This window comes from Ruegeria sp. AL12 (genome assembly GCF_056540885.1).
The window spans coordinates 1-55171 of the sequence record NZ_JBQFXN010000003.1; the positions used below are offsets into that span (position 1 = coordinate 1).

Annotated in this window: 54 protein-coding genes (1 of these 54 cut by a window edge); 24 read left to right on the forward strand and 30 right to left on the reverse strand. The window is 59.1% G+C overall.

Annotation, left to right across the window (positions count from 1 at the left end; translation table 11 throughout):
• A partial coding sequence (locus ACR0C6_RS10890) for an EF-Tu C-terminal domain-related protein (RefSeq protein WP_480619523.1) occupies positions 1-155 on the forward strand: 155 nt, incomplete at its 5' end.
• Positions 156-332: 177 nt separating this feature from the next.
• Complete coding sequence (locus ACR0C6_RS10895; protein WP_480619263.1) at positions 333-1280, forward strand: aldo/keto reductase; 948 nt, start codon at positions 333-335, stop codon at positions 1278-1280.
• A gap of 332 nt (positions 1281-1612) precedes the next feature.
• Here the strand turns inward: ACR0C6_RS10895 and rpe are convergent, their stop codons facing one another.
• Both rpe and phnF read right to left on the reverse strand, forming a co-directional pair.
• On the reverse strand, positions 1613-2302 hold the full coding sequence (rpe, locus tag ACR0C6_RS10900) for a ribulose-phosphate 3-epimerase (RefSeq protein ID WP_480619265.1): 690 nt from the start codon (positions 2300-2302) through the stop codon (positions 1613-1615).
• Positions 2303-2471: 169 nt separating this feature from the next.
• The gene (phnF, locus tag ACR0C6_RS10905; RefSeq protein ID WP_480447143.1) at positions 2472-3182 is read right to left on the reverse strand and encodes a phosphonate metabolism transcriptional regulator PhnF; all 711 of its coding nucleotides are present in this window, start codon (positions 3180-3182) and stop codon (positions 2472-2474) included.
• Positions 3183-3285: 103 nt separating this feature from the next.
• Here phnF and phnG point away from each other — a divergent pair, with 103 nt between their 5' ends.
• From phnG to phnN, 8 genes are read left to right on the forward strand one after another with little or no spacing between them, the layout of a single operon-like run.
• Positions 3286-3744 carry a phosphonate C-P lyase system protein PhnG gene (gene phnG / locus ACR0C6_RS10910; protein WP_480619267.1) on the forward strand — a complete coding sequence of 153 codons (459 nt, stop codon included), beginning with the start codon at positions 3286-3288 and terminating at the stop codon, positions 3742-3744.
• Positions 3744-4319 (forward strand): phosphonate C-P lyase system protein PhnH, encoded by a 576-nt coding sequence (phnH, locus tag ACR0C6_RS10915; protein ID WP_171229505.1) that lies wholly within the window; start codon positions 3744-3746, stop codon positions 4317-4319. Before phnG ends, phnH begins: the two co-directional genes overlap by 1 nt.
• Positions 4320-4322: 3 nt before the next feature.
• Positions 4323-5411 carry a carbon-phosphorus lyase complex subunit gene (locus ACR0C6_RS10920; protein ID WP_480619269.1) on the forward strand — a complete coding sequence of 363 codons (1089 nt, stop codon included), beginning with the start codon at positions 4323-4325 and terminating at the stop codon, positions 5409-5411.
• Positions 5408-6004, forward strand: a complete 597-nt coding sequence (locus ACR0C6_RS10925; RefSeq protein WP_480619271.1) for an HAD family hydrolase — start codon at positions 5408-5410, stop codon at positions 6002-6004. Before ACR0C6_RS10920 ends, ACR0C6_RS10925 begins: the two co-directional genes overlap by 4 nt.
• Positions 6001-6861, forward strand: a complete 861-nt coding sequence (locus tag ACR0C6_RS10930; RefSeq protein ID WP_480619273.1) for an alpha-D-ribose 1-methylphosphonate 5-phosphate C-P-lyase PhnJ — start codon at positions 6001-6003, stop codon at positions 6859-6861. Before ACR0C6_RS10925 ends, ACR0C6_RS10930 begins: the two co-directional genes overlap by 4 nt.
• Entirely contained in the window at positions 6858-7628 is a 771-nt protein-coding gene (gene phnK / locus ACR0C6_RS10935; protein ID WP_480619274.1) for a phosphonate C-P lyase system protein PhnK, read from the forward strand. Before ACR0C6_RS10930 ends, phnK begins: the two co-directional genes overlap by 4 nt.
• A gap of 22 nt (positions 7629-7650) precedes the next feature.
• A complete protein-coding gene (gene phnL / locus ACR0C6_RS10940) occupies positions 7651-8334 on the forward strand; it encodes a phosphonate C-P lyase system protein PhnL (protein WP_480619276.1) in 684 nt (227 codons plus the stop codon).
• Positions 8331-8879, forward strand: a complete 549-nt coding sequence (gene phnN, locus ACR0C6_RS10945) for a phosphonate metabolism protein/1,5-bisphosphokinase (PRPP-forming) PhnN (protein WP_480447135.1) — start codon at positions 8331-8333, stop codon at positions 8877-8879. Before phnL ends, phnN begins: the two co-directional genes overlap by 4 nt.
• Here the strand turns inward: phnN and ACR0C6_RS10950 are convergent.
• Positions 8861-9544 (reverse strand): DUF1045 domain-containing protein, encoded by a 684-nt coding sequence (locus ACR0C6_RS10950; protein ID WP_480447134.1) that lies wholly within the window; start codon positions 9542-9544, stop codon positions 8861-8863. The genes phnN and ACR0C6_RS10950 overlap by 19 nt on opposite strands.
• A 52-nt stretch (positions 9545-9596) precedes the next feature.
• Between ACR0C6_RS10950 and ACR0C6_RS10955 the strand changes: the two genes are divergently transcribed.
• Positions 9597-10739 carry an alpha-D-ribose 1-methylphosphonate 5-triphosphate diphosphatase gene (locus tag ACR0C6_RS10955; protein WP_480619525.1) on the forward strand — a complete coding sequence of 381 codons (1143 nt, stop codon included), beginning with the start codon at positions 9597-9599 and terminating at the stop codon, positions 10737-10739.
• Here ACR0C6_RS10955 and ACR0C6_RS10960 read toward each other — a convergent pair whose 3' ends face one another.
• The 7 genes from ACR0C6_RS10960 to ACR0C6_RS10990 are packed head-to-tail and all read right to left on the reverse strand — an operon-like array spanning position 10740 to position 17233.
• On the reverse strand, positions 10740-11216 hold the full coding sequence (locus tag ACR0C6_RS10960; RefSeq protein ID WP_152457128.1) for a class I SAM-dependent methyltransferase: 477 nt from the start codon (positions 11214-11216) through the stop codon (positions 10740-10742).
• A gap of 10 nt (positions 11217-11226) precedes the next feature.
• Complete coding sequence (locus tag ACR0C6_RS10965; RefSeq protein ID WP_480619278.1) at positions 11227-11982, reverse strand: polysaccharide deacetylase family protein; 756 nt, start codon at positions 11980-11982, stop codon at positions 11227-11229.
• A complete protein-coding gene (locus ACR0C6_RS10970) occupies positions 11979-13121 on the reverse strand; it encodes a glycosyltransferase family protein (protein WP_480619280.1) in 1143 nt (380 codons plus the stop codon). Before ACR0C6_RS10970 ends, ACR0C6_RS10965 begins: the two co-directional genes overlap by 4 nt.
• Positions 13118-13702: a histidine phosphatase family protein gene (locus tag ACR0C6_RS10975; RefSeq protein WP_480447131.1), complete on the reverse strand. Its 585-nt coding sequence runs from the start codon at positions 13700-13702 to the stop codon at positions 13118-13120. Before ACR0C6_RS10975 ends, ACR0C6_RS10970 begins: the two co-directional genes overlap by 4 nt.
• Positions 13699-14775, reverse strand: coding sequence for a glycosyltransferase family 4 protein (locus tag ACR0C6_RS10980; RefSeq protein ID WP_480447130.1), 1077 nt, complete (start codon positions 14773-14775; stop codon positions 13699-13701). The genes ACR0C6_RS10975 and ACR0C6_RS10980 overlap by 4 nt, the downstream gene beginning before the upstream one ends.
• On the reverse strand, positions 14775-16022 hold the full coding sequence (locus ACR0C6_RS10985; protein WP_480447128.1) for a glycosyltransferase family 4 protein: 1248 nt from the start codon (positions 16020-16022) through the stop codon (positions 14775-14777). Before ACR0C6_RS10985 ends, ACR0C6_RS10980 begins: the two co-directional genes overlap by 1 nt.
• Positions 16019-17233, reverse strand: coding sequence for a glycosyltransferase family protein (locus ACR0C6_RS10990; RefSeq protein ID WP_480619282.1), 1215 nt, complete (start codon positions 17231-17233; stop codon positions 16019-16021). Before ACR0C6_RS10990 ends, ACR0C6_RS10985 begins: the two co-directional genes overlap by 4 nt.
• Before the next feature lie 386 nt (positions 17234-17619).
• Between ACR0C6_RS10990 and ACR0C6_RS10995 the strand changes: the two genes are divergently transcribed.
• Complete coding sequence (locus tag ACR0C6_RS10995) at positions 17620-19995, forward strand: mechanosensitive ion channel domain-containing protein (RefSeq protein ID WP_480619284.1); 2376 nt, start codon at positions 17620-17622, stop codon at positions 19993-19995.
• Between the two features lie 23 nt (positions 19996-20018).
• Here ACR0C6_RS10995 and ACR0C6_RS11000 read toward each other — a convergent pair whose 3' ends face one another.
• The 5 genes from ACR0C6_RS11000 to ACR0C6_RS11020 are packed head-to-tail and all read right to left on the reverse strand — an operon-like array spanning position 20019 to position 27243.
• On the reverse strand, positions 20019-21374 hold the full coding sequence (locus tag ACR0C6_RS11000) for a CoA transferase (RefSeq protein ID WP_480619286.1): 1356 nt from the start codon (positions 21372-21374) through the stop codon (positions 20019-20021).
• Positions 21371-22525, reverse strand: a complete 1155-nt coding sequence (locus ACR0C6_RS11005; protein ID WP_480619288.1) for an ABC transporter permease — start codon at positions 22523-22525, stop codon at positions 21371-21373. The genes ACR0C6_RS11000 and ACR0C6_RS11005 overlap by 4 nt, the downstream gene beginning before the upstream one ends.
• Positions 22522-23550: an ABC transporter permease gene (locus ACR0C6_RS11010; RefSeq protein WP_171232652.1), complete on the reverse strand. Its 1029-nt coding sequence runs from the start codon at positions 23548-23550 to the stop codon at positions 22522-22524. The genes ACR0C6_RS11005 and ACR0C6_RS11010 overlap by 4 nt, the downstream gene beginning before the upstream one ends.
• Before the next feature lie 14 nt (positions 23551-23564).
• Positions 23565-25478 carry an ABC transporter substrate-binding protein gene (locus ACR0C6_RS11015; protein WP_480619290.1) on the reverse strand — a complete coding sequence of 638 codons (1914 nt, stop codon included), beginning with the start codon at positions 25476-25478 and terminating at the stop codon, positions 23565-23567.
• Positions 25471-27243 (reverse strand): ABC transporter ATP-binding protein, encoded by a 1773-nt coding sequence (locus ACR0C6_RS11020; protein ID WP_171117332.1) that lies wholly within the window; start codon positions 27241-27243, stop codon positions 25471-25473. Before ACR0C6_RS11020 ends, ACR0C6_RS11015 begins: the two co-directional genes overlap by 8 nt.
• Before the next feature lie 209 nt (positions 27244-27452).
• Here ACR0C6_RS11020 and ACR0C6_RS11025 point away from each other — a divergent pair, with 209 nt between their 5' ends.
• The 7 genes from ACR0C6_RS11025 to ACR0C6_RS11055 all read left to right on the forward strand — a co-directional run bounded on the left by ACR0C6_RS11025 (position 27453) and on the right by ACR0C6_RS11055 (position 35447).
• A complete protein-coding gene (locus ACR0C6_RS11025; RefSeq protein ID WP_171117334.1) occupies positions 27453-27974 on the forward strand; it encodes a class I SAM-dependent methyltransferase in 522 nt (173 codons plus the stop codon).
• Between the two features lie 18 nt (positions 27975-27992).
• The gene (locus ACR0C6_RS11030; protein WP_480619292.1) at positions 27993-28622 is read left to right on the forward strand and encodes a glutathione S-transferase family protein; all 630 of its coding nucleotides are present in this window, start codon (positions 27993-27995) and stop codon (positions 28620-28622) included.
• A gap of 111 nt (positions 28623-28733) precedes the next feature.
• Entirely contained in the window at positions 28734-31136 is a 2403-nt protein-coding gene (locus ACR0C6_RS11035) for a GcvT family protein (protein WP_480619294.1), read from the forward strand.
• Positions 31137-31138: 2 nt separating this feature from the next.
• A complete protein-coding gene (locus ACR0C6_RS11040; protein ID WP_480619296.1) occupies positions 31139-32683 on the forward strand; it encodes a trimethylamine methyltransferase family protein in 1545 nt (514 codons plus the stop codon).
• Entirely contained in the window at positions 32684-33358 is a 675-nt protein-coding gene (locus ACR0C6_RS11045) for a TetR/AcrR family transcriptional regulator (protein ID WP_480619298.1), read from the forward strand.
• Complete coding sequence (locus ACR0C6_RS11050) at positions 33355-34659, forward strand: NAD(P)/FAD-dependent oxidoreductase (protein WP_480619300.1); 1305 nt, start codon at positions 33355-33357, stop codon at positions 34657-34659. Before ACR0C6_RS11045 ends, ACR0C6_RS11050 begins: the two co-directional genes overlap by 4 nt.
• Positions 34660-34715: 56 nt before the next feature.
• A complete protein-coding gene (locus ACR0C6_RS11055) occupies positions 34716-35447 on the forward strand; it encodes a hypothetical protein (RefSeq protein WP_480619302.1) in 732 nt (243 codons plus the stop codon).
• A 6-nt stretch (positions 35448-35453) separates the two neighbouring features.
• Here ACR0C6_RS11055 and ACR0C6_RS11060 read toward each other — a convergent pair whose 3' ends face one another.
• The gene (locus ACR0C6_RS11060) at positions 35454-35816 is read right to left on the reverse strand and encodes a DUF3307 domain-containing protein (protein WP_371419740.1); all 363 of its coding nucleotides are present in this window, start codon (positions 35814-35816) and stop codon (positions 35454-35456) included.
• A 244-nt stretch (positions 35817-36060) separates the two neighbouring features.
• Here ACR0C6_RS11060 and ACR0C6_RS11065 point away from each other — a divergent pair, with 244 nt between their 5' ends.
• Entirely contained in the window at positions 36061-39057 is a 2997-nt protein-coding gene (locus ACR0C6_RS11065) for a cyclic nucleotide-binding domain-containing protein (protein ID WP_480619527.1), read from the forward strand.
• 3 nt (positions 39058-39060) lie between these two features.
• Here the strand turns inward: ACR0C6_RS11065 and ACR0C6_RS11070 are convergent, their stop codons facing one another.
• From ACR0C6_RS11070 to ACR0C6_RS11110, 9 genes are all read right to left on the reverse strand, one after another.
• The gene (locus ACR0C6_RS11070) at positions 39061-39348 is read right to left on the reverse strand and encodes an ArsR/SmtB family transcription factor (protein ID WP_171229702.1); all 288 of its coding nucleotides are present in this window, start codon (positions 39346-39348) and stop codon (positions 39061-39063) included.
• Positions 39349-39460: 112 nt separating this feature from the next.
• Positions 39461-40693, reverse strand: coding sequence for a mandelate racemase/muconate lactonizing enzyme family protein (locus ACR0C6_RS11075; RefSeq protein WP_480619303.1), 1233 nt, complete (start codon positions 40691-40693; stop codon positions 39461-39463).
• 19 nt (positions 40694-40712) lie between these two features.
• On the reverse strand, positions 40713-41807 hold the full coding sequence (locus ACR0C6_RS11080) for a Zn-dependent alcohol dehydrogenase (protein WP_480619305.1): 1095 nt from the start codon (positions 41805-41807) through the stop codon (positions 40713-40715).
• Positions 41808-41889: 82 nt separating this feature from the next.
• Positions 41890-43089 (reverse strand): TCR/Tet family MFS transporter, encoded by a 1200-nt coding sequence (locus ACR0C6_RS11085; RefSeq protein ID WP_480619307.1) that lies wholly within the window; start codon positions 43087-43089, stop codon positions 41890-41892.
• 100 nt (positions 43090-43189) lie between these two features.
• Positions 43190-43903, reverse strand: coding sequence for an alpha/beta fold hydrolase (locus ACR0C6_RS11090; RefSeq protein WP_480619308.1), 714 nt, complete (start codon positions 43901-43903; stop codon positions 43190-43192).
• A 12-nt stretch (positions 43904-43915) separates the two neighbouring features.
• Complete coding sequence (gene pcaD / locus ACR0C6_RS11095) at positions 43916-44704, reverse strand: 3-oxoadipate enol-lactonase (RefSeq protein ID WP_480619529.1); 789 nt, start codon at positions 44702-44704, stop codon at positions 43916-43918.
• Between the two features lie 59 nt (positions 44705-44763).
• On the reverse strand, positions 44764-45738 hold the full coding sequence (locus ACR0C6_RS11100) for a threonine ammonia-lyase (RefSeq protein WP_480619310.1): 975 nt from the start codon (positions 45736-45738) through the stop codon (positions 44764-44766).
• Complete coding sequence (locus ACR0C6_RS11105; RefSeq protein ID WP_480619311.1) at positions 45735-46565, reverse strand: alpha/beta fold hydrolase; 831 nt, start codon at positions 46563-46565, stop codon at positions 45735-45737. The genes ACR0C6_RS11100 and ACR0C6_RS11105 overlap by 4 nt, the downstream gene beginning before the upstream one ends.
• Entirely contained in the window at positions 46565-47251 is a 687-nt protein-coding gene (locus tag ACR0C6_RS11110; protein WP_480619313.1) for a haloacid dehalogenase type II, read from the reverse strand. Before ACR0C6_RS11110 ends, ACR0C6_RS11105 begins: the two co-directional genes overlap by 1 nt.
• 126 nt (positions 47252-47377) lie before the next feature.
• Between ACR0C6_RS11110 and ACR0C6_RS11115 the strand changes: the two genes are divergently transcribed.
• Positions 47378-47806 carry an FKBP-type peptidyl-prolyl cis-trans isomerase gene (locus tag ACR0C6_RS11115; RefSeq protein ID WP_171330048.1) on the forward strand — a complete coding sequence of 143 codons (429 nt, stop codon included), beginning with the start codon at positions 47378-47380 and terminating at the stop codon, positions 47804-47806.
• 271 nt (positions 47807-48077) lie between these two features.
• Here ACR0C6_RS11115 and ACR0C6_RS11120 read toward each other — a convergent pair whose 3' ends face one another.
• The 3 genes from ACR0C6_RS11120 to fabA are packed head-to-tail and all read right to left on the reverse strand — an operon-like array spanning position 48078 to position 50645.
• Positions 48078-48869, reverse strand: a complete 792-nt coding sequence (locus ACR0C6_RS11120; protein ID WP_171170948.1) for an enoyl-ACP reductase FabI — start codon at positions 48867-48869, stop codon at positions 48078-48080.
• A gap of 5 nt (positions 48870-48874) precedes the next feature.
• Entirely contained in the window at positions 48875-50104 is a 1230-nt protein-coding gene (gene fabB, locus ACR0C6_RS11125; RefSeq protein WP_480619315.1) for a beta-ketoacyl-ACP synthase I, read from the reverse strand.
• A gap of 31 nt (positions 50105-50135) precedes the next feature.
• On the reverse strand, positions 50136-50645 hold the full coding sequence (gene fabA / locus ACR0C6_RS11130; protein WP_152457158.1) for a bifunctional 3-hydroxydecanoyl-ACP dehydratase/trans-2-decenoyl-ACP isomerase: 510 nt from the start codon (positions 50643-50645) through the stop codon (positions 50136-50138).
• A gap of 186 nt (positions 50646-50831) precedes the next feature.
• Between fabA and irrA the strand changes: the two genes are divergently transcribed.
• A complete protein-coding gene (irrA, locus tag ACR0C6_RS11135; RefSeq protein WP_170344907.1) occupies positions 50832-51248 on the forward strand; it encodes an iron response transcriptional regulator IrrA in 417 nt (138 codons plus the stop codon).
• A gap of 6 nt (positions 51249-51254) precedes the next feature.
• On the opposite strand, the gene ACR0C6_RS11140 is transcribed toward irrA, so the two are convergent.
• Complete coding sequence (locus tag ACR0C6_RS11140) at positions 51255-52151, reverse strand: LysR family transcriptional regulator (RefSeq protein ID WP_480619317.1); 897 nt, start codon at positions 52149-52151, stop codon at positions 51255-51257.
• Positions 52152-52234: 83 nt separating this feature from the next.
• On the opposite strand from ACR0C6_RS11140, the gene ACR0C6_RS11145 reads away from it, so the two are divergent.
• Positions 52235-53056, forward strand: a complete 822-nt coding sequence (locus ACR0C6_RS11145; protein WP_480447109.1) for a phytanoyl-CoA dioxygenase family protein — start codon at positions 52235-52237, stop codon at positions 53054-53056.
• Here ACR0C6_RS11145 and ACR0C6_RS11150 read toward each other — a convergent pair.
• Complete coding sequence (locus tag ACR0C6_RS11150) at positions 53039-53902, reverse strand: hypothetical protein (protein WP_480619319.1); 864 nt, start codon at positions 53900-53902, stop codon at positions 53039-53041. The two genes, ACR0C6_RS11145 and ACR0C6_RS11150, sit on opposite strands and share 18 nt — an antisense overlap.
• A gap of 123 nt (positions 53903-54025) precedes the next feature.
• Here ACR0C6_RS11150 and miaB point away from each other — a divergent pair, with 123 nt between their 5' ends.
• Positions 54026-55171, forward strand: partial view of a tRNA (N6-isopentenyl adenosine(37)-C2)-methylthiotransferase MiaB gene (miaB, locus tag ACR0C6_RS11155; protein WP_480619321.1) — the 5' portion only. Its footprint extends 174 nt past the window's final position; 1146 of the gene's 1320 nt are visible here — the first part of the coding sequence; the start codon lies at positions 54026-54028; its stop codon lies beyond the right edge, outside the window.

The following is a 55171-nucleotide window of genomic DNA, read 5'->3' on the forward strand; positions in this document are numbered from 1 at the left end:
TGGCCGAAGGCACCGAGATGGTCATGCCCGGCGACAACGTGTCGTTCGGCGTTGAGCTGATCGCGCCGATCGCGATGGAAAACGGCCTGCGCTTCGCCATCCGCGAAGGCGGCCGCACCGTCGGCGCCGGCGTTGTGTCGAAGATTATTGAATAATTCGCGCAAGCGAATGATCAGACGGAAAGGGCGTCCCGCGGGGCGCCCTTTTTGTTAGGATTCCAATGCCATGCTTGTCTCGATTTCGAGATAGCAAGCCAATACGCCAAGCTTGCGTTGAACGGCGACCCTCGACACAATTGCAGGCAGAAATGTCCTGTAGGGGAGGATGGTGGGATGACCAAGCATGTTGAAATCGGCCGGACTGGAGTCAGGCTGCCGCAAATAGGGTTCGGTTCAACAGGCCTGGGAAGCATACCTCAGATATATGGGTACGAGGTGGACGAAGGCCGTGCGCTGGACACAATAAGGGCAATTCTCCAGCGCCCGGATGGCTTCATTGACACAGCGCGTGGGTACGCGATGGGTCGAAGCGAAGAGCGTATTGGGCAAGTCATTCGTGAGCTGGGGGGGTGGCCTGAAGGCCGGGTTCTTTCCACGAAACTGGACCGGGACATGGAGAGCAACAGGTTTGATGCGACACAAGCGCGAAGGTCACTTGAAGCAAGTCTTCAGGCCCTCGAGGTGGAACAGGTGGATATTCTTCATCTACATGACCCCGAATACGCTGCAGATATTTCGGAGGTGACCGGCACCGGCGGTGCACTTGATGAGCTGTTCCGGATCAAGGAAGAAGGTCTGGCGAAGGCAGTGGGGCTTGCAGGCGGCCGGATTGACGTCCTGATGCCGATGCTGCGTGATCGCGAGTTTGACGTCCTTCTGACACACAACAGGCATACGGTGGTCAACGTAAACTCCGCTCCAATGATCGAGCTTGCGCGGTCCAAAGGTGTGGCGGTTCTGAATGCGGCGCCCTATTCTGGAGGAATTTTGGCCAAGGGAAGCTCTGCTCATCATTATTACGTCTATCAGCAGGCGACCGAAGCCGTTCTGGGCCCGGTTCGTGCAGTTGAGAGTATCTGTTCTCGTTACGATGTACCGTTGGGGGCGCTTGCGTTGCAGTTCTCAGTCAAGAACGCAGACATTGCTTCAACAATCTGCGGGGCGACATGGCCGCAACATGTGGACCAAACATTCGAATGGGCCAACTGGGCTATTCCGGATGCGGTTTGGAGCGAGTTGGAGGAACTGGGTCAATCCCAAAACGATCCTGAAACTGGGTAGGGTCTATCGGTTTTTACGTTGCGCGGTGGCTCATCACCCATTTTACAAACCGTATTGGGGTCCTGGTCGCATTTCGCCCTCTGCCAAGTCCTGCGAACCTCACCAATACACGCGGGTTCTCAACAAGAACGTCAAGGTGGGATGTTTCCCGCCATTTGGGTTTGATGAAGGGTGGTGATGCGCGTCTGTCATCCTCTCAACCGCAATGTCAAGGAAACGGGCAGAGCGCCTTATTTGGGCGTGTTCCGCGCGGGCTTAAGTCCTTGTTTGACAAGGGCTGCGATCCATACCGGCGGCTGACAGTCTTGCTAACAGCCGCCGGTGATTGCAAATCAGGACAGCGCTGATTCAGCAGCTGCCCGGACGGCACGGATGTTGTCTCCGTAAATCTGTGGGGTTGAAACCGATCCGCCCTTGAACACCGCGGAACCGGCCACCAGCACATCCGCACCTGCCGCTGCCACAAGCGGAGCGGTTTCGGGGTCGACGCCACCGTCAATCTCGATATGCACCGGACGATCACCGATCATCTGACGCAGTTTTTTGACCTTGCCGGTCATGTCGATGAATTTCTGGCCCCCAAAGCCGGGGTTCACGGTCATCACGCAAACCAGATCCATGAGGTCCAGCAGATGCTCGACCGCTTCGGCTGGGGTGCCGGGGTTCAGCGCAACGCCGGCTTTCATTCCGGCGCCGCGAATGGCCTGCAAGGTGCGATGGGTGTGGGGGCCGGCTTCGACATGTGCGGTCAGAATGTCCGCTCCGGCATCGGCATAGGCCTGGATGTAGGGATCGACCGGCGTGATCATCAGGTGAACGTCCATCACCGTTTTCACATGCGGGCGAAAGGCTTTCACGGCTGGAGGGCCAAAGGTCAGGTTTGGAACGAAATGGCCATCCATCACGTCAACATGAACCCAGTCGGCGCCCTGCGCTTCGATGGCCTGAATTTCCTGCCCGAAATTGGCGAAATCGGCGGACAGGATAGACGGCGCGATCTTGATGGTGCGGTCAAAGCTCATGGTGGCCTCGTATCAGCTGAAGAGTCGCGGATGCGTATACCCCTGCGCCGGTGGGATGGATAGCCCCCGCAAACGCCGTGCCGCCACAAAACTTTCACCGCGCGGCATCTGACCCAATGGGTTGAGACTTGGGACCGGCGGTCGGAAGCGGCTGAGAACCCTAGTTCGCTTATGCCTCGTTCAGGGTCAGCGTTACACGCTCACCCGCGAAAACCGTGCGGCCGTACTCGACTGGCCGTCCATCCGGGTCGGCATTGACGCCGACCGAGAAGAGAACAGGAGCGCCTTCTGACAATTGAAGTTGCAGCGCCTGCGTTGCGGTCGCCCCGCGCGCGGTCAGGCGAGTCGACACGCGGACGTAATCCGTGACGCCGCAGGCTTGCAGCGCCTTGGTGACGGATTGGGTTTCGGCCAATGTCTGCAAGATATCCGGAAATCGTACCGCGGGGAAAACGCTTTGAAACAGGGCTATGGGCTGCCCGTCTGCCAGGGACAATCCGTCATAGACATGCACTGGATCACCCTCGTTCAGACCCAGAGCTTCGGCTTCGGCTTCATCGGCGATGCGCGTGGTCAAAGCCAGGATTCTCTTGCCCGGTATCTTGCCGCTGGCCGAGATGTTCTTGTGATAGCGCACCCTTTTGCCGATCGGATAATCCGTTGGCCGTGCCGCAACAAAAACGCCCGCACCGCGCCGGGCGTGAACCAGACCCTGATCAGACATGTCAGCCAAAGCGCGCCGTACCGTGTGGCGGTTGACGCCATAGGTGGCGGCCAGCTGGGCTTCGGTGGGCAGGCGATCTCCGGTTTGATAGCGCCCCTCGGCGATGTCCGAGGTCAGGCGCAGGGCAATACTTTTCCAGATCGGCGTTTTGCTCATTTCACCAAACCTTCAAACGGTCGCAGATTGCGTTTTGGCAACCTGTCGGTTAATATTTGTCTAGTTGTATAGTTCATGTAGACAACCTGTCCAAGAGGCTTTGATGGCAAACCAGACGGAAATCGGGATCAAGGCCCGGAAGGAATGGATGGGTCTGCTGGCGCGCGCGCCGGACGCCGCCCTGATGACGCTGTGGGACGGCATTCAGGACTGCCCGAGTTTCGAATGGCTGCGCAGGCCCGAGGTGGGTGGTGTCATGGTGCGTGGCCGCATCGGAGGAACCGGCGCTTTGTTCAACCTGGGCGAAATGACCGTTACGCGCTGCTCGGTCGTGTTGCAGGATGGTGCGGTCGGTCACGGATATGTTCAGGGCAGGTCGAAATCCAAGGCAGAAGCGGCGGCATTGATTGATGCGATGATGCAGACGGCCGCTGCGGATGATTTGCAGGAACGGCTGCTTGATCCGCTGAGGCTGCAAATGCAGTCGATCAAGACAGCGCGCGCCGCAAAGGCAGCGGCCACCAAGGTCGAGTTTTTCACGCTGGCTCGGGGGGAAGACTGATGCCGGATCAAATGCGGTTCTCGGGGGGCTTTCAAGACGCACCTGTCGACGCGGCATATGCATTCCGCGCGGCCATGACCGTCATGGCGCGTCCGGGTGAAATCCGCGCCCTGACTGGCTGTGAACCACCTGCGCCCCTGTCCGTTGCGGCCGGCACGCTGCTTCTGACGCTTTGCGACGCCGAGACAAACGTTCATCTGGCGGGTGAAGCCGACACCGATTTGGTGCGCGAATGGCTGACCTTTCACACGGGTGCACCGATAGTGGCGGCGGAAGATGCTGATTTTGTCCTTGGTACGTGGGATGCACTGGCGCCGCTCAACACCTATCGTATCGGGACGCCGGAATACCCGGACCGGTCCGCCACGCTTGTTGTGGAATGCAGGCGCCTGGAGCAGAACGGCGCGGTTCTGAGCGGCCCCGGCATCCGGGACACGGCGCGGCTTTCTCTGCCGGATGTTCCGGCTCTTCAGAACAATGCGCGGCTTTACCCTTTGGGGTGTGATTTTTTCTTCACCTGCGGTGAGGCGGTCGCGGCCCTGCCGCGTAGCACGCAAATCAGGTCGAAAGGGTAAGCCATGTATGTCGCTGTCAAAGGGGGCGAAAAAGCCATCGAAAACGCCCATGCGTGGCTTGCCGAAGAACGCCGTGGTGCGACAGATGTCGCGGAACTGAGCCTCGCGCAGATCCGCGAACAGTTGAGCCTTGCGGTGAACCGGGTCATGGCCGAGGGGTCGTTATACGATCCCGACCTTGCTGCGCTGGCGATCAAACAGGCGCGCGGTGACCTGATCGAGGCGATTTTCCTCGTCCGCGCTTACCGCACGACCCTGCCTCGTTTCGGCCATTCCAACCCCGTCAAAACCGGCGATATGGCCTGTGATCGCCGGATCTCGGCCACGTTCAAAGATGCCCCCGGTGGTCAGGTTCTGGGGCCAACCTTCGACTACACCCACCGATTGCTGGATTTCAAGCTGGCGGCCGAGGGCGAAATTCCAAAGGCGCCTGAAGGCCCTGCGCAAGTGGAACCGACGCCACATATTACCGCATTCCTGAAGGACGAGGGTATCATTCAGGATGAACCGGCCCGCGATGACGTTCCGGGCGATCTGACCCGTGAACCGATGGGGTTCCCGTCCACCCGCCCGGTGCGCCTTCAGTCGCTGACCCGTGGGGATGAGGGTTTTGTGCTGGGCATGGCTTATTCGACCCAGCGCGGTTACGCCCGCAACCACGCCTTTGTCGGAGAATTGCGTATCGGCAAGGTCGTGGTTGAGCTGGACATCCCCGAGCTGGGCTTTGCCATCGACATCGGCGAGGTCGAGCTGACCGAATGTGAAACGGTGAACCAGTTCACCGGTTCGAAAACGGAGCCGCCGCAGTTCACGCGGGGCTATGGGCTGGTCTTTGGCCAGTCTGAACGAAAATCCATCGCGATGGCGCTGGTCGATCGGGCCTTGCGGTGGGAAGAGTTGGGTGAAGACAACGTGGGCGCGCCTGCGCAGGATGAAGAATTTGTCCTGAGCCATGCGGACAACATTCAGGCCACCGGTTTTCTCGAACATATCAAGCTGCCGCATTACGTCGATTTCCAGTCCGAGCTGGAACTGGTCCGCAAACTGCGCCGAAAGGCCCAAGAGCGCATGTCAGAGGAGGCCGTGGAATGAAAGCCGTCGTTTTTGATATCGGAAACGTTTTGGTCAAGTGGGATCCGCATCTGGCATGGCTGGAGGAGATGGGCAGCCGCGAGGCGGTGGCAGAGTTCCTGGCGCGCATCAATTTCCCCGAACGCAACCTGCGGGCCGATGGAGGAGAGATGTTCGCCGATCTGGCCGCTGAACTGGAAAATGCGGAAGATCGGCAGCGCCTCAGTGTTTACGTTGAACGTTATGCCAGAACCGTTCCGCAAAAGATCGAGGGAAGCTGGCGCCTGCTTTACCGCCTGAAAGAGCAGGGCACTCCGGTTCACGCGATCACCAATTGGTCAGCGGAAACCTGGCCTGTCGGCGTGGGGGCACATCCCGAATTGGGCGAAGTGTTTGGTGTCACCGTCGTGTCGGGGCAGGAGAAGCTTTTGAAGCCTCAGCCAGAGATTTTCCATCTGCTGTGCAAGCGGGCCGGGCTTTCACCCGAGAACTGCATTTTCATCGATGACGGGCTGCACAATGTCGAAGGCGCGCGTGCGGAGGGCATGGATGGGATCCACTTCACCGCGCCGCAAGCGTTGGAACATGCCCTCATCGAAAGAGGCTGCCTATGAGCGCGTACAATTTCGCCTATCTGGACGAACAAACCAAGCGGATGATCCGCCGGGCGATCCTCAAAGGCCTGGCCATACCGGGGTATCAGGTGCCGTTTGCCAGCCGCGAGATGCCGATGCCCTATGGCTGGGGTACCGGCGGCGTACAGGTTTCAGCCGCGACGTTGACGCCCGAGGATACGTTCAAGGTGATCGATCAGGGCGCAGACGACACGACCAACGCCGTATCCATCCGCAAGTTCTTTGAAAACACCGCAGGGGTCGCCACCACGGAAAAGACGGAACAGGCCACGATCATTCAGACCCGCCACCGCATCCCCGAGGCGAAACTGCGCGAAGACCAGATCATCGTCTATCAGGTGCCGATTCCCGAACCTCTGCGCTTTCTGGAACCGCGCGAGACCGAGACACGCAAGATGCACAGTCTTGAGGAATACGGGCTGATGCATGTGAAACTGTACGAGGATATCAGCCAGCACGGGGCGATTTCGACCGCTTATGCCTATCCGGTGAACGTGGCTGGACGCTATGTCATGGACCCGTCCCCAATTCCGAAATTCGACAATCCAAAGCTTGAGATGGACGCGATCCAGCTGTTTGGTGCCGGGCGCGAGCAGCGGATTTACGCGGTGCCTCCGCATACCAAAGTCGTTAGCCTCGATTTCGAGGACTACCCGTTCGAGGCCACCAAGGCCGATCATCCCTGCGACCTGTGCGGGGCCGAAGACAGCTATCTGGACGAGGTCATCACGGATGACGCGGGCAGCCGGATGTTTGTCTGTTCCGACACGGATTACTGCCGGTCACGCCGCGAGGCGGGCCATGTAGGCCGATTGGCCGAAGGGAACGCGCAATGATCCCTCTGATGCAAGCCAAAGGAATTGAAAAAAGCTATGGCCGCCGGATCGGATGCGCGGATGTGAATTTTGATCTCTTCCCCGGAGAAGTGATGGGAATCGTTGGTGAAAGTGGGTCGGGCAAGTCGACCTTGCTCAACTGTATGGCCGGCCTTCTGAAGCCGGATGCCGGGCAGGTGATCTTTGATACCCGTGCAGACGGCCCGGTCGATACGGTCACAATGTCCGAGCCAGAGCGCCGGATGCTAAGCCGCACCGACTGGGCCTTTGTCCACCAACACGCGCGCGACGGGTTGCGGATGTCTGTCAGCGCCGGAGGCAACATTGGCGAGCGGCTGATGGCCGTCGGCGGACGCCACTATGGCAGCATTCGGGGCAAGGCCATTGACTGGCTGGGCCGGGTAGAGATTGACGAGAGCCGCGTCGATGACCGCCCCAGCGCGTTTTCGGGCGGGATGCAGCAGCGTTTGCAGATCGCGCGCAATCTGGTGACAGGTCCTCGGCTGGTGTTCATGGACGAACCGACCGGTGGTCTGGATGTGTCGGTACAGGCGCGTTTACTGGATTTGTTGCGCGGACTTGTGCGTGAGATGAGGTTGAGTGCGATCATCGTCACCCATGATCTTGCCGTGGTGCGTCTGCTGGCGGATCGGTTGATGGTGATGAAAAGCGGTCGTGTGGTCGAGGCCGGGCTGACGGATCAGGTACTGGACGACCCGCAACATGCCTATACGCAGTTGCTGGTGTCCAGCGTTTTGCAGGTTTGAGGCTTTGGGGAAGGATGAAGCGATGATTGAACTTGTTGACGTCAGCAAGAGCTTCACCCTGCACAATCAGGGCGGCGCCACGATCCCGGTGGTGAAAGGCGCGTCTCTGAAAGTGGAGCCGGGTGAGTGCGTCGCCCTGACCGGGCCGTCGGGTGCAGGCAAATCCACGCTGATGCGTGTGATCTACGGCAACTATCTGGCGGCCACTGGTCAGGTGCTGGTCGCAGGGTTGGACGTGGCCAGGGCTGAACCGCGGCAGATCTTGTTGCTGCGTCGTGACACCTTGGGCTATGTCAGCCAGTTCCTGCGGGTCGTGCCTCGGGTGTCGGCGTTGGACGTTGTGGCAGAGCCGCTGCTGGCCGTGGGCTGTGACAGGCAAGCGGCAATGGACAGGGCAGCCGGGTTGCTGAAACGGCTGAATATTCCCGAACGTCTGTGGACCCTCAGCCCGACGACCTTCTCGGGCGGCGAAAAGCAGAGAGTGAACATTGCGCGGGGCTTTGCGCATGAATATCCGGCAATGCTGTTGGATGAACCGACCGCAAGCCTGGATGCGCAGAACCGGGAAACCGTTTTGTCCCTGATCGAAGAGGCCAAGAACAATGGCGTGACGATTGTCGGGATTTTTCACGATCTCGACGCGCGCGAACGGGTCTGTGACCGCGAGGTCGATGTCTCGGACTTCACGCCGGGGATGGCTGCATGACGCTTGCTCCGGTCATAGCGGTCGTGGGTCCTTCGGGGGTCGGAAAGGACAGCGTAATGAACGCGCTGGTGGCCCGGACGCCGGGTGTTCAGAGGCTGCGGCGGGTGATTACCCGTCCCGAAGGCGAAGACGGCGAAGATTTCGACCGCGTCTCGGCCGAAACACTTCAGCGGATGGAACGGGATGGCGCGTTTGCGCTGAGTTGGCATGCGCATGGGCTGTATTACGGTGTGCCGAAGACGATCACGCGGCAGCGGCAGGTGGCCGAGGCCGTTTTGGTCAACCTGTCACGAACGGTGTTGCTTGAGGCGCAGGAGGTGTTTGGTGATCTGATCGTGATTTCCCTGACGGCAAAGCCCGAGGTTCTGTCCGAACGCTTGTCCTTAAGAGGGCGGGAAAGCAAGGCGGAACAGACGCGGCGTCTGGACCGGGCCCAAACGTCTTTGCCCAACGGTTTGAACCAGGTCCTGGAAATCGACAACTCCGGTGCGATGGAAGATACGGTTGCCGAAATCCTGTCGCACCTTCAACCGGAAAGCCCGTAGCGATGGATAAGGTGGAAGCGCCCGTCCTCAGCCTCGCCCGTAAGGGCCAGATCCGTGATCTGGAAGGGCTGCGGCAGCAATGGGGCCAGATGGGTTTGCAGCGCGTTCCGAGTTGCTCTCAGGGTTGGTTTGTCCAGCTTGCCGCTCAGCGTGATGTGAAAGCGGAACGCGTCCAGTACGTAAGGATAGCCCCACTGAACCAGGTTGGCGTCTTGCTTCGGGGTCAACCCGGCGGCGCGGCGGCGGGCCAGTTCGGCCTCGGAGGTAGGCGCACGAAAACAGTCCAATTCCCGAACACAGGCCGCGGCAAGCGCATTCAGCGCCTGGATCTCACCCAGCGGACGCAGGGCCAGAAAACGCCCAAACCGGGCGATCTCGAGGCCATCCAGCGACACAGGTGGTTGGCGGGAGGCGAGCGAGCTGCACGCCTCTTGCAGGGCTTCGAATGTTTTGCCGTCGCGCAGTCTGAACGGTGGCTTCAGCGTCGCGTGCAGCCCGTACTTGCGCGGCACCTCCGTGACGGCGGCAACGTCGATGCCTTCGACAATCGGATGGGCAACCGGCTTTCCCGCCTCGATATCCCAACCCAGCCAGCTGGTTGCAAATTTCGCCCATTCCTTTCCCGCGGGCGGCGCAAAATAGATCGCGTATCGCGTGAATGTCATATCGGCCTCCTTTTGCGTAGCCTTCCTCGGTCTCAACATGCGTGAAGTTCAGATGACAGAAGACTTGATCCTTGCCAATGCCACGCTTGTATTGCCGAATGAAACCGTAACCGGCACTGTCCGGATTGTGGGTGAGGCCATCGCTGAAATCGACACCGGAAACAGGGTTCCCGCGGGCGCGATAGATTGCGAAGGCGACTATGTCAGCCCAGGGCTTGTCGAGTTGCACACCGACAACCTTGAACGTCACATTCAACCGCGCCCACAGGTGAACTGGCCCCATGCCGCTGCAATTCTTGCGCATGATGCGGAATTGGCCGGCGCCGGGATCACGACAGTGTTCGATGCCATGCGGGTTGGATCGATCCCGTCGGGCGCGCGGCGGTATGGGAAATACGCCCGCGGCCTGTCGCAGGAGTTATGGGATCTGCGCGAACAGGATGCGCTCAAGATCAGCCACTTTCTGCACTTGCGGGCCGAGGTGTGTTCGGAAACTCTGGTTGAAGAGCTGAGCGAATTTGGGCCGGAAGACAGGGTTGGCATTGTGTCCATAATGGATCACACACCCGGTCAGCGTCAGTTTCGCGATATGGGCAAGCTGGAGACCTTTCTGAAGGGCAAATATGCCATGGATGATGACACGTTCTTTCAGCACGTGGCGCAATTGAAAGGGCTTCGAGATCGCAATGGCGCACTGCACGAGGTCGAAGCTGTCAAAACTGCCCGCCGTTTCGGAGCAGTATTGGCCAGCCATGACGACACGACTGAAGATCAGGTTAAAGTGTCCGCAGGTCACGGCATCCGTCTGGCCGAGTTCCCCACAACCGTCGAAGCGGCACGCGCCTGCCACAAGAACGACATTCGGGTCATGATGGGCGCGCCGAACATAATCCGTGGGGGATCGCATTCTGGCAATGTTGCTGCCCACGAGCTGGCCCAGCTTGGGTATCTGGACATCCTGTCTTCGGATTATGTGCCGTCGGCCTTGTTGCTTTCGGCGGTTAGGCTGGGCGAGATCTGGGGCGACCTGGCGCGGGGGATGAAGACGGTAACGCTGGCCCCGGCTCGGGCGGCAGGGTTGGAGGAGCGGGGCGAGTTGCGCGCCGACGCCCGCGCCGATGTCATCCGCTTCCGGATGCGCGCGGGTGTACCCGTCCCGAGTTCGGTCTGGGTGCGCGGTCGACGCGTGGCGTGATCAGGCCGTGTAGAACAGGTAACGGTCCGGGGCGATTGTCTTGGGCCCCTGGATCTGGGCAAAGCCGACCAGGGGCTGACCTGAAATCAACAACCCTCCGGGCTGCATGACTTTCGCGATCAGCGGGCTGAGACGCTCTGCTTCGGCGACGTCCTCGTGCTTGATGCCGCGTCCGAAATCGTAATGCGCCAGCGCGATCCTATGCCCGTCGGCCGCCAGTCTGAGCAGCATCGGTTCAGCCTCACCTTGCAGGAAATCCTCGGCCGGGGGGGTGCTGTCCGGATGGCATTGCAGGACCCGGTCCATCACCCAGATCCGGCGCTCTGGCAGGATTTCACGCAAGTGGTCATAGGTGCGGCCATTGCCCAGGCCCATATCCAGCACATCCCCCGGCTGGCCGCTGATCCGCTCGGCCGCCCAGTTCAATCCGTCGCGTTGGGCCGTCAGTCGGCGCAGCATGGAATCCAATCGGCTCATGGTGATGTCCTCATTCGTTCTCTGGCGCGACCCAGGCTGTGGCGGGCCCGCTCAGCAATTTGCGCAGCAGGGCCTCGGTAAAGGCCCAGATGTCCTGATCATGGACCAGATGATGGGTCAATATGCCGAAGGGCTCGGTGTTGTCTGAACGGCCTTCGCGTCGGTCTCGCAGAAGACCAGCAGTCTGCGTGATCAGGGCGTCGGCTGAGATCAAGCCACGCGACCCGCGCCAGTCGATCGGATCGAGGTGGGTGTTGATCTGCTCAAGCCCCAGTGCGGCCAGACGTGAATTGCGGGGCGTTGCGGTGGACAGGATGCGGTATCCCAGCTTTGGCAGCTGTTTGGCCATCTCGGGTGCAATGCGATTCCAGGGAGGCACGAACATCTGTCGCATATTGTCACCAAACAGGGACCGAAGGCGCGCCATCCCTGCCTGCGCATCCGTCACCATCACGCCCAGCGGACGGTCGAGCCGAAACTCGGCCTTCTTCTCGCCGCGGGGCGCATGGTTTGTATGCGCCCACCCGTGCACGACCGGAACAAGAGACGCGCGCGCGGCGACGTATTCCGCCAGCGCGGGCGTCGCGTCGCGCGGAATGACGGCCAGATGCACGGGCAGGCCCAGTTTGTCGGCCAGCTCGGAAAGGCGGTCCAATTGCGGTGTTGGCGCAATGGCATCATCATCGCGCCACCACACAGGCAAGGGCAAGCTTTCGGCACGCCAATGGTTCAACTCGACGTCAAGTGGGCGCCAGTCGGGGTTCATGTGCGCTGCTCCAGCAGGCGCTTGGCGATGTGGACGGATTGGATGGCCCCGTCAAAACCGAAATCCTGTTGTACACGGGGGCCGTCGGCCACGACACGCTCCACCGCCCGAGCCAATGTCGCCCCGCTCAACGCTCTGCTTTCCAGAACTTCGATTGCGGGCAGATCGGACAGGCTCTGCCCGCGCAGCCCTTGTTCCACCTCTTTGCCGTCGTCGAAAGGCACAAACACGGCCGGGGTGCCACTTTGAAGGATATCCATGGCAGTGTTGTAGCCACACATGCTTACCGATGCCGCTGTCAGGGGCAGCATCTGGCGGAAATCCGGCCGCACAGGTTCCAAAACAACCGAAGCACCTTCGGCCATCCGGGACAATTCCGCGATCCGCGCCTTTGCATCCGTTCCACCGACCAGCAGGCGCCAGCGCCTGTTGGGCATCTTTCGGGCGGCCTCGATGGCCGCGCGAAAGATCGGTTGCCCGACGGATCCGCCGCCAGCGCTGACCAGGATTTCATCCTGACCCGCCGCGTCGGGGTGAGGTTGGGGCAATGCAGGCGCCACAAAGCCGGTGTAGTGAAGTCGCTTGGCCAATCGGTCCGACACCGGCCAGCTGACCGACAGGGGCGTGACGCTTTCGGTGGAATGAACCAGAATGCCGTCATAATGCCGAGACACGATTTCATCCGCGCGCTCGGCCTTGGCGGGTTTGGAGGGCGGAGCCAGAATGTCGCGGACCGATCCGAGAATGACGGGACGCTCAGGCAACGCGCTTGCCGCATTCAGGGCTGCATCGAACTCGGCCGACAGTGATCGGCGACCAAAGGGGTAAAGCTCGGTGATCAGGATCTGCGGCTGGAAGCTGTTCACCGCCTGCACCAGGGCGGCCTCGCGCGTGGCGTGATAGGCCGCGTCAGCCTCGTCGCCGCTGTCGGTCAGCAAACGGGTGAAGTTGGTTCCGTCTGACCTGAGCGGCGGCAAGCCGAACAGGGTCATGCCCGTGCTGTCCAATTGCGGCGCTGGCATGCCACCCGTCACGACCATGACGTCGTGGCCATCATCCCGAAAGGCCCGCCCCAATGTCAGCGCCCGGCTGAGATGCCCGGTGCCCAACAGGTGCGTGACGATGATCATCACCTTCATTGCGGGGGCTCGTGTTTGATCAGGCGAACGGGGTCGGCGTCGGCGGTCATGGTATTCATGTCGACGATATACAGCCGATTGCGTTTGATCTTAAAGGGGGCAGGTCCTTCGAAATTCCAACCCCATGCCCAAGCCAGAATGACCCGCATGATACCGATATGACAGACCGCGACCGTATCTTGCCGCAGCGCGGACAGCCAGGGGCGAAGCCTGTCCCGAACCTCGGCCGGGCTTTCTCCGTTTGGTGGGCGGAAATCCCAGCCCCAATGCTCGATATGACGATATCCGCTGGATGTGTCCGCGATCAGGTCGACCCCGCGTTGACCTTCCCAATCGCCCCAGTTCATCTCGGTCAACGCGTCCGAGGTGTTCGGGTCGCGACCTGTCACAATCCGCGCCGTCTCACTGGCGCGGTGCAGGGGGCTGGACCAGATGTCAGCCTCGGCCCAGTCCTGCGGCAATCCAAAGCCCGCCAATTCGGCTCGGGCGTCATCGTCCAGCGGTATGTCGCTGCGCCCCTGGATCCGTCCCGCGCGGTTCCAATGGGTGTGCCCGTGGCGGAGCAGTGCAAGCCGGGTCATGATACGTCCTTCAGCAGGGGGCGGAGGGTTGCCCACAAGCGCTCGGTCGCCTGTGGCATCAGGTGGCGCTCTGCCACGTAGTTGCGTGCCGCAGCGCCCAGAGTGTGGCGCAGCATGGAATCCGACAAAAGGGCCTGCATGCCATCCGCAAATCCCCTGGCACCGCTTTCGACGGATGGATAGGCCGCCGGGGACAGAACATCGCGTACGCCGGGCCGGTCCTGAGCGACCACAGGCAACCCCGCGGCCTGCGCCTCGAGGTAAATCATGCCGTAAGCCTCATTCACTCCGGGCCATGCAAGCAGAGATGATTGTTGATAGACGCGTTGCAGTTCTTCCCGGTCAAGCTGACCCAGAAAACGCACCCGCTGTCCGAACGGCGCCATCAGCGCCTCAACCTGCCTGCGCGCCGGGCCGTCTCCTGCGATGTTCAGGTGCCAGTCCCCGGTCAAATGCGCCAGGGCCTCGGACAATATCTGATAGGATGCCAGCTTGTCCCCATGCCGCATCATGCCGACGGTCAGCATGGGTGCGCCACCTGTGGCGGCCGGAGGCAGTTCCGAGATGGGCAGGAACGGAGGCAGTTCGACCAAAGCCTGATCGCCAAAGCGATCCCGCTGCAAAGTGATCAGGTCGTTGGCCGTATGATAAAAGATCACATCCGCCGCATCGCAGGCCTGATGCGCCGCCTTGGCGAACTCAGCCCACGGCCCGTTTAACCGACTGGATGCGCGGGTGCTTTCCAGTTGCACATAGGGAATGCCACGTGCCTTGCAAACCCGAGGGCCCAGCAGGTCAGGTGCCTTGTAATAATTGTGGTAGGTCACCCACAGATCGGTATCTGATGGCATGTCAGAGACAAGTCGCTTCGCTTCATCTTCTGCCGCGCGCCTCAAGGCTTGTTGCAGGTCTTCGTCGCCGCTTTTGTCATAGATGCGCAAGTCGGTCGCCAGAGCGACCGTATCACCCTCGGCGGTCAGCGCCTGCATCAGATTCCGGGCCATTTCACGGTCGCCCGAAGGTTTCGGGCTGTCAGGAGATTTCATCGGGGCATAAAACGCGACCCGCGCCATTACGCGTTTTCCATGCACATGGAGTTGAGGTGTTCCGACAGCCGTGCGATGCCGGGGGCCATCCGGAACTCGGCGATCAGGCGATCATAGGCCGCATGCGCCATCTTTGACGCTTGCTGCGGATTGGCTGACAAACGTTCCACGGCTTCCGCAAGTGCAGAGGGGGCGTCATCGGACAGAACCCCATGTGTTCCGGTTTCGATAAACTCGGGGATCGCCGAGACCGGTGTCGACAGGATTGGCAACAACTGAGACGCGGCCTCCATCAACACATTCGGCAACCCGTCGCGGTCTCCGTCCTTCGCGATGCGGCTGGGCAGAACGAACAGGTCGGCATCCCGCATTGCTGCGATGACCTCGGGCTGGTCGCAAGCCCCTTTCCAGGTGATCCGGTTCGCAATGCCGGCTGCGTTCGCCTGTGCCCGCAAAACGTCACCCAATGCGCCGCCGCCGATATGTGTCCAGTGCCAGTTCAGGTCATCGGGCAGCAATGCAAAAGCCGCGATCAGACGATCGAAGCCTTTTTTCTCGACCAGCCGCCCGACGGAAATCATGTGAAAACGATCATTCACAGCACGCAGCTTTCGCGTCGGAGGCTTGGGAAAGCGAGACAGGTCCAAACCGTGATAGATCAGGTCCACGCGCTTGGGGTCATCGGCCAGGCTGCGCAGATGCTCGGCTCCGATGGCTGTGCAGGTGGCGCCAAACGTGGCCCCGTAGGATGCGGCTTGCAGCTTTTCACGTTTTTCCCAATCCGGCGACGTCCAGATATCCTTGGCATGAGCCGAAAAACTCCACGGCAATCCGCGCATGATGGCGGCGTAACGGGCAACGGATGACGGCGTGTGCATGAAATGAGCGTACAACCCTTGCGTCCGGGCTGGCAATTCCGCGGCCAGAACGCAGGCTTGCCCAAACCGTCGGATGCGATTGGGTGTCGGGTCGCGCTTCAAGTCCTGACGCCAGATCCGATAGGCCCTGTCGTAACCGGGAAGCGTTTGGGCAAGGGCCCGTGCCGCCCAGACCCGTTTGGGTTCGTCGTGAAGATACTCGGGCAGGTATCGAACCTGTCCTGTGAACCGGTCGTGCAAGGGATGGCGTTTCGTATCGGTCGGGTGCCGCAAAGACCAGATGTCAAAGCGATGCCCGGCCTCCTGCAAGGCGACAAGTTCCTGCGCAATGAACGTTTCGGACAGTCGTGGCCAGCCTTTGACCACAACCGCCAATCGAGGAGAATCTGAGGTCATCCGGTGGCTCGTTCCTGTTCCCAGGTCAGCAGGCTTTCGATGCGGTCGGTGACATAGTCTAGCCCGTCCAGCAATCCGCTTTGTATCGCCTGCGACGGCAGGGACTGGTGCGGCAATTCCCGAATGGCGCGGATCATCGCGTCCGGCGTCAGGCCATCCCGGTTTTCATCCAGCATTCGGACAAGTCCCAGCCCTTCTGCGCGCGAGGCCCGTATCCACTGTTCCAGACGAGGCGTGGTGCGCGGGACGATGACAGCGCGTTTGTCAAAGGAAAGAACCTCGCAGAACGTGTTGTAGCCGCCCATGCAGACGACGCCTTCGGCCCCTGCAAACAGCGTTTCGATCTGGGATTCGAACCCAACGGCGGTGACGCGACCGTTCAATGCGGCAACGCGGGTTTCGAAATCTTCGCGCAACTCACCGGACAGGAAGGGGCCATAGACCAAAACCGCCCGCGGCGACAGGTTTGGATATTTTTCATAGGCAGACAGGACGAGGTTGACCATCGCCTTGCCGTCGCCGCCGCCGCCGGGCGTGATCAGGATATAGGGTTGTTGCGGAGGCTCACCGACCGGACCAAGATCGCGGCGCAGATATCCCGTCCAGTGGATGCGGGACTGTGCCGCGGCGCTCAGCGGCAACCCCTTTGTCGGGTCGTAAATCGACTGCAAACCGTAAACCCAGATTTCGTGATAAAACCGTTCGGTGGCTTCAACCGCTTCCTTGCGCGCCCACTCGGCGGCCAGGACTTCGGGTTCATCCAGAACATCGCGCAACCCAAGCACCATTTTGGTTCCGCAGTTCTGTTGCAGGTGGTTCAGTGTCGGCAGCAGCTCACCCCGGAACCCCGTCGGTTCCTTGTCGACGATCAGCACATCAGGGTCGAACTGCTGAACAGCGGTTTGAATCAGACCCGACCGCAACTCGGTCACTTCTTCGATGCCCATCCCGATCGTGCGTGCAGCATAAGACCCGTCTGCGCGTTTGGTGACACCGGGCAGGCGCACGTGGTCAACGCGACGGGGAAAGGTAAACCGTCCGGCCACGGGTGATCCCGTCAGGATCAGCGCGGACGCACTTTGGTCCGCCTGCGTGATCGCGGCCGCCAAGGCCCGAGACCGGCGAAGATGGCCCAGCCCGAACGTGTCGTGACTGTAAAACAGGATACGCGGTGCGCGGCCCGGTTTGGAATTGGTTTTGCCTAGGCTCATAGTGTTGCCTGTCTTCTTGATCCCGGTTCGAAATCCGCGCGTTTGCAAGCGTTACTGTATATATCCCCGTCACGCTTGCCAAAGGAGGAATTGCTCTTCCGCAAATGTTCCAAGCATTGCGATTTGGCAACAGCATATTGACGGTTTCGCGTCATGTCGCAGCAAGGCTTGAGAGGGATCGCAAAAGAACCGGTGAACTGGCAAAGGGGCAGGGCCTACAGATCCCGTTCATATTCAATTTTCGCCAGATTGAAAACATCCGGAATCAGGCAGTGCGCCAAGAACACGCCCGGACACGATATTGAGCAGGGTGCGCCCGAGCGTTTGAACTGTCTGAAACCCTTCTGTAATCTGACTGCTATCGGAAAAACTGGATGCAAAACCCCATGAAACATACCTTTCTGGCCGCTACACTTCTGGCTTTGTGGGCTTTTGTACTGGCGTTTCCGGTCAGCGTTTCAGCGCAAACATCCTTGATTCCGGGATACAACGCGGACAGTTCGTCTGCGTCTACGCAGGAAAGCGACTTGGCTGCCGCAATTCGCGCCGCCAGCGAAGCCGGGGCCAGTGTGATCGTCATCGACAGCGCCGGGCAGGTTGTGACAACGGCAGGCGGCACGGATGCGGGCACGAATGATGCGGCGGGCGATTCGAACAATCCCATGGGTGAGGGATCGCAGCTGATGAAGGCGCAGGAGCGGTTCTCGAAATTCCGTGAGTCCATGCAATCACGGCTTGAGGCGCTGCCGTATTCGGTGTTCGAAGTGAAGTATATCCTGCGCCAGACCAGTCCGGACGGTCGCATTCAGACCTATGTGGAAGTTCTGGGCTGGAACATTCTGTTCCTGTTGTTGGGCCGCTGGCTGTCTATCGAGATATACGGGAAACGCATCGCGCGCCGCTGGGTCGTGGCGCGGATCAAGGATGAACCGCAGGGTTACCGAGAAAAGATGCCCTTCCTTCTGTTCCGGTTCCTGATGGGGATCGGAGCGACGATATTTGCCATGCTCATGGCCCTGATCGTCGGATACCTGTTTTTTGGCGAAGCGGACGATATCTCGATCCAGTTCACGGTCACGGCGATCTTCACGGCGTTCTTCCTGTCGCGCACGGTGTCCGATCTTTGGCGGATGGTATTGTCACCTTACCTGAGCCAATACCGGCTGCCACCGTTCTCGGACCGGGACGCCAAGCGGCTGTATCTGTGGGCTTCGGCACTCGCGACCTATGACATCACGGTTGTCCTGTTTTCGACCTGGGTTGCGGATTTCGGGCTGAACTACAACGTCTACGCCATGGTCTATGGCTGCCTTACAATGGTGGGCGCTTTCGGCAATATTCTGATGATCCTGTTCAATGCCCGGGCCATTTCAAATGCCATCCGGGGCGGAAGAGCGCCGGATCAGGTCTCGTGGTTGTTGCGGTTCGTATCCTTCGGCTGGGCACCTGCACTGATCGTCTATGTCGTGTTCAGCTGGTTCCGTCTGGCGGTTGATCTTGCACTGGAGAACCCTACGCCGCTGCCGCTGATCGCAAGCAGCTATATGATCTTCATGTCCGTCGTCGTTGCCTATGGTGCGATGAACTACGTGCTGGAGCGGTATTTTGACCGTTCGCGCAAGATCAACGAGATAAACGAAGAAACCGCCGCTGCCGAAGCGGATGCCGAGCCCGTGGAAACGCCCGAGGCAGAACAGCGCAAACAGTATCTTCTGACCTATGAAGATCTGGCGCGCCGGGTGGCCGGAATTCTGGCCTTTGTGATTGGTGTCTATGCCCTTGTGGTGATTTGGTACCCCGATGCGGACTGGAGCGAGGACCTGCCGGTTGCACGCGTGCTGGATGTAATGGTCATCATTTTCATCGGCTACATCCTGTTTCATTTCTTTCGCATCTGGATCGACAGCAAGATAGCGGAAGAAGTCGATGATGGCACCGAGGCCGAACTGGGCGATGAGGGCGGGGAAGGCGGGCAAAGCCGGCTGGCGACGCTGCTGCCATTGTTCCGCGGCGCAATTCTGGCCGTTGTGGTCGTGACCATCATGCTGATCGTTCTCATGGAACTTGGTATCAATGTCAGCCCGCTTTTTGCCGGTGCCGGTGTGGTTGGTCTGGCTGTCGGTTTCGGATCCCAAACACTGGTACGAGACATCTTTTCCGGGGCGTTTTTCCTGATGGATGATGCCTTTCGGAAGGGTGAGTATATCGATATCGGAGACGTCAAGGGAACGGTCGAGAAGATCTCGGTCCGGTCCTTCCAGCTGCGTCACCATCTTGGCGCGCTGAACACGATTCCTTTTGGCGAAATCAAGGTTCTGACGAACTATTCCCGTGACTGGGTGATCATGAAACTGCCGCTGCGCGTGACCTATGACACTGACGTGGAAAAGGTGCGAAAGCTGATCAAGAAGCTGGGGCAGGAGTTGCTGAGCGATCCTGTGATCGGCGAAAACTTCATACAGCCGCTGAAGTCCCAAGGCGTGATCGAGATGCAGGATTCAGCGATGATCATCCGGGTCAAGTTCATGACCAAACCGGGCGATCAGTGGTTGGTGCGCAAGAAGGTCTATCAGGAAATTCGCGAATTGTTCGCGCGGGAAGGCATCAAATTCGCGCATCGCGAAGTCACCGTGAGGTTGGCGGACGGCAAAGAGGCCGATGACTTGACGCCGAAACAGCGTGAGGCGGTAACAGGCGCGGTGCAGGCGGCGATCGATGAGGATTACCTGGACGATATCGGCCCTGGGGGCGATGATCGATAGGGGCGCGGCTGCGTACCGGATGGTCAGTTGGCGTCGAGCGGCCAGACAGGTTCTGAACTGCCCAGTTTCGACGCAGGCAAATCCCAGCGCATCGTCGCTTCGCCGACCCTCAGCGCAGGGTTGAGGCGATGGCCCGGCCCCCAGCCGGACACCTCCGTCGCCGTGCCGTAATCCGTTGTTGCCGGGGTGATGGGCGCGGATTGTGCTTCGTCTTTGCCGAGCACGGCCAGAAGTTCGGCGGTGCGCGCCAGAGAGAGATGCGCGTGCATGATGGAATTGCCTGATGCGGCCTCGGCCAGTGCGGACAGGACGGCAGCCGCCATCAGATAGCCGGTCGCGTGGTCCAGAGCTTGAACCGGCAACGGGGTCGGCTTGTCCGCGTTCGCCCACTCCATCCCGGCATGGGCGATACCCGCGCTCATCTGGACAAGGCTGTCAAACCCGCGCCGGGTCGACCATGGACCTTGCCAGCCATAGGCATCCAGCGTGACTTCGATCCGGTTCGGAGCCAGCTCGTCACGTTTGGCCCGGGTCAGACCCAGTGCCTCCAGCGCGCCGGGTCGATACCCGTGTACGAACACATCCGCCTGAGTCAGCAACCCATGCAATCGTTCAAGGCCGGTTTCGGATTTTAGGTCAAGATAGGCGCAGCGCTTTCCCAGCGATATGTCGGGGATCACCCCGGGTTCATCCCAGCCAGGTGGGTCGATGCGCAAGACCTCGGCTCCGAACCCTGCAAGCGTTCGGGTAGAAACCGGGCCGGCCAGAACGCGCGTCAGATCCAGCACCCGTAACCCGGCCAGAGGCCGATCAGCGGTGGCCCGAGGTCTGTCGCGCAGATTGACATAGCGCGGTCCCTGCCATCCGATCAAAGGGTCGCGCGACACGGCGCGGCCTTGTGGGTGATCAAGCCATTCCGTCCGGCTGCGCATGGCAGCGGCCACCCCACCTTCGGCAACAACCGCCGTTTCCAGATCCGACATCGCCCAAGACCTGACAGCTTTTGCCACGGCTTCACGCTCTGGCCGGGTGCCAAGGACTTTCAACGCGGCAGAGCGATGGCGGGGCAGGTTTGTGTGCAGCCTGATCCAGCCATCCGCGGCTTTGTAGTCGCCCGCGACCGTATCCCACAAACTGGGCATGTCCCAACCTTCCGGTTTGAAGGAATAGCCGAACCACAGAGATGCCAGCCGATGATCGATCGAGACTTCGGGTGCGTTCCTGGACAGGTTGATCGCCTGGGTCAGCCGGGCCATTTCCCGCCCCACGGCTGCGAAACTGGCGGTGGCCAGTTCGGAAACGGCGAAGGCGCTTGGCAGCATACCGGCGCCGACCCTGTGATAGCTGCCGGCAGCGGGAAGCGTGGCCAGCAGACTCATTGCTGATAGGGGTCGAGACTGTCGCGCAGCCCGTCACCAAGGAAGTTGAACGCCAATACCACGACAATGATCGGCAGCATCGGGATTGCCGTCCATGGATAGATCTCTATCGACGCGAGGTTCTGCGCGTCATTCAGCATCACGCCCCAACTGACCGCGGGTGCGCGCAGGCCGAGGCCAAGAAAGCTGAGCGCCGTTTCCCCCAGGATCATGGCTGGGATCGACAATGTGGCTGACGCAATCAGGTGCGACATGAAGTTGGGCAGCAGGTGCTTGCGGATCACACGGCCCGAACTTGCGCCCATCATCTCGGCGGCCCGGACATATTCCTCTTCTCGCAAAGACAGGAACTTCGCCCGAACCGAGCGCGCCAAACCCGGCCAGTCGAGGATGCCCAGAATGATCGAAATGATGAAGAACACCGCGACCGGGCTCCAGTTCGAAGGCACGGCGGCGGAAAGGGCCAGCCACAGCGGCAGTTCCGGCAACGAACGTAGGATTTCGATGACGCGGTTGATGGTCCAGTCGATACGCCCGCCGAAATAGCCGGCCATCGAACCGAACAGGATGCCAAGAAAGAAGGACACCGAGATACCGATCAGACCCACCGTCAAAGACAGCTGCGCGCCATAGAGAATACGGCTGAAGATGTCTCGGCCCAGACGGTCGGATCCCCACAGGAACAGCGTTGTCCCCTCTGGCGGGCAGAACAGGTGTGTGTCCGACGGTATGAAACCGGCCAGCTTGTATTCAGAGCCTTCGCAGAAGAACCGGATCGGGCGCGGGTCTTCCGTGTCGGGGACAAACTTCCATTGGAAGGTTTCAAGGTCCGCCTCGGCGACGATCGGATAGACATGTGGGCCGATGAACTCACCCTCGTGAAACCAGTTTACCGATTGTGGCGGCGCGTACAGGTGCTCTCCGTTTCGGTCATTCGGCCCGTAAGGCGCAATAAACCCGGCAAAGGGCAGCATCAGATAGCAAAACAGCAGGAAGATGCCCGAGATCAGGCCCAGCCTGTGGGTTTTGAACTTGCGCCAGACCAGAACCCAGTTGGGGGCATCCAGATCGGCGCGTTCCAGCTGCTGAATCGAGGCCTGCGGATCAAACGGCGCGTCATCGACATAGCGGTTGTCAGGACGATCAGTCATGCCTCGCGCCCCTCATACCGAATGCGCGGATCCAGCATCACCAGCAGGATATCCGAAATCATCGTGCCGATCAGCGTCAGCAGGGCGACGAACATCAGGATGAACGCCGACAGGAACTGATCCTGCGTCTTCAAAGCAGTCAGCAGTGTGGGGCCGATGGTTTGCAGGCCCAGAACGACCGATACCAGAACCGAGCCGGACACCATCGACGGCAGCAGGTTGCCGATATCGGCGACAAAGGGGTTGAAGGCCACCCGCAGCGGATACTTGGTCAGCATCCGTGACGGGGCCATACCCTTTGCGATGGCGGTTTCCACATAGGGTTTGCCGAGTTCGTCCAGCATGTTCGCGCGCAGACGCTGCATCATCGCCGATGCGCCTGAAGTGCCGATGACGAAGGTCGGTACGATCAGGTGGACGAGGATGGATTTCAGTTTCTCCCAACTCATTGGCTGGCCTTCGAAACTGGGATCCATCAAGCCCCCGATCGGCAGGTTGAAATACTGGTGGCCATAGTAGAACAGGATCAGCGCCAGCAAAAAGTTCGGCGTTGCCAGCCCCAGATATCCCACGAAGGCCGAGGTATAGTCGATCCATGTCCGGGACCGCGCGGCGGCGATAACGCCCAGCGGCAATGCGACGGCATAAACAAACAGGATCGCAGCCAGATTGACCACAACCGTCAACCAAAGCGTGTCGCCGACGATTTCGGAAACGGGACGGTCGAATTCAAAGGACCACCCGTAATTGCCCTGGATCAACCCCGAAAACCCGTGCGGTCCGGGCCAGAATCCCATCCAGATCAGGTATTGTTCCCACATCGGACGGTCCAGAGCGTATTCAGCGCGCAGGAACTCTGCCTTTGCGACACCTGCCGACTGGCCCGAGGCCTGAAGTTCAGCGATCTGGTTGCTCAGATAGTCGCCGGGCGGAAGGTTGATGATTACAAAAACCAGAACCGAGACCACCAACAAAGTCAGCAGCATCGTGAAAAAGCGATACACCACGTAGCGCAGCATGATCATTTAGCTGCTCCTGCTCAGTCGGCGAAAAAGAACTCGTCCGGGCGGTGAATGCCGAAATGTGCACCGGGTTCCCAGGCCCACATAGCCTGTTCCGGAACATTTCGCAGGCGGTTTGACACCACAATGGGCTGGGGGGCGCCGTTCAGGATGCCTATGGCATAGACCTGATCGGCATGGATTTTCAACATCTCGGTCCAGACAGCCGCGCGTTCTTCATCGGTCGTGGCGATTTGCCATTCATGCGCCAATTCCATCAGGCGCTGCGCCTCTGGCATGTCGGGGGCTTCACCCGCTTCGCCACCGGTCTGATAGTGCTGCCCCCATTTTGGCCAGGCCAGGAACACCTGATCTGTCGGGGCCAGATAAGCCGGGGACGTATGCGCCTGCGGAATACCATCATCCCAACCGAACCAGACGGACGCCATGGAATTGCCCGCGAAAACGCGGTTGCGCAGGATGTCCCTGTCCAGCGGGCGCATGACCAGTTTGACACCGATTTCACGCCAGGTATCGGTTACGATCTGAAGCGCGTTTTCGACTTCCTGCCGCTCACCTGCGGTTTCGATCACCAGCTCCATCGGACGACCGTCAGGCAACAGGCGGATGCCGTTCTTGTCGCGCTGATCCAGACCAGCCTCATCCAAAAGCGCATTGGCCTGATCCACATCGTATTGCGCCCAGGCCTCGGCGTTTTCTTTACTGTAGAAGGGCGAGGCGGGAAGAACCGAGTTCGCGGCGGGGTGCGCGAGTTTGAAGTAAAGCGCCTGGTTGATGGTCTGCCGGTCGATGGCCAGCGACAAGGCGCGCCGCACGCGAACGTCCCTCAGTACATTGCGCCAGACGTCATCAGAGAAGTTCAGGTTCGGGTAGATCGCGATCTGCGAGGCCACGCCGGTTTTCCACAACAGCGTTTTGTACCCACCTTGTGCTTCGCCTTTCTTGAGGATCGACGCGTCTCGGAAGGCAAGGCCACGGCCTTGCAGGTCGCTTTCACCGGCGTTGGTCTTGGCGGCAACAAGACCGGGGGCGACGATCTCCATCTCGACCACGTCAATATAGGGAAGCTGCACCCCCTTGCTGTCGATGCGGTGATAATAGGGGTTGCGCACAAAGTTGTGACGGATTTTCTTGCCCGAACTGGCGTTCAGCCATGGCTGCAACGTGGGAAGTTCGTGGTTGTCGAACTTGTAAAGATTATCCAGCTTGTTGTGCAGCGCCGCCCAGCTTTTGACCCGGGCATCTTCAACCTGAAAGGCAAGCTCTTCCGCGTCCGCGTATTTCTCGTGATACTGTTTCAGAAACGCGGCCGGCCGGTAAATAAATGGCGGTCGTGCTTGTGCCAGAGATTGCAGGAAGTTCGGGTTCGGGTCGTCCCATTCGAAGATCACTGTGGTCTCATCGGGAAACGTGACGGTGGGCAATTTACCTTCGACGATCAGAAAATCGGGTGGGCCTGACGGGCTGAGCAACTCGTTGTTGGCGACGTCTTCCCACCAATAGCGGAAGTCTTCCGAGGTAAAGGGTGAGCCGTCCGACCACTTGTGCCCTTCGCGCAGTTTCAGGGTAAATTTGCGATTGCCCTCGTTTTCATACGAGGCCAGCAGGTCGGGTACCAATTCGTAATCTTGGTTGAACCCAACCAACCTTGCATAGCCATAGACAACCATCTGCCGGATATCTTTGGATCGCGTGACCATGGTGCGCAGAGTGCCACCCGGTTTCCCGAATTCTCTTCCTTTTGCGGCCAGATCCACAATCAGAGGGTCCTTGGGCAAACGCTCCTGCACTGGCGGAAGATTGCCGCTTTCAACCTCGGCGCTCCAGAAGGCGCTTTCCTGAGGTGTTGGGATTGTATCTGCCGCCGCGGGCAGGATCCCTGAAAACGCCAGCATAGCAGCCAGCAGCAGAGGGCGAATGGTATTAAACATGGCAACGTACCTTATGGCCCGGTTCCAATTCCACCAGTGAGGGTATCACGGTGTCCGAGAAACGAAAGGCTTCATCCCAACTGTCCGGCGCGCCGGCACCCAGAGAAACCAATTGAAGGTCAATCGGGCGATTGATGTCGGGTTCGGGTTGAGCGGCAATCAGCGCCTTGGTGTATGGATGGCGCGGATTGTAGAAAAGAGTTTCGGGCGGTGCCTGTTCGACGATCAGACCCCGCCTCATGACAGCAACTTCGTCAGCGATCCGTGCGACAACGGCCAGATCATGTGAGATGAACAGGTAGGACAGGTTCAGGCTGTCTTGCAGGTTTTCCAGCAAGGTCAGGATTTGTTCCTGAACAGACACGTCCAATGCCGAGGTCGGTTCGTCGCACACGATCAACTGCGGGTCCAGCATCATGGCCCGCGCCACTGAAAGGCGCTGTCGCTGCCCTCCGGAAAACGCGTGCGGATAGCGTTTGAGCATATCACCCGTCAGGCCGACGCGCTGCAACATCTCGGCGGCCTTGTCCCGCTGTTCGGCTGTTGTGCCGATGCGGTGGATTTCCAGTGGTTCGGTCATGGCGTCCTGAATGCGCATCCGGGGGCTGAGCGAACTGTAAGGGTCCTGAAAAACCATCTGTGCCTTGCGCTGAAACGCTGTGCGCTGGGCTCGGGTCATGTTGTGCACCGTGATCGGGTCGGCATCGGGGGCGGTACGAAACAGGACTTCACCACCGGGGTCGGGCAATTCAGCCCCCAGGGCGATGCGGGCCGCCGTCGTCTTTCCCGATCCGCTTTCACCGACAATTGCCAAAGTCTTGCCGCGCGCCAGATTCAGGTCGACTCCTCGGCAGGCATAGATTGCTTTGTCGGACTGCCATCCTTTGCTGGACCGCATGGTGTAGGTCTTGGACACATCCTTCATCTGAAGGATCAGATCCGTGTCGGGCATCGGTATACCCACCGCATCCTGGTCCGGTATTTCCGGCGCGGCATCAAAAAGCTGCTTGGTATACGGGTGTGCGGGCGCGGTCAGGATCGGGGCGGCAGGGCCGGCCTCCATGATACGTCCCTTGTGCATGACGACGACCTGCTCGGCCATGTTGGCGACGACACCCAGATCATGAGTCACCAGAATGAGCGCCATGCCGGTTTCACGCTGCAATTCCTTGATCAGGCCCAGAACCTGCGCCTGCGTGGTCACATCCAGTGCGGTGGTCGGTTCGTCCGCGATCAGCAATTCTGGTTTTGACACCATGGCCATGGCGATCATGGCACGTTGGCGCATACCGCCGGACAACTCGAAAGGGTAGGAGTCATAGGCGCGCTGTGGATCAGGGAACCCGACGCGTTCGAATTGCGTCAGGACCTTTTTGCGTGCCGCGGACTCGGACAGCCCACGATGTAGCCACAAAACCTCGCTGACCTGATTGCCAATCTTGTGCAGCGGGGACAGCGATCTCATGGGCTCCTGAAAGATCATTGAAACCCGATTGCCGCGGATGTCGCGCAGCTCACGTTCGGAAACCGTGGTGAGCTCGCACATGCCCTTGGAATCGTTCAGGGTAATCGTGCCGCTTCGAATCTGCGCCGTGCGGGGCAGGATACGTAAGGCTGCGCGGCATGTGATTGTTTTTCCCGATCCCGATTCTCCGACAAGGGCAAGCGTCTGTCCGGCTTGGACATCGAAGTTCACATCCGTGACCACGGAATTGCCCGTACCAAAGCCGATGCTGAGGTCTCTTACGGACAACAACGCGCTCATGCGGGTTTTCCACCCGTTTGACCGTTCGATGACATCGGTTACTTCAACTCCCCGTGATTTTTTGTTCAGTGTCGCGCGGTTCCGCCCGTCTAGTCAAACCCGTTCTTGGGCCGAAATGTCGCGAAATCGCGAAACTACGGGCTTCGTCGCTACACAAAGTCTTGAGATTTTGCCATCAAGGACGGCATCGGGCGCATTTATGCTCTCGAATGGTATCAAGGAGATATTTTCCGGTGTCCGAGAATCAAAGCCGTCTGGATCTGTTCATCGATCGCATGGTGTCACAGCGCGCTTGTCTGGATTACGCAATCCGGCAAACTGCGGGCATGACAGGTCCGGTGTTCGAATTGGGTTTGGGCAACGGGCGTACGTATCACCATCTTGTGCAGCACATGGATGGCCGCCCGGTCTATGTGTTCGAACGCGCGGTGGCTTCGCACCCCGACTCGACCCCGCCCGAAGATCACGTGATTCTGGGCGATGTGCGGGATACCCTGCCTGCATCGGTTGAGCGGTTCGGCGCGTCAGCCAGCCTGATCCACGCGGATCTTGGTGGGCACAATCGCGAAAAGAATGACAAATTCGCGCGGTTTGTATCTCCGCTCATCGAGCCTTTGCTTGCTCCGGGCGGGCTGATGGTCTCAAGTGATCGGATGTATTTCGAAGGGCTGACCGAGATGCCGTTGCCCGAAGGCGCCGTCGAAGGGCGCTGTTTCATATATCGCCGCTGACCGAAAAGGAGTAACGGCATGATTTTTTACGATTGCTCCACTGCTCCAAACCCCCGTCGTGCGCGGATGTTCATTGCCGAAAAAGGTTTGGATATCGAAACGCATGAGGTCTCGATTGCGAAAGGTGAACAATTGAGCGAAGCCTTTCGCGCCGTGAACCCACGGGCCACGATCCCGGTTCTGGTAACGGATGACGGAACCGTTCTGACAGAAAATCTGGGCATTGCGGCATTTCTGGAGGCACGGTTTCCCGAACCGCCTTTGATGGGCCGAACCCCCGAAGAAAAAGGATTGGTTCTGATGTGGAACGCGATCGTCGAACATCAGGGCGGGGCACCGATTGCCGAGGCTCTGCGCAATGGACATCCTGCCTTCAAGGATCGCGCCATTCCAGGCCCTTCCAATCATGCGCAGATTCCCGAACTTGCACTGCGCGGGCGCGAGCGTGTGGCATCCTTCTTTGAAATGCTGGAATCACGTCTGACGAAAAGCCCTTTTGTGGCCAGTGACGCGTTTTCCCTGGCGGATATCTCGGCATTCGTTTTTGTCGATTTCGCCCGCGTCATCAAGATGCGTATCCCGGAAGACAACGCGGCCACCCTGGCGTGGTTTCGAGCCATCCAATCTCGTCCAAGCGCAAGTCTGTAAACCTGCCGAACCGTGCCGTGTTGCGTTGTGATCGGCACTGTACAGAAATGTCTAGACAGATGTGAACAGTGCCACTAGCGTCTCCTCAGATTCTGTTCAGGGGAGGTCGGGATGAAATCCCAATATCGCGTCGTGGTCATCGGAGGAGGCGTTGTCGGGGCCTCGGTTCTGTATCACCTGGCCAAGTTTGGCTGGTCGGATGTCGTCATGTTGGAGCGGCGGCGGCTGGCGTCTGGGTCGTCCTGGCACGCAGCGGGGGGCATTCATGCTTTGAATGCCGATCCGAACATGGCGTCTTTGCAGGCCTATACGATTGATCTGCTCAGCGAGATCGAGAAGGAATCAGGCCAGAATATCGGCCTGCACATGACCGGTGGTCTGACGCTGGCGGGAACCCCCGAGCGGTGGGAGTGGTTGCAGGCCAATTACCGTATCTTCCAGTCCATCGGCATTGATGACTGTGAACTGCTGAGCCCTGAAGAGGCGCAGAAACGCTGCCCGATCATGTCCACCGATGGCATTCTGGGCGCGATGTGGGCCGACCGCGAAGGCTATATCGACACCACAGGCACCGTGCAGGCCTATGCCACAGCCGCGAAAAAGCGCGGGGCGGAATACTATGAAGAAACCAAGGTCGAGGAACTGATCCAGACGGCGGATGGCTGGCAGGTGGTGACCGACAGGGGCACGATCACTTGCGAACATGTGGTCAACGCCGCCGGTTTGTGGGCCAAGCAGGTGGGGCGCATGGCTGGGGTCGAACTGCCGGTTTCTCCGCTGAAACACCATTACCTGATCACCGACACGGTGCCCGAGGTCGCGGCGGCCGATTTCGAGATGCCGATGACCGTGGACCTCGAGGGCTTCACCTATATGCGGCAGGACCAGAAGGGCGTTCTGGTGGGCATCTACGAGGTGGATCACGAACACTGGGCCATGGACGGCGCGCCGTGGAACTATGGCGAAGAGCTTTTCCAGGAACAGCTGGACCGCATCGAAAACGAACTGACGCTGGGGTTCGAACGCTATCCGGCGATCCAGAACGTGGGCATCAAGACATGGGTGAACGGCGCGTTCACCTTCTCGCCCGACGGCAACCCTCTGGTCGGTCCGGTGCCGGGCAAGCGCGGCTATTGGACCGCCTGCGCGGTGATGGCCGGGTTTCTGCAAGGCGGCGGCGTCGGCAAGACGCTGGCCGAATGGATGATCCATGGCGAGCCCGAGGCCGACGCCTGGCCGATGGACGTGGCGCGCTATGGCGACTATGCCCAGAACAAGCGCTATATCCGCGAGACGACCGGGCAGTTCTATTCCCGCCGCTTCGTGATGACCTATCCGAACGAGCAACTGCCCGCCGGGCGGCCTCTTAAAATGGCACCGGCGCATGATGCGATGACCGAGGCAGGGTGCAAATGGGGCGTCAGCTGGGATCTTGAAGTACCGCTTTATTTCGCGCCGAAAGGGTTCGAGGAAACCCCGACGCTCAAGCGTTCGAACGCGCATGACATCGTGGCCGAGGAATGCAAAGTGATCCGCGAAGGTGCGGGCTTGCTGGATATTACGGGCTTTTCGCGGTTCGAGGTTTCAGGTCCGAACGCAGAAGCCTGGCTGGATATGGTAATGGCGTCCAAGCTCCCCGGCCCAGGCCGTGCGAAACTGGCCCCGATGTTGAGTGAGGATGGACGCCTGAAGGGCGATCTGACGGTGCTGAACTGGGGCGACGGGACCTGGTGGATCATGGGCAGTTACTACCTGCGGGCCTGGCATATGCGCTGGTTCGACGATCACGTGATGGATGGCGTCAATATCCGTGATTTGGGCGAGGAATATTGCGGCTTTGCCGTGGTTGGGCCGAAGTCACAGGCGGTTGTGGAAAAACTGGCGGAACAGGATATCTCGGGCCTGAAGTTCATGGGGTGCGGCGATTTCGATATCGGCCTCGTGCGCGCCCGCGTCGCCCGCATGTCGGTGACCGGAGAAAAGGGGTACGAGATCAACTGCCGCTATGGCGACCATATCAAGCTGCGCCGCATCCTGCTGGACGCAGGGGCCGAGGAAGGCATCCGCGAATGTGGCTTCAACGCGATGCTGTCAACACGGCTTGAAAAAAGCTTTGGCATCTGGTCGGCAGAGTTCACGCAGGCCTATACACCGGGCATGACCGGAATGGATCGCTGGATCGACTGGGACAAGGACTTTGTTGGAAAGGCGGGCGCGCTTGCCGAACGTGACGGCAACGGCCCCGCGCAAATTCAGGCGACACTGGAAATTGATGCACTGGATGCAGATGCCAGCGGATACGAACCGGTCTGGGCCAATGGCGAGCGCGTTGGCTTCGTAACCTCGGGCGGCTACGGGCATTATACCGGCAAGTCTTTGGCGATGGCCCTGATCGATCGGGACAAGGCGGAACCGGGCACGGAACTGTCCGTCCACGTGGTGGGCGTTGAACGTCCGGCGCGTGTGATCGCGCCGTCGCCTTATGACCCCGAAGGCAAAGCGATGCGAGGCTGATCATGACTGTTGCAGAGCGCGGGCGCCGACGGCGGGGGCGGGGGGCTGAAGCCGCCCCGCAGCCCGGTCGCGATGTGAACTATCGCCAGCTCAGGAACCCTTTCCCACAGATGGAAGTGTTCCCGGCCGATCAGATCGCGGACATGCATGACACCGCCTTGCGGACACTGGAAGAGTTGGGGGTAAAGACCCTGCTGCCCGAGGCGCGGAAACTGTTCAAACAGGGCGGCGCGCGGGTGGATGAAGACACTGAGATGGTGTTTATCGGGCGCGAGATGGTTGAAGCCGCAGTCGCGTCAGCGCCCAAATCCATCGCCTGTCGCGCCGGCTCGCGGCGTCGCGATTTTACGCTCGAACTGGGCGCGCTGGTGTTTCAACCCGGAGCCGGCGCGCCGAACGCAACCGACCTTGAGCGTGGTCGGCGCCCGGCGACAGGTCAGGATTATCTGGAGTTCCTGAAGCTCACCCATCATTTCGACGTGTTCCAGATGATTTCGCCACAGGTCGAGCCGCAGGATGTGCCGACCCATCTGCGCCATTACTTCACGACTCGGGCGCAGATGGAATTGACGGACAAGTTTCCGTTCTTCTTTTCGCGTGGAACCCCGCAGGTGATGGACTGCTTTGAGATGCTGAGCACGGCACGCGGTCTTTCGGATGATGCGTTCCGGGGTCATGCGCATTGCTATACGATCATCAACACCAACAGCCCGCGCACATTGGATATCCCGATGGCGCAAGGTCTGATCGACTTTGCCCGCCACGGTCAGATGTCGATCATCACACCCTTTACCCTGATGGGCGCGATGGCGCCGATCACCGTGGCCGGGGCGATCACCTTGTCTCATGCCGAGGCCCTTGCCGCGCTGACTTTGACCCAACTTGCCAATCCTGGTGCGCCGGTCTGTTATGGCACGTTCACCAGTAACGTGGACATGAAGTCCGGCGCGCCCGCCTTTGGGACGCCGTCGCATTTTCAGGCATCGCTGGCTGCCGGTCAACTGGCGCGGCATCTTGGTTTGCCCTGGCGGTCGGCTGCCGGATCGGCGTCAAACACCAACGACGTACAGGCCGCAAACGAGAACCAGTTTGGCCTTTGGGGATGCCTTATGGCCGGCGCAACGGTGATCATCCACTCCGCAGGCTGGTTGGAAGGCGGGTTGACGGTTTCCTTCGAAAAGCTGGTCTGCGATGCGGAAGTGCTGAATATGGTCGCCGAACTGTGCGCAGGTGCGCGGGCAGGGCCGTCCGAGATCGGGTTCGAAACTGCATTGAGCGAGGTTGAACCCAGTGGCCACTTCTTTGCATCAAGCCAGACGATGGAGCGCTATAATACTGAGTTCTATCAACCGCATGTCCATGACTACGCCAATTTCGGCACCTGGGCCGAACGCGGGTCGGTGGACGCGAACCATCGGGCAACGGATGTTTGGAAAGGCATTTTGAACGACTTCCGGGCACCCGCTGTCGACAATGATCGGACAGGTGATTTACATGACTTCATTGCCCGTCGTACCGCCGAGGGCGGTGCCCCACCGGAGAGTTGAATGAGCCCGAAACCGATCCTTCATCGCGATGACCCCGAGGCCGAGCCATTGATCGGCAACATCAAGGTCACGCGTGACGACTGGTTGAACGTGGCGATGGATGTGCTGATTTCGGACGGGGTGGACCAGATCAAGGTCCTGAACCTGGCCGAACGGATGGCAGTATCGCGGTCGTCGTTCTATTGGTACTTCAAATCCCGGCAAGAGTTGCTGGATGCATTGCTGGCGCGTTGGCAGGCCACCAACACAGCCGCTTTGGTCGCGCAGGCCGAAGCACCGGCCGAGACGATAACGGCGGCCGTCTGCAACGTTCATCGGTGCGTGGTGAACACCGATTTGTTCGATACGGCGCTGGATTTTGCGGTACGTGACTGGGCGCGAAAATCAGGCAAGGTGCGGCGTATGCTGGACCAGTCGGACGCCCGCAGGCTGGAAGCGCTGCACACCATGTTCGCCCGCTACGGCTATTCCGAGATCGAAGCCGAAACCCGGGCGCGCGTGCTGTATTACATGCAGATCGGTTATGATCTGGCGCAATTGAATGAACCTATCGAAATGCGGCTGTCGATGGTGCCGCATTACCTCTACGCCTTCACAGGCGTCGAGCCGAAACCCGAGGAAGTTGAAGAATTCAGCGCATATTCCCTGCGCTTTTGGAAAGGAAACCAGACATGAGCCAACCAGACGCAATCATCATCGGAACCGGCGTGATCGGCGCGGCCATTGCGTTCGAGATGTCCAAAGCGGGATGGAAAACCCTGTCTTTGGACCGGAATTCTCAGGTCGGGCACGGTTCTACCGCGGGGTCCTGCGCTATTATCCGGATGCATTATTCCACATTCGATGGAACCGCGTTTGCCTGGGAAGGCTACCATTACTGGCGCGACTGGGCCGCGTATCTTGGCTTGCCGGAAGACGCCAACCTTGCGCAGTTCCGCGAAACCGGCTGTCTGGTCATGAAAACCGAGGCGAACGGGATGCTGGAAAAGCACATGCGCAATTCGTCCGAGCTGGATTGCCCGTTCGAGGAATGGTCAGGTGAAAAAGTGCTGGAACGCTTGCCGGTCTATTCGCTGGACAGCTTTGCCCCCGCGCGCCGAATGGACGACCCTGAATTCGGCCAACCCAACGGGCGCAGAATGACGGGCGGGGTGTATTGGCCTAAGGCGGGCTATGTCACCGACCCGGCCCTGTCGGCGCAGAACCTGATGGATGCAGCGAAGCTGCACGGGGCCGAGGTGCGAACCGGCGCTGAAGTCACGGAAATCCTGACCGAGGGCGGGCGCGTTTCCGGCGTCAAGCTGGCCGCGGGCGAGGAAATCCACGCCAAGGTTGTGGTCAATGTGGCAGGGCCTGGTTCGTCCATCATCAACAAGATGGCCGGCGTTCTGGACGATATGACCATCAAAACCCGGCCCTTGCGGCAAGAGGTCGTGCACGTTCCAGCCCCTGAAGGGTTCGATTTTGAACACGACGGAACCATCGTTTCGGACAGTGACATTGCCTGCTATTCCCGCCCGGAACACGGCAATCACATCCTTGTCGGATCTGAGGATCCGGAATGTGATCCGCATCAGTGGTGCGAGGACGATGTGAACTACAATCGTGAATTCACCGATCAATGGACCACGCAGGCCATGCGGTATGCGCAGCGTGTGCCCAGCCTTGGCATTCCATCAAAAACGCGGGGTGTGGTTGACCTGTATGATGCGTCTACCGACTGGATTCCGATCTATGACAAATCCAGCCTGCCGGGGTTCTACATGGCCTGTGGTTCAAGCGGAAACCAATACAAGAATGCGCCGATTGCGGGCAAGATGATGGCGGCACTGATCGACTACTGTGAAGGTGGCGCCGATCATGACGCGAAACCGTTGCAGTTCGAATTGCCATACATCAAGCGGACAATCGACGTGGGCTTCTACTCGCGCAAACGCCCGATCAATGAGGAAAGCAGTTTCTCGGTTCTGGGCTAGTCGCGTTTCGCAAACGGTCTATGTCATGTGGGGCTGTCAACAAGCCCGGCCCTGACATGACCGACCGAAAGACAACCGTATTGATCCTTGGCAGCGCCCCATCGGCGCTGGAGGCGCGGGCATGGTCGCGCGCGCCTTTCACGCATATCGTCGCCATCAACAACGCGTGGCGCATCCGAGAAGACTGGGATTACCTGATCCACCCCGAAGACTTTCCGGCAGAGCGCCGCCCTGAAAAAGTTCTTGGCACTCAACACATAGTCACTGCCGACGAATATGTCCCAAGACAGAATGACTATGGCGGGTTCGTCTATGCCGGCGGAACGATGGCTTTCACGGCAGGCTATTGGGCTTTGTCAGCCCTGAAGCCGGATGTTCTGGCTTTTTCCGGTTGCGACATGATGTATTCAGGATCGGGGCGAACACATTTTTACGGAAATGGCACGGCGGACCCTTTGCGAGAGGACGTGACACTGCGTTCGCTTGAAGCGAAGGCCGCCCGACTGGGTCTTTTTGCAGCCGCTCAGGGGTGCAGAACCGTACGGTTATCCGGCGCGCCAAGCCGGCTGGTATTTCCATCCGTCAACATATCTGACCTGACAGCCGCACCGCTTCCCGATATTGCAGCCATGCACAATGTGCAGCGAATGGAAGATGATCTTGGATATTATGTAGCCTCGGGTCGGTATTGGGAAGTCGAACACCGGTTCGACCCTGCTGCGATTGACGCATTGGATCGGATGTGGCTAAGGGCCTATCGGCTTGCCGTATCGGAGAACGCGGCCTGACACCGTTCAGGCGGCGGCGAAGGTAACCCAGGCCCAAACCATCGCAACATAAGTTAAGTTGTGCATCAACTGATCCAAACCTGCAGCGCGCCAAAAAGCGGGTTGCGTTGGCTCAAGTCGCTTTTTGTCTGAATAGCTGGCCTTGATGAAATCGATATTGAAATGGATGAACCATTCCAGCGCCCCGACAATCAGAATAAAAGACAACGGCGCGCCGAACACCAAAAAAACGACGACAGAACCCACAACATGCACAGCGGCATGTTGCGCGCGTCCCAAGTGAAAATACTCTCCCCGACCGGAAAGCATCTTCGGTGTCTGCAGGTAGTAGTCAGCGAACATATGCTTGATCAACAAAAGACAAAGCATAAGAAACACTGCGCCAATACTGGCAGTCAAAAGAACCCTCCCGATATCGTTCTGACGCCAACATTAGGCAATAAAACGGGCACGCGTAAATGAACTAGTTCACATTCGGTCAAGAAATTTTCCAAAAGGGAAAAATTTGCTTATCCTGTCTGGATGATATTTGATTCATGCTGTTGAAATTGCATGCATTGCGTTTAATCCACGTCGAAGGTCAGCAGCAGGGGCAGGTTCCATAGAACGCACAATTTTCCGCTTTATCTGGAAATACTCCAAGCGCGAACAGCTGATCCTGCTGGCCGTGACGGCGACGCTGTTTCCTTTGCTGTACCTCACGCTTGAGTTGCCAAAACGAATAATCAATGACGCGATCGGGTCGTCCACCTCTGAGGTGACGATCTTGGGCTATTCCATGTCGCAGACCAATTTTCTGGTTGTTCTGTGCTTTGCCTTTCTGGCGGCCGTGCTGTGCCACGGCCTGATGAAAATGCGCATCAACACCATGAAGGGCGTGCTGAGTGAACGGATGCTGCGGCGCTTTCGCTATCAGTTGATCAGCCGGGCGCTGCGCTTTCCTCAACCCTATTTCGAGCGTGTCAGCCAGGGTGAAATGGTATCAATGATCACCGCCGAAAGCGAGCCGATGGGCGGCCTGATGGGCGATGCGATCAGCCAGCCGGTTCTTCAGGCCGGCCAAATGATCACCATACTTTCCTTCCTGTTCCTGCAAAGCGTCTGGTTCGGGCTGGCCGCCGTGGCGCTGATACCCTTGCAGGCCTGGTTGATCCCCAAGCTGCAACGCCAGATAAACCTGCTGAACAAAAAACGCATTCAGGAGGTTCGGGTTCTGGCGGCGCAGATCGGCGAGAACGCGGCGGGCGCGTCCACCCTGCGGACCAATGGCGGCTGGCGTTATCGCCGGTCGATGGTCTCGGAGCAATTGGGACGCCTGTTCGGCATCCGTTTCCAGATCTATCAAAAGAAGTTCTTCATGAAGTTCCTGAACAACTTCATCTCGCAACTTACACCGTTCATGTTCTATCTGGTTGGCGGTCTGTTGGTGCTTCAGGGTTCGGTTTCGCTGGGGGCGCTGGTTGCCGCATTGGCCGCGTACAAGGATCTCAGCTCACCATGGAAAGAGCTGCTGACCTATTACAACCAGACCCAGGACATGTCGCTGCGCTGGGATGTGGTCATTGACCGGTTTGCTCCGGCCGGAATGCTCGATGAAGCCTTGTTTGAAGGTGAACCTGCCGAGTGGCCGCACCTGAACGGCAACATCGTGCTGGACCACGTTTCGGTGCGTGACATGGATGGCAATCAGGTGCTCGATGATCTGGACCTCAGTTTTCCTGCCGGAAAGACAATTGGGATCGCCGCCCCCAGCGAGGAAGATCGACGCGCCATCGGCGAATTGCTGACACGGGAAATACGTCCAAGTGCTGGCCAGGTTCGGATCGGAGACCTGAAACTGGCCGAGTTGCATCAGGCGGTTGTCGCCGCGCGTATCGGGTATGTCACATCACGCCCTGTCATGTTTCAGGGTACGCTGGGCGACAACGTGATGATGCCGATGCGGTTCAAACCGCTGACTGACCCGCCGGACGATCCGGATTTTCTTGAAACTCTGAGGGCGGGCAACAGTGCCGATCCGTTCAGGGCGGAATGGCTGGACCCAACTCTGGCCGGCTTTCAGGACGCCGCAGAACTGCGTGCCTGGTGGCTGCAGTTGATTGATGGAATGGGGTTTGGCGCAGCGCTGTTCCAACGGGGCGCCGAACAAAGTTTCGATGCGGCCGAGCATTGTGAACTGGCAAAGAAACTGATCGAGCTGCGCCCGGTCTTGCAGCAGGCCGTTCGGGAGGCCGGGCTGGAACAACAGGCGCTTGTCTTTGACCGGAACACCTATAACGCGGCTCTGCCTGTGGCTGAAAATCTGCTTTTCGCAACGCCACGTGTTCCTGTGACACAAGCTTTGCTTGCGCAGCAAAAGGTCTTTCTCGGACAGTTGCGTGAACTGGGGCTGGACGAGACATTGATCGCGTTGACCCGCGATGTGATCGACATGCTGCGCCAGATCTTCGGGATCGATGGAACCGACCACCCGTTGTTCCAAAAGCTTGGTCTTGATGCAAAAACCTATGAAATTGCGGTGGATCTGGTGGACCAGACCCGCAAAGAAGGTTCGGACGGGCTGGATGACGAACAGCTTGCCAACATGTTGGCGGTGCCATTTGTGATCTCTGCCGAACAGATCGGACCTGCGTTCACGGATGAACTGAAGGATCGCATCCTCGAACTCCGGCACAGCCATTCCGAGAAACTGATGGAGCGTTTGCAAGACGTCTTCGTTCCATTGGATCCGAACGTCTTTGCGCCCGGATTGACGGTCATGGAAAATGCGCTGTTCGGAAAAGTCAGCCAGATTGGCGGTTCCCGTTCGGACGAAGCCCGCAAGGTGATTGTCGATGTGTTGGCTGAAAACGGCGCGCGCCCATTGGTAACAGAGCTGATCTATGATGTGCAGGTTGCTTTGGGCGGTCAGAATCTTCCGGCGGTATTTGCCGAACCCTTGGCCTTTACCCGTGCGACGATCAAGAAACCTGACATCCTGATTCTGGAAAATGCGCTGGCCAGCTACGACATGAAAACGCAGGTTGCTGTCTATAAACGGCTTCGTGAACTGCTGCCGGACACCACTGTTGTCTATCTGAATGATCAGTTCGAAAACCCCGGTGCATTCGACATGTATGTGGAAATCCGGCAAGGTCGTGTGGTCTCGGACGGAGGGCCTGTAGAGGTGGAGGAAGACAGTGCGGCATCGGCGGATTTGACGCGGAAACTGCGCGCTCTGGAACAAACCCCGTTGTTTTCGGGCCTGGATCGGCGGCAGCTGCGCCTGCTGGCCTTTGGTGCGCGCTGGTTTGATGCCGAGCCGGGGCAGGTGGTGTTCTTGAAAGATGACCAACCCACCGACGGTGCCTATGTTGTGCTGGAGGGCGAAGCAGGTTTGTATCTGCCGCAAGAACAGGGGCCTGACCAATTGATCACCAAAGTCGGGCCTGGTGCTTTGGTCGGAGAGTTGGGCCTGATCAGAAAAGAACCGCGTGCGCTGAGCATGGTGGCGGAAACCAAGCTTTCCTGCTTGCGGATAGGTGAAGAAGAATTCCTTGCCGTTGTGGAAAACGACGCGGCGACCGCATTCAAGCTGTTGCAGGTGATCGCCGGCTATGTGTCCAATTAGCGATCAGCAGTCCGTGTTGCAGAACAAATCATAAAGCAGACTGATCACTTTTTCCGTGGCGCCGTCGCGCAATGAATAATAGATCGTTTTGCCTTCCCGACGCGTCGAGACCAACTCTTCCTCGCGCAGGCGCGCAAGCATTTGGCTGACTGCGGCCTGCCGCAGCTGAAGCAGCTCTTCAAGTTGGCCAACGGATTTTTCACCACCACCAAGATGGCACAAGATCATCAGGCGCCCCTCATGCGCCAGTGTTTTAAGAAATGCTGCCGCGCGTGCAGCATTGTCTTTCATGTCTGGCAGAGCGTCTGTTGGGTGTGCCTGAGGTTCGGTTTCGTTGAGTGCCACTTTCTGACCGTCATATCGCGTTTCGTGATGCCAATATGCATCAAGGCCATTGATATTGTCACCCCTCGGTTGCCGGGGCGCCCCCTTGAAAAGCGTTGCCTTCAACGTAATCGCATGGGTCTTCCTGCATTTGCAGATGCAAACCGTCTCCGTCATATGGGTGCGCGCGGGCCAGGTCTTCATCGACATCGATCCCAAGGCCCGGAGCATCCGGGGCGGCGACAAAGCCATTCTCGACCCGGATCGAGCCCTTGATCAGTTGATCGTGGAACTGTGTTTCGATGGTTTCCAGAAGCAGCAGGTTGGGAATGGACGCCGCCAGATGAATATTGGCGGCCCATTCCACCGGGCCGGCATACAGGTGCGGAGCCATCTGCGCGTTGAAGACCTCGGCTATGGCAGCGACTTTCTTCATCTCCCAGATTCCGCCTGCGCGTCCCAGGGCCGGTTGCAGGATTTCGGCGGCTCCGGCGCGCAGGACGGCTCCGAATTCGGCCTTTGTGGTCATCCGTTCTCCGGTTGCAACCGGAATGCGTACATTGCGCGCGACGAGGGCCATGTCTTCGATATTGTCCGGCGGCGTAGGTTCTTCGAACCACAGGGGTTGGTATGGTTCCAACGCCTGCCCCAGCCGAATTGCACCGGCTGTGTTGAACTGGCCATGGGTGCCGAACAGCAGATCGGCCCTGTCCCCCACGGCCTCGCGGATCGCCTTGCAGAAGGCGACGGACATGGAAATGTCGCGCATCGCGGGCATGTGCCCGCCGCGGATGGTATAGGGGCCTGCGGGGTCGAATTTCACGGCGGTGTAGCCACGGCTTACCATTTCCGCCGCCGTTTCACCGGCCTGTTCGGCAGAGGTCCAGAAATCGTTCAGGTTGTGCTGGGGCAGGGGGTAAAGGTAAGTATAGGCCCGGATCCGGTCATTCATCCTGCCGCCCAGCAGCGCATGCACCGGCCTGTCGCGATCTTTGCCCAGAATGTCCCAGCAGGCGACTTCCAACCCCGAGAATGCGCCCATCACCGTCAGGTCCGGGCGCTGCGTAAAGCCGCTGGAATAGGCGCGGCGGAACATGAGTTCAATGTTTTCGGGGTTTTCTCCCAACATATGCCGGTCGAACACGTCCTGAATGACATGACGCATCGCTTCGGGGCCTACGGACGAGGCATAACATTCACCCCATCCCGTGATGCCGGTATCGGTCGTCACTTTGACAAGTATCCAGTATCGCCCTCCCCAGCCAGGTGCGGGCGGGGCGGTGACGATGACGTCTAGATCCTGAAGTTTCATCCCAAATCCTTTCGGTGGGTCAGGTCCTGTCGAACAGGATCACATTTCGCTTGGCCGATCCGGTTTTGGTGTCGGCGATGGCCTCGTTGATCTGATCCAGAGACCAGCGGCCCGAGATCAGCTCGTCCAGTTTCAACCGCCCCTGTTTATACAGGTCCACCATCCAGGGTATGTCGCGCTGAATGACCACGTCGCCCATTTTCGACCCGACGACACCCTGGCCCAGGGCTGCCAATACAACAGGTTCATAGCTGGCCATGTCACCGGAATGTGGCATCCCGATCATGATCGCCTTGCCGCCGCGCCCAAGATAACGCGGAGCCTGATCATAAGCGGGAACCGCGCCGACAGTGATCAGAACGGCATCGGCACCGCGCCCCCCCAGCGCCCTGTATGCGGCTTTCCAAGGTTGATCCAAGCTGGCCAGGACGCCGTGGGTTGCGCCGAACTCTTTGGCGATCTCAAGCTTTTCTTCGGTCATGTCCACGGCCACGATCCGCCGGGCGCCTGCAATCCGCGCGCCTTGAATTGCGTTCAGGCCGACACCGCCTGCCCCAATGACCACCACGTCCTGGCCGGGGCGCACGCCTGCCGCATTCACCGCAGCGCCGACCCCGGTGATCACACCGCAGGACAGCAGGCTGGCCAGTTCCTTGGGCAGGCCATCCGGGATTTTGACGATCTGGCGGTGGCTTACCACGACCTTTTCGGCAAAGGCCGCGCATGCCATCGCTTGTTCAAGCGGGCCGCCATCGCCTGTTTTCAATGGACCTTTGACAGTGTCGTAGGGTGTTTCGCAAATTGTCGGTTGCCCGCCTGCGCAGGCAGGGCAAGACCCGCAGGCGCGGATCAGGGTCACCACCACAGGGTCGCCGACCTTGAAATCCCCGGCCGCCTCTCCGACTGCTGTGATCACGCCTGCGGCTTCGTGCCCATAAACGGCTGGCAGGAACCCTCCCCATGCGCCTTCGGCATAGGAAATGTCCGAATGGCAGATGGCCACGGCATCCAGTGTCACCTCGACCTCGCCCGTGCCAGGGGGGGCCAGATGAACGTCTTCGATCACCAGTGGCTCGCCAAATGCCCGGCAGACTGCGGCTTTGATTTTTTGCATGTTGTCCCTCACTCCCGTTGGGTTCACGGTGGCGCGGGAAAAGGCGGCTCGCAAGGCAGAAACCGCCATTTGCGTGTCGTTGTTACGCTACGACAGGCCGGGACCGCCTAAACAGAAGGAACCCTGCCAGCATCAACAAAAGTGCCAGCAGAAAAGGGGCGCCGGGCAGGTAGAGCGGGGTGTCAGGTCGAATGAACTGCGCGAATACGCTGGTCATCACCAACGGTGAGATCACCATCGAAAGCGCATGCAACGCAGTCAGGACACCCTGCAATTCGCCTTGCTGCGAATCTGGTGTGGCCCGTGACATCATCGCCTGAAGGGCGGGTGTGATGACCGCCCCAATGGCCGTAATCGGAATGAGAAGCAGTGCGATCAGGCCGTTGGTCAGAAAGGCCAGAATGGCGAAGCTCATGATTTCAAAGATCATGCCATAGATGATTGTTGCCCGCTCGCCCAAAAGCCGGATGGCCGGGCGGATCAGACCGCCTTGCACGACGGCCATGCCGATACCATAGACTCCAAGCGACAGGCCGATCATCTGCGCGGACCAACCGAAGCGCTCGGTCGTGAAATAGGACCAGATGGCCGGATAGACGTAGATTGAAACCGAATACAGGAAATAGACCCACAGCATCGGCTGGATGCCGGGCAATGATGCTATGGCGCGAAGCGAGTTCACCGGGTTCGCGCGCCGCAGGTTGAAGGCACGCCTGTTTTCATCGGTCACCGTTTCGGGCATCACGAAACATCCGATGCAGAAGGTCAGCGCCGCCAAACCCGCAGCAGCCCAGAATGGTGCACGGGTTCCAAATTCGCTTAGCAATCCGCCGATCACCGGACCCAGAACGAACCCCACGCCAAATGCCGCGCCCAGAAGGCCGAAATTTGCGGCCTTGTCTTTTGGGGCGGACACATCGGCCATGAAAGCCGCCGCTGTCGAATGGGTGGCCGCCGTGATGCCGCCGACGATACGTCCGACCAGCAAAAGCCAGATGCTGCCCGCCATGGCCATGACGACGTAGTCCAGCGCCATGACGAACAAGGACACCAGCAATACCGTTCTGCGCCCGTAAGCATCGGAAAGGTTTCCCAGAATGGGGCCGAAGATGAATTGCATCGCGGCAAAGGCTGTGCTCAGCACACCGCCCCAGATCGCGGCATTGGCCAGGGTGCCGCCCTGAACCTCGACAATCAGTTGCGGCATGATCGGCATCACAAGACCAATGCCCATAGCATCGATCATGACGATGCCGAGGATGAAGAAAAACGGCAGACGCATGGGACCTGAACAAATGAGTTGTGAGCGGCACCCTAGTCATGCCCGACGAATGAGGAAAGAGACAGTTCCGCCGGACACCCAATGTCGTTGCGGCAGGTTGCTAGAGTTTGCCCGCTAGTTCGGACAGAAGCTCAGCCAATTCCTGCGGATGTGAAAAAAACGGCGAATGCGAGCTGTCGATTGTACGTCGAAGGTTTTCGGGGACGCAGGCGCTCATGTCTGCCTGGTACTCGGTCGGTATCGTGTGGTCGTCGGTTGTTCGGACATAGGCCTTGGGAGCTTTGGCAAAGCGTGGACCGACAGGCAGCGGTGTTTCTTGTGGCAGGATGGCTTGCGGACACAGGCGCGCGTATGCGTATGGCAGGACGTCGTCCGGGCAATCGTGATAAAACAGCTGTGGGATCGCATCCACGGACACGGTATAGGAAAGCCCGTCCGCAGATTTTTCCACTGCGTGCGCAATGGTTTGCCGTGGCCCGCGCCTGCGCATTTCCGCCATCGAAAGACCATCCCGAGGGACATAGGCACACAGGTAAATCAAGGCGCGCATTGCATCCGGGTGCGCCTCGGCTGCGGCGCTGATCGGAAAGCCGGCCCAGGAATGGCCGACGACGATCGTATCGGGTGTACAGGCGTTCAAAATGGCATCGCGGCAACTGTCCAGCGTGACGTCGGCCACCGGCGTGGGGTCTGCACCATGGCTGGGCATGTCGATGGCGCGGGCGGAATGGCCCAGGGCTTCCAAAGCGGGGATCAGGTCGCGCCAGCACCAGGCGCCGTGACACGAGCCATGGACCAACAGGAAGGACGCCATTGTCATTCTCCTTCAGACATGTCCTATCTCGGTCAGAAATCCGGTCAGGATCTCTGCGTATTCCGCGGGTTTCTCAACGCAAGGCAAATGTCCTGCGCGGCGCATCAGCCGAAATCGGGATCCGGGAACAAGATCAATCGTTTCCCGCACCAGATCGGGCGGGGTCGATCCGTCTTCGCTGCCCGCAATCCCAAGCGTGGGCAGGCGCAGGCCGCTTGTGGGGGTATAAAAGTCGGTACCGGCAATGGCGGCACAGCAGCCCAGATACCCTTCGACTGGTTGGCTGACCATCATATTGCGCCAAGGCAGGTGGTCTTGCGCGCGGCGGTATTCGCGCGAGAACCAGCGCTCCATCGTGGCATCGGCCAGAGCCTCGATCCCGCCCTTTCGCACCGCCTGAATACGCTCTTGCCAGATCGAAGGCGTGGCGATCTTGGCAGCGGTGTTCGACAGCACCAGCGCACGAATCTGGTCCATGCGTTTGACCGCCAGCCCCTGCGCGATCATCCCGCCAATCGAGAGGCCGACAAAGACGCAATCGCGAACCTGAAGGTGATCCAGCAGCGCCTCGGCATCCCGCACCAAAGCGCCCATCGAATAAGGTGCAGGCGGCACCGAGGATTGCCCGTGCCCACGTTTGTCATACCGGATGATGCGCAGCCCGTCGGGCATGTATGGCAGCACCGCGTCCCAAAGATGCAGATCGGTTCCCAGGGAATTGGCAAACACAATGGGTGCACCGTCCGTGGGGCCGTCGATGCGATAGTTCAGTTTCACGTCGCCCAGATCAGCGATCATCATGACAAAGGTCCTTGTCGTCATGCGGTCCTGATGCAATTTGCACAGCTTTCGCACCCATGTCAGGTCAGGAATTCCAACGCCTTAGCAAAAATTCCCGGATCGACATTCCCGCCCGATGTGACGACGATCACGTCGTCGCCTTCGATCTCGTCGCCCCGGAAAAGGGCCGCGGCCAGGGCTACGGCGCCGCCGGGTTCCAACACGATTTTGAGGCGCAGAAAGGCATATGCCATCGCCTGCAATGCCTCGTCTTCGGTGACAGAGAGTCCGGGGCCGCAAAGACGATGAAGGATCGGAAAGGTGATATCGCCGGGCTGCGGTGTCAGGATCGCATCGCATATGTTACCCGACGCCGCATTGTTGTGTTGAATGCGACCTGACGCCAAGGATCGTTTGACGTCGTCGAACCCTTCCGGCTCGCAGGGGCGCGCCCGCAAATTCGGCGCGTTTTTCTCCAGCGCCAGCGCAATGCCCGAGGTCAAACCTCCGCCGCCGCAACAGATCAGAACATCCGCCTGCGAAACCCCAATTTCCGCTGCCTGCCAGGCGATTTCCAGCCCGGTTGTACCTTGCCCCGCGATGACCTGCGGTTCGTCATAGGGGCGGATCAGGGTCAGACCACGTTCGGCAGCGATGGCCTCGCCTATTTCCTCCCGTTTTTCATTCGCACGATCGTACAAAACGACTTCGCCGCCCAGCGCGCGGGTGTTGTCGATCTTGAGTTGCGGCGCGTCCGACGGCATGACAATGACCGAGGCAATCCCGTGCTTCGCGGCGGCCATCGCAACGCCTTGCGCATGGTTGCCTGATGAATATGCGATCACACCACGCTGGCGTATGCCCTCATCCAGCGCCGAAATGGCCGACCACGCGCCGCGAAACTTGAAACTGCCTGTATGTTGCAGGCATTCCGGTTTGACCCAAATCCGGCGGCCCGCAAGCGTGTCGAGAAAGGGCGACGACAGGATCGGCGTTTCGCGAACGTGTCCTTTCAGCCGTTCTGCGGCGGCTTCGATCATCTCAAATGTGCTCATGCGGCGTTCTTCAATACCTTCTGTATCAGGTCCAGTGATTGGGGTTCGTTCAGGAGCGGAACGTGCCCGCGATCCGGTACCTCGACCGAGATCAGGCCCGGGTGTCGGTGCCGCATCTCGGCCAGAGTGTCCGCGCCCAGAACATCGGAATTCGCGCCCCGGATCACACCGGTGGGAATGTCGCGCAAGGCTTCGAAGAACACCCATAGATCAGGGGCTGCCCCGCTTGCAGCTTGTTCAAGAAGCGCTTTGCGCAAGGCTGGATCATATCGCAGCTTCAGCCCATCCTTGCGCATTTCATACTGAAATTCTGCCTGCTTGCGCCAGGTCTCCAGTGGAACACCGGGAAATTGCGGCTCCATTACGTGTTTCAATGCGGCGGCGGCTTCATCATAGGTTTTGGCCGTGGGCTGCGCCCCCACGTAGGCCATGATCTTGGCGATACCCGACGGCTCGATTACCGGCCCCACGTCATTCAGAATTACGGCGGCCAGACGTTCAGGGTGGCTTGCGGCCAGCGCCATGGCGATCAGCCCGCCGCGCGATGTGCCCAGAATGGCTGCTTTCTCGATCCCCAGATGATCGAGCAGCTCAATCGCGTCATGGGATTCGCGGAAGATATTGTAGTTCATGAAATCGGGGTCGTATTCCGAACGCCCGCGCCCCCTGTAATCCATGGCGATCATGCGCAGGCCCGTTGCATGTGGCGCAAAAAACGAAAAGTCGCGGCTGTTTCGGGTCAGACCGGCCAGACACAAAAGCGGCGTGCCGGTGCCGGCCTCTTCGAAATAGATGCGCCTGCCGTCCGTTGTCATGAATTCTGACATCAGAGACCGGCCAGCTTGGGAATCGAGGTCAGATCGGACAGCACATGTGCAGGTGTCCAGGGTAGGCGATCCATGGGTTCACCAATCCGATTGACCCATGCGGTCACAAAACCGTAACCGCTTGCCCCGGCAGCGTCCCAGCCGTTCGAACTGACGAACAAGACCTCATCGCGTGCGCAGCCAAACCTGTCTTGCACCAGATCATAGACACGGGCGTGGGGTTTGAAGATGCCGATGCTTTCGACCGACAGAACATCATCCAATACATCGCCGATTCCGGCGGACTTTACGGCTCCGTCCAGCATGGGGGGCGACCCGTTGGACAGGATCGCCGTTTGCAGCCCACCATCCTTGAGGGCTTTCAGCATGGCCGGAACTTCGGGATAGGCCTGCAATTCCCAATAGAGATCAAGCAGACGTTGGCGCAGTTCCGGGTTGCCTTGCAGGCCTGCGGCCTCCAGAGCCCAATCCAGCCCGTCCTGGGTGACGTCCCAGAAATCCGCATGTGCATCCGCCACGGCGCGCAGCCATGTGTATTGCAGTTGTTTCAGGCGCCAATGCCCCGCAACGGTGGTCCATTTGTCTTTCAGGGCTTCGAAACCCGGCTCGTCTGCCGCCTGTCGGGCAGCCGCGGCGACATCGAACAATGTTCCGTAGGCGTCGAACACACAGGTCGTGATCGCCATATGATCCTCCTTTGATTGCGCGCAGGTTGGCACATCGGCGCAGGGGGTGAAAGAGCCGAGGGTTTACAACATTGTGTCAACCTATAGGGTTGGCCGCTTAACCCCTTGGAACGGCCGGAGGCCACGATGACCGAAATCAAACAAGGCGACACGGTTCGCATCCACTACACCGGGACGTTGCTGGACGGCAAAGTCTTTGACAGCTCGGACGGGCGGGATCCGTTGGAATTCGTGGTCGGGTCGGGCCAGATCATCCCCGGTCTGGACCGTGCCATGCCGGGCCTGTCCACCGGGGACAAGACGCGGGTCGAGATTGCCTGCACCGACGCCTACGGCCCGATCAACCCGGCGATGCGTCAGGAAATTCCCCGTGAAGGCATTCCAGACGACATCCCCCTGGATCCCGGGACACAGTTGCAGATGCAAACGCCAGAAGGTCAGGCCGTGCCTGTAACGGTTGTGGATTCAAACGAAGCCACTGTTACCCTGGATGCAAATCATCCGCTGGCAGGGCAGGATCTGGTTTTCGAGATCGAAGTCGTTTCAGTCAACTGAGACATGGATCGGGCCGGGTGTCCGGCCCGGATCTCACCCTATCAGAGTGTGAATCGCGGCCCGCACCTGTGGCTGCGTAAAGAAGACAAATACCAGCAGCAGCGAAGTCAACGTAAGCAATAGCACCCTGGCCCGTTGGCTGAGAAAGCCGGGCTTTCGCCTGCTTTGCGTCACGCGTGCATTATTTGCAATGATTTGGTCAAGTTTGCTCATATCGATTACCTGCCGCTTAATGATGGTAAAATCTGGGCAGCGGCAGGGAAAGATATGGTCACATGGATTCGGGTTGAGGCATGCCCAGAACGTGGAAACCACCGTCAACGCGGATGATCTCACCCGTCGTGCAGGCACCGGCATCTGACGTCAGGTACACAGCCGTTCCGCCGACAGCTTCAAGTGTGGCGTTAGAGCGCATCGGTGCATTCTGATCGCAGAATTTGTAGGTCTTGCGTGCGCCGCCGATGGCTGCACCGGCAAGGGTTCTCATCGGCCCCGGGGAAATCGCATTCACGCGGATGCCATCGGGGCCAAGATCGTTGGCCAGATAGCGCGTTGCCGATTCCAGCGCAGCCTTTGCGACACCCATCACGTTGTAGTTGGGCACAACCCGGTTGGAACCCTGATAAGTCAGGGTCAGCAGGGAACCGCCATTGTCTTTCATCAACGGATAGGCGCGGCGCGCGACCTCGATGAAGGAATAGGCCGAAACATCCATCGAATGCTTGAAATTCGCCCGTGTGGTATTCAGGAACCGACCTGTCAACTCGGACTTATCCGAATAGGCGATAGCATGGACCAGGAAATCTATGGTGGGCCAACGTTCGGCCAGCTCGCCAAAAGCGCGATCCAGCGACTCGTCGTCGGTGACATCCGCATCGACCATGAAATCGCTGCCCAGGCTCTGAGCCAACGGCTCCAGCCGTTTTCCGAATGCCTCGCCCTGATAGGTGAATGCCAGTTCGGCGCCAGCCTCGTGCATGGCCTTGGCAATGCCCCACGCAATCGAGCGGTCATTGGCCACGCCCATGATCAGGCCGCGTTTACCTTTGAGGAGATCCGACATTACTTTCACCCGTTATACTTTGAAAGAACCATGGACCCGTTTGTGCCGCCAAAGCCGAAGCTGTTGGTCATGACACTGTCCAGTCCTGCGTTTTCAACCACTTGAGTTGCAATTTCACCGGGCTGAATGCCTTCGGCAAGCGTGTCGACATTGATCGATGGTGTAATGAAATCATTTTCCAGCATCAGCAGGCAGAAAATAGTTTCAAGCGCGCCCGCCGCGCCCTGAGCGTGGCCTGTCATCGACTTGGTCGAGGAGATGGGGGGTACGTTGCCTTCGCCAAAGATGCGGCGCACCGCCTCTACCTCTCCCACATCGCCGACGGGGGTCGAGGTGCCGTGGGCATTGATATAGCCGACCTTGCGCCCCTCGGGCAGGGTACTCAGAGCAAGTCTCATCGCGCGCTCGCCGCCCTCACCTGAAGGGGCCACCATGTCGTGGCCGTCTGAAGTTGCGGCATAACCCGTAACTTCAGCATAAATCTTGGCGCCGCGGGCCAGCGCGTGGTCCAGCTCTTCCAAAACAACGATTCCACCGCCGCCCGAAATCACGAAACCATCGCGGTTTTCGTCGAACGCGCGCGAGGCTTTATCGGGTGTGTCATTATATTTCGACGACATCGCGCCCATTGCATCGAACAGGCAGGAAAGCGTCCAGTCCAGTTCTTCACCGCCGCCGGCGAACATGACGTCCTGCTTGCCAAGCATGATCTGTTCGGCCGCGTTGCCGATGCAATGCAGCGAGGTCGAGCAGGCCGACGTGATCGAATAGTTGATGCCCTTGATCTTGAACGCGGTCGCCAGATTGGCCGAGATCGTCGAGCACATGCATTTCGGCACGGCAAACGGCCCGATGCGCTTGGTCGCGCCCGTCTTCAGAACAGTCTGATGCGCCGTCAGCATCGCGCTGGTCGATGGTCCGCCAGAGCCCGCAACCAGCCCAGTGCGCGGATTGATGATCTGGTCTTCGGTCAGACCAGAATCGGCAATCGCCTGGCTCATGGCGATATGTGCATAGGCCGCCCCTGGACCCATGAAGCGCAATGTGCGCTTGTCCACATGCTGGGCCACGTCGATCTTGAGCGTTCCCGCGATCTGGCTGCGAAAACCATGTTCCGCCATCTGTTCGCTGGCCACGATCCCGGATTTACCTGCTTTGAGCGAGGTCAGAACCTCTTCGGCATTGTTCCCGATCGAGGACACAACCCCCAGACCGGTGACGACTACTCGACGCATGTGCGCACTCCTTGTTTCAGACCGTTCGGGCTCAGGCCTCGGATAGAACGACCTTCATGTCCTTGACATCATAAATCATCTCGCCATCGGCTTCGACAATGCCATCCGCCACACCCATTGTCAGGCGGCGCGTTTGAATCGCTTTTTTGAAATCGATTTTATACGTCAGCATCTTGCGGTCCGGGCGCACCATGCCGGTTAGCTTTACTTCGCCGACGCCAACGGCCATGCCGCGCCCCTGCCATCCACGCCAGCCAAGGTTGAAACCGGTCAGTTGCCAAAGCCCGTCCAGCCCCAGACAGCCCGGCATGATCGGGTTGCCCGGAAAGTGGCACTCAAAAAACCAAAGGTCGGGTGTGATGTCGAATTCGGCCAGCACATGGCCCTTGCCGTGCAGACCACCATCGGCAGAGATGTCGGTGATCCGGTCCATCATCAGCATCGGTGGGGCGGGCAATTGTGCGTTGCCGGGGCCAAATAACTCACCGCGAGCGCATTTCAGCAGATCATCTTTGTCAAAACTGCTAGGGAACTGGGCCATTCTGCCACCTTTCCTGCCGGGGGTCTGTCTTTACATCTGGCTTCGTCTAACACCCGTTTGCAAGGTCCTGCAAGAGCGGCGCGCCACATCATGTTGTGTTGGTTCTTATCTTGCGAATGAATTTCATTTGTAATTGCCGGTGATGCGCCCCTATATATAAAGGCAGCAATAACGGGTATCGGATCAATGACACCTCAGAGCCGCGAAATCGCAACAGGTTGGCTGGTGAATGCGGGCTTGCGACCGACGCGTCAGCGCGTGGCGCTGGCCGAGCTTCTGGTGGGCGACGGCCGCCATCGCCATGTCACCGCAGAAAGCCTTTTTGAATCGGCAAAGGCGAACGGGGATGCGGTGTCTCTGGCAACGGTCTACAACACTCTGCGCGCTTTTTGCGATGCCGGTGTGCTGCAAGAAATCACAGTGGACGGATCGAAAAGCTATTTCGACACGAACACGCATGATCACCCCCATTTTTATTGGGAAGACGACGCAAGGCTAAGTGATGCGCCGTCGGATCAGCTGGTCATTCAGCGCCTTCCCGAGGCGCCGGAAGGTGTCGAAATCGCGTCTGTCGATGTCGTCATTCGCTTGCGCAAGAAGTAAAAGACCTTAAACGCCTGTCAGCCCGGCCACCAAAACACGTTCGGCCTTTTCTATGACCGTGTCAGAGGGTCCCGTTCCGTGCCGTGCCAGAACGACGGATTCTGCTGTTTCCGGATTGGCAATCGGTACGCTGACCAGATGCTTGTTGTCATAACTGAAGCTGCTGGGTGGGCTGGCATAGCTGATCCCGATTCCCTCACCATGGGCGGCAAGGCTGCGTTGAATCTCAAGGGATGCCGCCCGGTGCGCGACGGTAGGGCGCAGCCCGTTTTGCCGGAACAGGCCGAGAATGTGTTGGGCGGACAAACCTTCCGAAGACAGAATCAGCGGATAACCTTCCAGCGCTGCAAGGGTGACTTCCGCAGTGGTCGCCAATGGATGATCCGGGGACATCAAAGCCTTCGGTCTGCTGTCGAACAGCTTTGTACGGGCGAACCCCGCATCCATGGTCAGGTCGTATGTGATTGCGATGTCAATCTGGCCATCCATCAATCCATTCAGCAGCCCTTCGAAGGACCCGGCCACATATGTAAGGTTGATATCGGTGAACCTGTCGCGGAGAAGTTGCAGGGCAGGGGCCAAAAGGAAGGGGGCCAGGTCCGTAAAGCAGCCCAATCTCAGCCTGGAGGTGCCCGGCGCGGAGGTATCGGACGTTTCGATTCGCGCAGCATTTTTCAGCAAGACCTCGGCCCGGTCTATGAACGTACGTCCCTGAGGTGTCAGTGCCATGGCTGCGCCTCGGCGGCGAACGAACAGCGGATACCCCAAATGGGCTTCAACGCGCGTCAGCGCAGTGGACAGGGCCGGTTGCGAAACATTGAGATGCTGGGCTGCCGCCGACAAACTGCCGTGACGGCCGACTGCACAGACATATTCATATTGGCGCAGCGAAATATATAACATGAGCTTAATAATAACTTCGAAAGATATGATTTGAACAGAATACATTTTTCCGGGCAAAAACAAAAAAACTTCAGGAGCTTCCGATGCCACACCCTCTTGTTTCTCAGCAGATGATCGACACTTATCAGTTCGACGGCGTCGTACTGGTCAAAGGGCTGTTTGCGGATCACGTGGAACAACTGCGCGATGGTGTGGCCGCGAATATGGCCGATCCCGGTCCCTATGCCTCGGAAAACAAGAAGGCGGGTGAAACAGGTCGTTTCTTTGATGATTACTGCAATTGGACCCGGATTCCGCAGTTCCGCGACGTGATCGAGACGTCTCCCGCAGCTGAGGTTGCCGCGGATCTGATGCAATCGAGACGCGTTCAGATGTTTCACGATCACGTGCTGGTCAAGGAACCCGGTACGTCGATGGCGACACCGTGGCATCAGGACGGCCCATATTATTTCGTCGAGGGTCAGCAAACGATCAGCTTCTGGTCTCCGCTTGATCCGGTCAGGCAGGCGACGCTGCGGTGTGTCGCCGGGTCGCACCGATGGGAGAAAGAAGTTCTGCCGACCCGATGGGTTTCCGAGGACGGCTTTTTCCCGGATGAAGGTCAGTACATCCCCGTGCCGGATCCGGATGCCGAAGGTATGAAGATCGTCGAATTCGAGATGGAGCCCGGCGATGCCGTCGCTTTCAACTATCGCACGCTGCACGGCGCGCGCGGAAACCAGTCGGACAGCCGTCGCCGCGCCTTTTCACTGCGGCTGGTGGGCGACGATGCCCGGTATGTAGAGCGCCCCGGCCGAACCTCGCCCCCGTTTCCCGGTCATGACATGACGCCGGGACAGCGCCTGCGCGAGGATTGGTTTCCGATCTTGTTGCAGCGTCAGGCCGGCTCAGAACCACTGGCCTGATTCGATCAGCCCGAGATCCAGCAGCTGGCGGGACTGCCATTCAAACGGCACCGAGTTGCGCCAGCGAAAGCTTCGGATGTCAAAGGTTGACCCTGCATTGGATTTCAGCGCCTTTGCGGCACGGAAGGAACAAATGGCGGCCGTCAGGTTGTGATGCCAGGGGCAGGAATAGGTATTGTATTCCGGTTCGTTGAAGGTGTGATCGGGTCTCAGCACCAAGTTTTTTTGCGCTTTGAACAATGCGATGCGGTCGATTCTGCGACGTTCGTAGGGAATGTGGTTTTCGAACCGCCATCGCAACCCGCCGGAAAGATCCATCTGACGGTCCAGCGGTTGGCCGCTTGGGTCGTGGCGGGTATGGGCATAATACCCAACGCTGTCGAACATGGCCTGATCGGGGGCCACGCCATTGGGATGTGCGGTCAGGTCCTCGGCGTACAGGTCAATGACATAGCTGAGCATCGCATTGCGACGCTCTTCACCATGAAAGACAAGCATCTCGCCCACGCTGCGCGTTTCGCAGTAGGGAAAGAACAGGTATTCGGCGTTGTAGCAATAATACATCCAGATGCCGGGTGCGGCCTGAATGATCCTGTTTATGGTTTCGAACACGACCAGCCGGGGAACACATTTCAAATTGACCCGATGCACCTTGGCCGACAGGTCCTCTGCCAGGTGAAACTCGTCCGGGGCAAAGACGATGACGGATTTGAAACCCAGCCTCAGATGATGGTGCAGCGTGCTGGCCAGCTCCACGTCGTCCTCGGCAAAAATCAATGCTACGGGGCCTTTGGACAGTGCGGCCTGTCCCGATTTCAGGAAATGGTCGAGGGAATCGTACGTCATCGGGTGCTTTTTGGTCCGGCCTTGCTGGAAAGTCCTGCCAAATTCGGGTAATTGCGCCCGCATTGCAAGCGGCGTTCGAAGCGTATAGATGACGCCGATCCAGCGAATGCAAAGGCCCGTCCCATGTCCGAACCGAAGAAGCTGTTTATCAAGACTTATGGCTGTCAGATGAACGTCTATGACAGTGAACGCATGTCCGAGGCGCTGGGCGGGCAGGGCTATGTCGAAACCAAAACGCCTGACGATGCCGACATGATTCTGCTGAACACCTGTCACATCCGCGAAAAAGCGGCTGAGAAAGTGTATTCGGAACTCGGTCGCTTCAAGGGTCTGAAGGCCGAAAAGCCTGACCTGAAAATCGGTGTGGCAGGCTGTGTTGCACAGGCCGAAGGTGAAGAAATCATGCGCCGCCAACCGCTGGTCGATCTGGTCGTCGGTCCGCAAAGCTATCACCGTCTGCCCGAGATGGAGGCCAGGACCCGTGCGGGCGAAAAGGCGCTGGACACCGATTTCCCCGAGGAAGACAAGTTCGAAAAACTGAAAAACCGTCCCAAGGCCAAACGCGGCCCGACGGCGTTTCTGACCGTTCAGGAAGGGTGCGACAAGTTCTGCGCCTTCTGCGTGGTGCCTTATACGCGTGGGGCCGAAGTCAGCCGCCCCGCGGATCGCATCATCCGCGAAGCCCATGATCTGGTTGAACGCGGCGTGCGCGAGATCACGCTGCTAGGTCAGAACGTGAACGCCTATCACGGGGCCGGCCCCGACGGAGACATGACCCTGGCCGGGCTGATCTGGGAACTGAACAAGGTTGACGGGCTGGAACGTATTCGTTTCACCACGTCGCACCCCAATGACATGGCCGACGACCTGATCGAGGCGCATGGCAGCTGTGAGAAATTGATGCCATATCTGCACCTGCCGGTTCAGTCGGGCTCGGACCGTATCCTCAAGCGAATGAATCGCAGCCACACGGCAGAAAGCTATCTGCGCCTGATCGAGCGCATTCGTGCGGCGCGCCCGGATATCGTAATGTCAGGGGATTTCATCGTCGGCTTCCCCGAAGAAACCGAAGAGGACTTTCAGGCAACGTTGGATTTGGTTGAAGAGGTCAAATACGGCTACGCCTATTCCTTCAAGTATTCCACACGCCCGGGAACACCGGCGGCTGAACGGGCTCAGGTTGATTCGGCTGCGGCGGATGATCGATTGCAGCGCCTTCAGGCCCTTATCACGCGGCACCAAAGGGAAATTCAGGACGGTATGGTCGGT

What these genes read in the sequence shown, in the direction of transcription:
- ACR0C6_RS10895 (WP_480619263.1), top strand. Translation starts at nt 333, where the DNA reads ATGACCAAGCATGTTGAAATCGGCCGGACTGGAGTCAGGCTGCCGCAA.
- rpe (WP_480619265.1), bottom strand. Translation starts at nt 2,302, where the DNA reads ATGAGCTTTGACCGCACCATCAAGATCGCGCCGTCTATCCTGTCCGCC.
- phnF (WP_480447143.1), bottom strand. Translation starts at nt 3,182, where the DNA reads ATGAGCAAAACGCCGATCTGGAAAAGTATTGCCCTGCGCCTGACCTCG.
- phnG (WP_480619267.1), top strand. Translation starts at nt 3,286, where the DNA reads ATGGCAAACCAGACGGAAATCGGGATCAAGGCCCGGAAGGAATGGATG.
- phnH (WP_171229505.1), top strand. Translation starts at nt 3,744, where the DNA reads ATGCCGGATCAAATGCGGTTCTCGGGGGGCTTTCAAGACGCACCTGTC.
- ACR0C6_RS10920 (WP_480619269.1), top strand. Translation starts at nt 4,323, where the DNA reads ATGTATGTCGCTGTCAAAGGGGGCGAAAAAGCCATCGAAAACGCCCAT.
- ACR0C6_RS10925 (WP_480619271.1), top strand. Translation starts at nt 5,408, where the DNA reads ATGAAAGCCGTCGTTTTTGATATCGGAAACGTTTTGGTCAAGTGGGAT.
- ACR0C6_RS10930 (WP_480619273.1), top strand. Translation starts at nt 6,001, where the DNA reads ATGAGCGCGTACAATTTCGCCTATCTGGACGAACAAACCAAGCGGATG.
- phnK (WP_480619274.1), top strand. Translation starts at nt 6,858, where the DNA reads ATGATCCCTCTGATGCAAGCCAAAGGAATTGAAAAAAGCTATGGCCGC.
- phnL (WP_480619276.1), top strand. Translation starts at nt 7,651, where the DNA reads ATGATTGAACTTGTTGACGTCAGCAAGAGCTTCACCCTGCACAATCAG.
- phnN (WP_480447135.1), top strand. Translation starts at nt 8,331, where the DNA reads ATGACGCTTGCTCCGGTCATAGCGGTCGTGGGTCCTTCGGGGGTCGGA.
- ACR0C6_RS10950 (WP_480447134.1), bottom strand. Translation starts at nt 9,544, where the DNA reads ATGACATTCACGCGATACGCGATCTATTTTGCGCCGCCCGCGGGAAAG.
- ACR0C6_RS10955 (WP_480619525.1), top strand. Translation starts at nt 9,597, where the DNA reads ATGACAGAAGACTTGATCCTTGCCAATGCCACGCTTGTATTGCCGAAT.
- ACR0C6_RS10960 (WP_152457128.1), bottom strand. Translation starts at nt 11,216, where the DNA reads ATGAGCCGATTGGATTCCATGCTGCGCCGACTGACGGCCCAACGCGAC.
- ACR0C6_RS10965 (WP_480619278.1), bottom strand. Translation starts at nt 11,982, where the DNA reads ATGAACCCCGACTGGCGCCCACTTGACGTCGAGTTGAACCATTGGCGT.
- ACR0C6_RS10970 (WP_480619280.1), bottom strand. Translation starts at nt 13,121, where the DNA reads ATGAAGGTGATGATCATCGTCACGCACCTGTTGGGCACCGGGCATCTC.
- ACR0C6_RS10975 (WP_480447131.1), bottom strand. Translation starts at nt 13,702, where the DNA reads ATGACCCGGCTTGCACTGCTCCGCCACGGGCACACCCATTGGAACCGC.
- ACR0C6_RS10980 (WP_480447130.1), bottom strand. Translation starts at nt 14,775, where the DNA reads ATGGCGCGGGTCGCGTTTTATGCCCCGATGAAATCTCCTGACAGCCCG.
- ACR0C6_RS10985 (WP_480447128.1), bottom strand. Translation starts at nt 16,022, where the DNA reads ATGACCTCAGATTCTCCTCGATTGGCGGTTGTGGTCAAAGGCTGGCCA.
- ACR0C6_RS10990 (WP_480619282.1), bottom strand. Translation starts at nt 17,233, where the DNA reads ATGAGCCTAGGCAAAACCAATTCCAAACCGGGCCGCGCACCGCGTATC.
- ACR0C6_RS10995 (WP_480619284.1), top strand. Translation starts at nt 17,620, where the DNA reads ATGAAACATACCTTTCTGGCCGCTACACTTCTGGCTTTGTGGGCTTTT.
- ACR0C6_RS11000 (WP_480619286.1), bottom strand. Translation starts at nt 21,374, where the DNA reads ATGAGTCTGCTGGCCACGCTTCCCGCTGCCGGCAGCTATCACAGGGTC.
- ACR0C6_RS11005 (WP_480619288.1), bottom strand. Translation starts at nt 22,525, where the DNA reads ATGACTGATCGTCCTGACAACCGCTATGTCGATGACGCGCCGTTTGAT.
- ACR0C6_RS11010 (WP_171232652.1), bottom strand. Translation starts at nt 23,550, where the DNA reads ATGATCATGCTGCGCTACGTGGTGTATCGCTTTTTCACGATGCTGCTG.
- ACR0C6_RS11015 (WP_480619290.1), bottom strand. Translation starts at nt 25,478, where the DNA reads ATGTTTAATACCATTCGCCCTCTGCTGCTGGCTGCTATGCTGGCGTTT.
- ACR0C6_RS11020 (WP_171117332.1), bottom strand. Translation starts at nt 27,243, where the DNA reads ATGAGCGCGTTGTTGTCCGTAAGAGACCTCAGCATCGGCTTTGGTACG.
- ACR0C6_RS11025 (WP_171117334.1), top strand. Translation starts at nt 27,453, where the DNA reads ATGGTATCAAGGAGATATTTTCCGGTGTCCGAGAATCAAAGCCGTCTG.
- ACR0C6_RS11030 (WP_480619292.1), top strand. Translation starts at nt 27,993, where the DNA reads ATGATTTTTTACGATTGCTCCACTGCTCCAAACCCCCGTCGTGCGCGG.
- ACR0C6_RS11035 (WP_480619294.1), top strand. Translation starts at nt 28,734, where the DNA reads ATGAAATCCCAATATCGCGTCGTGGTCATCGGAGGAGGCGTTGTCGGG.
- ACR0C6_RS11040 (WP_480619296.1), top strand. Translation starts at nt 31,139, where the DNA reads ATGACTGTTGCAGAGCGCGGGCGCCGACGGCGGGGGCGGGGGGCTGAA.
- ACR0C6_RS11045 (WP_480619298.1), top strand. Translation starts at nt 32,684, where the DNA reads ATGAGCCCGAAACCGATCCTTCATCGCGATGACCCCGAGGCCGAGCCA.
- ACR0C6_RS11050 (WP_480619300.1), top strand. Translation starts at nt 33,355, where the DNA reads ATGAGCCAACCAGACGCAATCATCATCGGAACCGGCGTGATCGGCGCG.
- ACR0C6_RS11055 (WP_480619302.1), top strand. Translation starts at nt 34,716, where the DNA reads ATGACCGACCGAAAGACAACCGTATTGATCCTTGGCAGCGCCCCATCG.
- ACR0C6_RS11060 (WP_371419740.1), bottom strand. Translation starts at nt 35,816, where the DNA reads ATGCTTTGTCTTTTGTTGATCAAGCATATGTTCGCTGACTACTACCTG.
- ACR0C6_RS11070 (WP_171229702.1), bottom strand. Translation starts at nt 39,348, where the DNA reads ATGAAAGACAATGCTGCACGCGCGGCAGCATTTCTTAAAACACTGGCG.
- ACR0C6_RS11075 (WP_480619303.1), bottom strand. Translation starts at nt 40,693, where the DNA reads ATGAAACTTCAGGATCTAGACGTCATCGTCACCGCCCCGCCCGCACCT.
- ACR0C6_RS11080 (WP_480619305.1), bottom strand. Translation starts at nt 41,807, where the DNA reads ATGCAAAAAATCAAAGCCGCAGTCTGCCGGGCATTTGGCGAGCCACTG.
- ACR0C6_RS11085 (WP_480619307.1), bottom strand. Translation starts at nt 43,089, where the DNA reads ATGCGTCTGCCGTTTTTCTTCATCCTCGGCATCGTCATGATCGATGCT.
- ACR0C6_RS11090 (WP_480619308.1), bottom strand. Translation starts at nt 43,903, where the DNA reads ATGGCGTCCTTCCTGTTGGTCCATGGCTCGTGTCACGGCGCCTGGTGC.
- pcaD (WP_480619529.1), bottom strand. Translation starts at nt 44,704, where the DNA reads ATGATGATCGCTGATCTGGGCGACGTGAAACTGAACTATCGCATCGAC.
- ACR0C6_RS11100 (WP_480619310.1), bottom strand. Translation starts at nt 45,738, where the DNA reads ATGAGCACATTTGAGATGATCGAAGCCGCCGCAGAACGGCTGAAAGGA.
- ACR0C6_RS11105 (WP_480619311.1), bottom strand. Translation starts at nt 46,565, where the DNA reads ATGTCAGAATTCATGACAACGGACGGCAGGCGCATCTATTTCGAAGAG.
- ACR0C6_RS11110 (WP_480619313.1), bottom strand. Translation starts at nt 47,251, where the DNA reads ATGGCGATCACGACCTGTGTGTTCGACGCCTACGGAACATTGTTCGAT.
- ACR0C6_RS11115 (WP_171330048.1), top strand. Translation starts at nt 47,378, where the DNA reads ATGACCGAAATCAAACAAGGCGACACGGTTCGCATCCACTACACCGGG.
- ACR0C6_RS11120 (WP_171170948.1), bottom strand. Translation starts at nt 48,869, where the DNA reads ATGTCGGATCTCCTCAAAGGTAAACGCGGCCTGATCATGGGCGTGGCC.
- fabB (WP_480619315.1), bottom strand. Translation starts at nt 50,104, where the DNA reads ATGCGTCGAGTAGTCGTCACCGGTCTGGGGGTTGTGTCCTCGATCGGG.
- fabA (WP_152457158.1), bottom strand. Translation starts at nt 50,645, where the DNA reads ATGGCCCAGTTCCCTAGCAGTTTTGACAAAGATGATCTGCTGAAATGC.
- irrA (WP_170344907.1), top strand. Translation starts at nt 50,832, where the DNA reads ATGACACCTCAGAGCCGCGAAATCGCAACAGGTTGGCTGGTGAATGCG.
- ACR0C6_RS11140 (WP_480619317.1), bottom strand. Translation starts at nt 52,151, where the DNA reads ATGTTATATATTTCGCTGCGCCAATATGAATATGTCTGTGCAGTCGGC.
- ACR0C6_RS11145 (WP_480447109.1), top strand. Translation starts at nt 52,235, where the DNA reads ATGCCACACCCTCTTGTTTCTCAGCAGATGATCGACACTTATCAGTTC.
- ACR0C6_RS11150 (WP_480619319.1), bottom strand. Translation starts at nt 53,902, where the DNA reads ATGACGTACGATTCCCTCGACCATTTCCTGAAATCGGGACAGGCCGCA.